General features: G+C 41.3%; 48 protein-coding genes and 3 tRNA genes (1 of these 51 running past the window's edge). 35 read left to right on the top strand and 16 right to left on the bottom strand.

Features of this window, described 5'->3' with window-relative positions; all coding sequences use genetic code 11:
* Together IEW93_RS13245 and dinG are read right to left on the bottom strand one after the other, a co-directional pair.
* Positions 1 to 542, bottom strand: partial view of a TSUP family transporter gene (locus IEW93_RS13245; protein ID WP_188739800.1) — the 5' portion only. Its footprint begins 232 nt before the window's first position; only the first 542 of its 774 coding nucleotides appear in the window; it begins with the start codon at positions 540 to 542; its stop codon lies off the left edge, out of view.
* An 8-nt stretch (positions 543 to 550) separates the two neighbouring features.
* The gene (gene dinG / locus IEW93_RS13240) at positions 551 to 2,626 is read right to left on the bottom strand and encodes an ATP-dependent DNA helicase DinG (protein WP_188739799.1); all 2,076 of its coding nucleotides are present in this window, start codon (positions 2,624 to 2,626) and stop codon (positions 551 to 553) included.
* Positions 2,627 to 2,774: 148 nt separating this feature from the next.
* Here dinG and IEW93_RS13235 point away from each other — a divergent pair, with 148 nt between their 5' ends.
* From IEW93_RS13235 to glnS, 15 genes are all read left to right on the top strand, one after another.
* Positions 2,775 to 5,141, top strand: coding sequence for a DNA polymerase II (locus IEW93_RS13235; protein ID WP_223420097.1), 2,367 nt, complete (start codon positions 2,775 to 2,777; stop codon positions 5,139 to 5,141).
* Between the two features lie 638 nt (positions 5,142 to 5,779).
* Positions 5,780 to 8,386 (top strand): TonB-dependent receptor plug domain-containing protein, encoded by a 2,607-nt coding sequence (locus IEW93_RS13230; protein ID WP_188739797.1) that lies wholly within the window; start codon positions 5,780 to 5,782, stop codon positions 8,384 to 8,386.
* A 105-nt stretch (positions 8,387 to 8,491) separates the two neighbouring features.
* The gene (locus IEW93_RS13225; protein ID WP_188739796.1) at positions 8,492 to 9,454 is read left to right on the top strand and encodes a class I SAM-dependent methyltransferase; all 963 of its coding nucleotides are present in this window, start codon (positions 8,492 to 8,494) and stop codon (positions 9,452 to 9,454) included.
* Positions 9,455 to 9,835: 381 nt separating this feature from the next.
* Positions 9,836 to 10,618, top strand: coding sequence for a DUF3450 domain-containing protein (locus IEW93_RS13220; protein WP_188739795.1), 783 nt, complete (start codon positions 9,836 to 9,838; stop codon positions 10,616 to 10,618).
* Positions 10,618 to 11,973, top strand: coding sequence for a MotA/TolQ/ExbB proton channel family protein (locus IEW93_RS13215; RefSeq protein ID WP_188739794.1), 1,356 nt, complete (start codon positions 10,618 to 10,620; stop codon positions 11,971 to 11,973). Before IEW93_RS13220 ends, IEW93_RS13215 begins: the two co-directional genes overlap by 1 nt.
* Complete coding sequence (locus IEW93_RS13210; protein ID WP_188739793.1) at positions 11,973 to 12,500, top strand: MotA/TolQ/ExbB proton channel family protein; 528 nt, start codon at positions 11,973 to 11,975, stop codon at positions 12,498 to 12,500. The genes IEW93_RS13215 and IEW93_RS13210 overlap by 1 nt, the downstream gene beginning before the upstream one ends.
* Before the next feature lie 13 nt (positions 12,501 to 12,513).
* Complete coding sequence (locus IEW93_RS13205) at positions 12,514 to 12,918, top strand: ExbD/TolR family protein (protein ID WP_188739792.1); 405 nt, start codon at positions 12,514 to 12,516, stop codon at positions 12,916 to 12,918.
* Between the two features lies 1 nt (position 12,919).
* Positions 12,920 to 13,540, top strand: coding sequence for an energy transducer TonB (locus tag IEW93_RS13200; protein WP_188739791.1), 621 nt, complete (start codon positions 12,920 to 12,922; stop codon positions 13,538 to 13,540).
* A complete protein-coding gene (locus tag IEW93_RS13195; RefSeq protein ID WP_188739790.1) occupies positions 13,540 to 14,787 on the top strand; it encodes a tetratricopeptide repeat protein in 1,248 nt (415 codons plus the stop codon). The genes IEW93_RS13200 and IEW93_RS13195 overlap by 1 nt, the downstream gene beginning before the upstream one ends.
* Before the next feature lie 259 nt (positions 14,788 to 15,046).
* Positions 15,047 to 16,876 (top strand): DUF885 domain-containing protein, encoded by a 1,830-nt coding sequence (locus tag IEW93_RS13190; RefSeq protein WP_188739789.1) that lies wholly within the window; start codon positions 15,047 to 15,049, stop codon positions 16,874 to 16,876.
* Positions 16,877 to 16,966: 90 nt separating this feature from the next.
* Positions 16,967 to 17,245 carry a peptidylprolyl isomerase gene (locus IEW93_RS13185; RefSeq protein WP_188739788.1) on the top strand — a complete coding sequence of 93 codons (279 nt, stop codon included), beginning with the start codon at positions 16,967 to 16,969 and terminating at the stop codon, positions 17,243 to 17,245.
* 89 nt (positions 17,246 to 17,334) lie between these two features.
* Positions 17,335 to 17,871: a GNAT family N-acetyltransferase gene (locus IEW93_RS13180; RefSeq protein WP_188739787.1), complete on the top strand. Its 537-nt coding sequence runs from the start codon at positions 17,335 to 17,337 to the stop codon at positions 17,869 to 17,871.
* Positions 17,872 to 18,067: 196 nt separating this feature from the next.
* On the top strand, positions 18,068 to 18,307 hold the full coding sequence (locus IEW93_RS13175; protein WP_188739786.1) for a FeoA family protein: 240 nt from the start codon (positions 18,068 to 18,070) through the stop codon (positions 18,305 to 18,307).
* Positions 18,300 to 20,612, top strand: coding sequence for a Fe(2+) transporter permease subunit FeoB (gene feoB, locus IEW93_RS13170; RefSeq protein ID WP_188739785.1), 2,313 nt, complete (start codon positions 18,300 to 18,302; stop codon positions 20,610 to 20,612). The genes IEW93_RS13175 and feoB overlap by 8 nt, the downstream gene beginning before the upstream one ends.
* Before the next feature lie 178 nt (positions 20,613 to 20,790).
* Positions 20,791 to 22,461, top strand: coding sequence for a glutamine--tRNA ligase (gene glnS / locus IEW93_RS13165; RefSeq protein ID WP_188739784.1), 1,671 nt, complete (start codon positions 20,791 to 20,793; stop codon positions 22,459 to 22,461).
* Between the two features lie 68 nt (positions 22,462 to 22,529).
* On the opposite strand, the gene IEW93_RS13160 is transcribed toward glnS, so the two are convergent.
* Positions 22,530 to 23,126 (bottom strand): Yip1 family protein, encoded by a 597-nt coding sequence (locus IEW93_RS13160; protein WP_188739783.1) that lies wholly within the window; start codon positions 23,124 to 23,126, stop codon positions 22,530 to 22,532.
* Positions 23,127 to 23,495: 369 nt separating this feature from the next.
* Between IEW93_RS13160 and miaE the strand changes: the two genes are divergently transcribed.
* The gene (miaE, locus tag IEW93_RS13155) at positions 23,496 to 24,263 is read left to right on the top strand and encodes a tRNA isopentenyl-2-thiomethyl-A-37 hydroxylase MiaE (RefSeq protein ID WP_188739782.1); all 768 of its coding nucleotides are present in this window, start codon (positions 23,496 to 23,498) and stop codon (positions 24,261 to 24,263) included.
* A 22-nt stretch (positions 24,264 to 24,285) separates the two neighbouring features.
* Here miaE and IEW93_RS13150 read toward each other — a convergent pair whose 3' ends face one another.
* Both IEW93_RS13150 and IEW93_RS13145 read right to left on the bottom strand, forming a co-directional pair.
* Complete coding sequence (locus IEW93_RS13150; RefSeq protein WP_188739781.1) at positions 24,286 to 25,008, bottom strand: UDP-2,3-diacylglucosamine diphosphatase; 723 nt, start codon at positions 25,006 to 25,008, stop codon at positions 24,286 to 24,288.
* Positions 25,009 to 25,010: 2 nt separating this feature from the next.
* Complete coding sequence (locus tag IEW93_RS13145; protein WP_188739780.1) at positions 25,011 to 25,505, bottom strand: peptidylprolyl isomerase; 495 nt, start codon at positions 25,503 to 25,505, stop codon at positions 25,011 to 25,013.
* Positions 25,506 to 25,649: 144 nt separating this feature from the next.
* On the opposite strand from IEW93_RS13145, the gene cysS reads away from it, so the two are divergent.
* Positions 25,650 to 27,029 carry a cysteine--tRNA ligase gene (gene cysS / locus IEW93_RS13140; RefSeq protein ID WP_188739779.1) on the top strand — a complete coding sequence of 460 codons (1,380 nt, stop codon included), beginning with the start codon at positions 25,650 to 25,652 and terminating at the stop codon, positions 27,027 to 27,029.
* 73 nt (positions 27,030 to 27,102) lie between these two features.
* Here cysS and folD read toward each other — a convergent pair whose 3' ends face one another.
* The gene (gene folD / locus IEW93_RS13135; protein ID WP_188739778.1) at positions 27,103 to 27,957 is read right to left on the bottom strand and encodes a bifunctional methylenetetrahydrofolate dehydrogenase/methenyltetrahydrofolate cyclohydrolase FolD; all 855 of its coding nucleotides are present in this window, start codon (positions 27,955 to 27,957) and stop codon (positions 27,103 to 27,105) included.
* Between the two features lie 281 nt (positions 27,958 to 28,238).
* Here folD and IEW93_RS13130 point away from each other — a divergent pair.
* The 10 genes from IEW93_RS13130 to IEW93_RS13085 all read left to right on the top strand — a co-directional run bounded on the left by IEW93_RS13130 (position 28,239) and on the right by IEW93_RS13085 (position 38,537).
* A tRNA-Pro gene (locus IEW93_RS13130) sits at positions 28,239 to 28,315 on the top strand.
* Between the two features lie 94 nt (positions 28,316 to 28,409).
* Positions 28,410 to 28,486, top strand: a tRNA-Arg gene (locus IEW93_RS13125).
* Between the two features lie 8 nt (positions 28,487 to 28,494).
* Positions 28,495 to 28,570 (top strand) — tRNA-His (locus IEW93_RS13120).
* A 384-nt stretch (positions 28,571 to 28,954) separates the two neighbouring features.
* On the top strand, positions 28,955 to 30,259 hold the full coding sequence (gene tig, locus IEW93_RS13115; RefSeq protein WP_188739777.1) for a trigger factor: 1,305 nt from the start codon (positions 28,955 to 28,957) through the stop codon (positions 30,257 to 30,259).
* A 90-nt stretch (positions 30,260 to 30,349) separates the two neighbouring features.
* Positions 30,350 to 30,961: an ATP-dependent Clp endopeptidase proteolytic subunit ClpP gene (clpP, locus tag IEW93_RS13110; RefSeq protein WP_160053354.1), complete on the top strand. Its 612-nt coding sequence runs from the start codon at positions 30,350 to 30,352 to the stop codon at positions 30,959 to 30,961.
* A gap of 131 nt (positions 30,962 to 31,092) precedes the next feature.
* Positions 31,093 to 32,373 carry an ATP-dependent protease ATP-binding subunit ClpX gene (clpX, locus tag IEW93_RS13105; protein ID WP_188739776.1) on the top strand — a complete coding sequence of 427 codons (1,281 nt, stop codon included), beginning with the start codon at positions 31,093 to 31,095 and terminating at the stop codon, positions 32,371 to 32,373.
* Between the two features lie 131 nt (positions 32,374 to 32,504).
* Positions 32,505 to 34,856, top strand: coding sequence for an endopeptidase La (gene lon, locus IEW93_RS13100; protein WP_188739775.1), 2,352 nt, complete (start codon positions 32,505 to 32,507; stop codon positions 34,854 to 34,856).
* A gap of 263 nt (positions 34,857 to 35,119) precedes the next feature.
* Positions 35,120 to 35,392, top strand: coding sequence for a nucleoid-associated protein HU-beta (gene hupB / locus IEW93_RS13095; RefSeq protein WP_160053351.1), 273 nt, complete (start codon positions 35,120 to 35,122; stop codon positions 35,390 to 35,392).
* A gap of 220 nt (positions 35,393 to 35,612) precedes the next feature.
* Positions 35,613 to 37,490 carry a SurA N-terminal domain-containing protein gene (locus tag IEW93_RS13090; RefSeq protein WP_188739774.1) on the top strand — a complete coding sequence of 626 codons (1,878 nt, stop codon included), beginning with the start codon at positions 35,613 to 35,615 and terminating at the stop codon, positions 37,488 to 37,490.
* A gap of 144 nt (positions 37,491 to 37,634) precedes the next feature.
* Positions 37,635 to 38,537: an AraC family transcriptional regulator gene (locus IEW93_RS13085; RefSeq protein WP_188739773.1), complete on the top strand. Its 903-nt coding sequence runs from the start codon at positions 37,635 to 37,637 to the stop codon at positions 38,535 to 38,537.
* A gap of 39 nt (positions 38,538 to 38,576) precedes the next feature.
* Here the strand turns inward: IEW93_RS13085 and IEW93_RS13080 are convergent, their stop codons facing one another.
* Together IEW93_RS13080 and IEW93_RS13075 are read right to left on the bottom strand one after the other, a co-directional pair.
* The gene (locus tag IEW93_RS13080; protein ID WP_229706689.1) at positions 38,577 to 38,870 is read right to left on the bottom strand and encodes a DUF819 family protein; all 294 of its coding nucleotides are present in this window, start codon (positions 38,868 to 38,870) and stop codon (positions 38,577 to 38,579) included.
* Between the two features lie 20 nt (positions 38,871 to 38,890).
* Entirely contained in the window at positions 38,891 to 39,202 is a 312-nt protein-coding gene (locus IEW93_RS13075) for a porin (RefSeq protein WP_223418201.1), read from the bottom strand.
* A 373-nt stretch (positions 39,203 to 39,575) separates the two neighbouring features.
* On the opposite strand from IEW93_RS13075, the gene IEW93_RS13070 reads away from it, so the two are divergent.
* Positions 39,576 to 41,246 (top strand): flavocytochrome c, encoded by a 1,671-nt coding sequence (locus tag IEW93_RS13070; RefSeq protein ID WP_373284925.1) that lies wholly within the window; start codon positions 39,576 to 39,578, stop codon positions 41,244 to 41,246.
* Positions 41,247 to 41,533: 287 nt separating this feature from the next.
* On the opposite strand, the gene fabV is transcribed toward IEW93_RS13070, so the two are convergent.
* The 7 genes from fabV to pspF all read right to left on the bottom strand — a co-directional run bounded on the left by fabV (position 41,534) and on the right by pspF (position 49,307).
* A complete protein-coding gene (fabV, locus tag IEW93_RS13065) occupies positions 41,534 to 42,736 on the bottom strand; it encodes an enoyl-ACP reductase FabV (RefSeq protein ID WP_188739771.1) in 1,203 nt (400 codons plus the stop codon).
* 105 nt (positions 42,737 to 42,841) lie between these two features.
* The gene (locus IEW93_RS13060) at positions 42,842 to 43,627 is read right to left on the bottom strand and encodes a peptide ABC transporter ATP-binding protein (RefSeq protein ID WP_188739770.1); all 786 of its coding nucleotides are present in this window, start codon (positions 43,625 to 43,627) and stop codon (positions 42,842 to 42,844) included.
* Positions 43,608 to 44,615, bottom strand: coding sequence for an oligopeptide/dipeptide ABC transporter ATP-binding protein (locus tag IEW93_RS13055; protein ID WP_188739769.1), 1,008 nt, complete (start codon positions 44,613 to 44,615; stop codon positions 43,608 to 43,610). The genes IEW93_RS13060 and IEW93_RS13055 overlap by 20 nt, the downstream gene beginning before the upstream one ends.
* A 3-nt stretch (positions 44,616 to 44,618) precedes the next feature.
* Positions 44,619 to 45,509 carry an ABC transporter permease subunit gene (locus tag IEW93_RS13050; protein WP_188739768.1) on the bottom strand — a complete coding sequence of 297 codons (891 nt, stop codon included), beginning with the start codon at positions 45,507 to 45,509 and terminating at the stop codon, positions 44,619 to 44,621.
* The gene (locus IEW93_RS13045) at positions 45,496 to 46,527 is read right to left on the bottom strand and encodes an ABC transporter permease (RefSeq protein ID WP_188739767.1); all 1,032 of its coding nucleotides are present in this window, start codon (positions 46,525 to 46,527) and stop codon (positions 45,496 to 45,498) included. Before IEW93_RS13045 ends, IEW93_RS13050 begins: the two co-directional genes overlap by 14 nt.
* Positions 46,528 to 48,153 carry an ABC transporter substrate-binding protein gene (locus IEW93_RS13040; RefSeq protein WP_188739766.1) on the bottom strand — a complete coding sequence of 542 codons (1,626 nt, stop codon included), beginning with the start codon at positions 48,151 to 48,153 and terminating at the stop codon, positions 46,528 to 46,530.
* Between the two features lie 83 nt (positions 48,154 to 48,236).
* On the bottom strand, positions 48,237 to 49,307 hold the full coding sequence (pspF, locus tag IEW93_RS13035) for a phage shock protein operon transcriptional activator (RefSeq protein ID WP_188739765.1): 1,071 nt from the start codon (positions 49,305 to 49,307) through the stop codon (positions 48,237 to 48,239).
* A 192-nt stretch (positions 49,308 to 49,499) separates the two neighbouring features.
* On the opposite strand from pspF, the gene pspA reads away from it, so the two are divergent.
* The 6 genes from pspA to IEW93_RS13005 all read left to right on the top strand — a co-directional run bounded on the left by pspA (position 49,500) and on the right by IEW93_RS13005 (position 53,926).
* Positions 49,500 to 50,183, top strand: a complete 684-nt coding sequence (gene pspA / locus IEW93_RS13030) for a phage shock protein PspA (protein WP_188739764.1) — start codon at positions 49,500 to 49,502, stop codon at positions 50,181 to 50,183.
* Between the two features lie 20 nt (positions 50,184 to 50,203).
* Positions 50,204 to 50,443, top strand: coding sequence for an envelope stress response membrane protein PspB (pspB, locus tag IEW93_RS13025; protein ID WP_188739763.1), 240 nt, complete (start codon positions 50,204 to 50,206; stop codon positions 50,441 to 50,443).
* Positions 50,430 to 50,825, top strand: coding sequence for an envelope stress response membrane protein PspC (pspC, locus tag IEW93_RS13020; RefSeq protein WP_188739762.1), 396 nt, complete (start codon positions 50,430 to 50,432; stop codon positions 50,823 to 50,825). Before pspB ends, pspC begins: the two co-directional genes overlap by 14 nt.
* Before the next feature lie 69 nt (positions 50,826 to 50,894).
* Positions 50,895 to 52,340, top strand: coding sequence for a YcjX family GTP-binding protein (locus tag IEW93_RS13015; protein ID WP_188739761.1), 1,446 nt, complete (start codon positions 50,895 to 50,897; stop codon positions 52,338 to 52,340).
* Between the two features lie 17 nt (positions 52,341 to 52,357).
* Positions 52,358 to 53,446: a TIGR01620 family protein gene (locus IEW93_RS13010; protein WP_188739760.1), complete on the top strand. Its 1,089-nt coding sequence runs from the start codon at positions 52,358 to 52,360 to the stop codon at positions 53,444 to 53,446.
* Positions 53,447 to 53,593: 147 nt separating this feature from the next.
* Positions 53,594 to 53,926, top strand: a complete 333-nt coding sequence (locus IEW93_RS13005) for a ComEA family DNA-binding protein (RefSeq protein ID WP_188739759.1) — start codon at positions 53,594 to 53,596, stop codon at positions 53,924 to 53,926.
* A gap of 91 nt (positions 53,927 to 54,017) precedes the next feature.
* On the opposite strand, the gene IEW93_RS13000 is transcribed toward IEW93_RS13005, so the two are convergent.
* Entirely contained in the window at positions 54,018 to 54,758 is a 741-nt protein-coding gene (locus IEW93_RS13000; protein ID WP_188739758.1) for a YciK family oxidoreductase, read from the bottom strand.
* 259 nt (positions 54,759 to 55,017) lie between these two features.
* On the opposite strand from IEW93_RS13000, the gene IEW93_RS12995 reads away from it, so the two are divergent.
* Positions 55,018 to 57,498: a VolA/Pla-1 family phospholipase gene (locus IEW93_RS12995; RefSeq protein WP_188739757.1), complete on the top strand. Its 2,481-nt coding sequence runs from the start codon at positions 55,018 to 55,020 to the stop codon at positions 57,496 to 57,498.
* Positions 57,499 to 57,671: the final 173 nt, after the last annotated feature.

Here is a 57,671-nt window from a genome sequence, read left to right as displayed (position 1 = left end):
CAGCCGTGTAATAAAGGCAATTTGTGCAGTGACACAGACGATACGGTCCAAAAAGCGCCTATACCTGGGCCGGCAAAACCATCGTAACTGCCTAGTAACAAGCCTTGGCTGATTTGTTTAACTTTAGGTGATCGTTTTACAGGTAAAGTCATATTACTATCGCCCATGGCTTTTGGGCTCAATAAGGTATAAATGGCAATAGCAATAATCAATAAGGGTAAGAGTTTATCTAACCATTTAGGATCAACCATAAATACCAAAATACAGCCGAAAATTGACCCTATTAAGGTTGCGATAAAACATGCAGTCCATAATTTGGGGTTAAACAGTTGCTGTTTATAAAAAGTAAAACTTGAAGTTATAGAGCCAAAGCATGCAGCTAACTTATTGGTTCCTAGAGCAAGGTGAGGCGGGATCCCCACAGTGAGTAATGCTGGAATGGATAATAAGCCTCCGCCTCCAACAATGGCATCAATAAAACCTGCGATGATACCGATGACCGCTAAAATAGCCCAGTGGCTAGGGTCTAATAATAAATCCAACTCAATACCTATTCTATTACACGTCTAAAGGGAGGAAGGGCATCAATTAATGATTTGCCATAGCGTTTTGTGACTAAACGACGGTCTAAAATGGTGACTCGACCATAATCTTGCTCTTTACGAAGGAGGCGACCACAACTTTGGACTAATTTACGCGATGCATCAGGAATTGTCAGCTGTAAAAAGGGATTACCACCTTTTACTTTGATATATTCAGCATGTGCTTGCTCCACCGGTGATGTTGGCACTGCAAAGGGGAGTTTGGTAATAATTAAGTTGGTTAAATAGTCACCCGGTAAATCGAGACCCTCTGAAAAACTCCCCGTACCAAAGATGATGCTGGGTAAACCGTCATCGCAGCGTTTTTTGTGCTTTTCTAAGATCTGTTGCCTTGGTATTTCACCTTGCACGAATAATTGATCTCTCGGTATTTTTCCTTCCACAAACTCGACGACTTTTTCCATTTGCCAATACGATGCAAACAATACAAGCGTGGCCATTTCGCCATCGACCAGTGCAATAATATGCTCTGCAATTTCGGCGGTGTAATTATCATCAGTGGGTTCGGTGACCATTTGCGGAATAAACAATGTGGCGTTATTTTCGTAATCAAAAGGTGACAATAAGGCTAAAAATCGACTGCCGTCATTTATGCCTAAACCGACCTGATGAGCAAAATGATTAAAATTGTTTAACGCCCGTAAAGTCGCACTGCAAAGTACTACACCTGCCGCTTTTTGCCACAGCATTGACTCAAGCATAAAACCGACTTCAATGGGGGATGAGCAAAATAAATAATCTTGCTGCTTACCAGTGATAAGCTCTGCCCACCGTGCCATTGGCGCGCCTTTTTTACTGTCTTCTTTGGCCATCATTTTCCAAAGTTTATGTAAATTATCTAGACGCTGTAAAATAAAGCCTGTTTCAGATAACAAACCTTCAGATTGATGCTTTGGCACTTCACCGTCTTTAATGGCTTCACTTAATACCGACACCACTTTATTAAATTGTTTTACTGCAGAGCCAGATGCCGTTGCTAAATTTTCGGCTTGAATTAATAACGCTTGCGGTAGTTGGCCGTGCTCAAAGCGCAAACGACTCTCAGGATTGGCAAATAACTGTGGCTGGGTGTCGCAATAATGCGCCACTTGTGTCAGTAAATTGGTTAAATCGGTGGTGTGATCAAGCATGGCTTGCACCGGGGCAATAATGTTATTGGTTTTAAGCTGGTTTTGCAGTTTTGAGCAAGTCTTTGATGCTTTTTCTAACCAGTCACAGGCGCCCCGTAATGTGGCTTGCGCACTGGAAAAGTCCCTCGCAACTATGGGTAAGTGATGAGCTTCGTCTATCACATAAAACATGTCTTCAGGTTCAGGCAAAATCACCCCGCCGCCTAACTCTAAATCGGCAAAGAGCAAGCTGTGGTTAGCAATGAGTACATCCCAGGTGTCTACGTCTTCACGTGCTTTATGAAATGGGCAATTGTGATGGGCTGATACTTGACGATGACAGCTGTGTTTGTCGCAACATATTTGTTGCCATAAAAAATCCGGAATAGGTTGTTGCAGGGTGTCAATTTCACCGTTCCAGCGTTTTTGATGAAAATCTTGATGCAGTTTTTGCAGTTCATTTATTTGGCTTTGATCGGGTTTGGTTTGCCACATGGCCATTTGTGAGCTGTCTTGTGTGCCTAGCATGGCTTCAAGTTTTGCTAAACACACATAGCGTTGGCGGCCTTTTACTAAGCCAAATTTAAAATCGATTCCAGACTGTTGTAAAAAGAACGGCAAATCTTTATGCAAGAGTTGTTCTTGTAGGGCAACTGTTGCCGTTGCTATACAAACTTTCTTTTTACTTGCAAGTGCTAAGGGGATGGTTCCTAAAATGTATGATAATGATTTACCAATCCCGGTGCCTGCTTCAACCACAATAATTCGACGGTCTTTGTCATACTCACCGGCCAGCGTTTTAGATATTTCAGCCACCATGTAGTTTTGTTCGCGACGAGATCGAAATTGCGGCATAGCACCGGCAATTTGTTTATAAATAGTGCGAATTTGACTTTTTATCGTATCCGGTAGCATAGAAGTATGATTTCTGTGTTGTCTGAATTATGCTGTACATAATAACAGTGAATTAGCCTGCTACTAAGTATTAATTAAATTGAATGATTTAACGACCCAATTAACACCGCCATACAGTGGCCATCAACCAAAGCCTAATTTTGTAAGCGTGAAGGGCACTGTATTGACTCGTCATGCCATCTACCGCTATGGGCAGCTGGTGCTGCAATATTATTTAAAAACGGCAAATGGTCCAATTTTAGCCGAGATACACCACAGCGAAATTATTTGTTTTTGCCGCCAACAAGATGTTTCAAGGTTGGCGCAAAGGCTCGATTATAAATTGAAATCGGAGGCCATTTCATTAGCAAGTTTTGCTCATGAACCTGTTTGTGCCTTGTATTTAAAAACAAATAATCAATTAAAAGGGCTTACTCGGGTCGCCAATGATTTAGGCATTACGCTGTTTGAAACCGATATAAAACCTGAGCAGCGTTATTTAATTGAGCGCTTTATTGCACTTGATATTGAATGTATTGGCGTTTACCAAAATACAAATGTTGATAATGTCTTGCCGTTAATGGTAATCGAACGGGCAAGAAAACCTGTTTATAAATCGACAGATGTTGATATGAAACTATCTGTAATTTCGCTAGATTTTGAATGCAGCTTTGAGGGTGAGCTTTATTCTGTGGCTTTATATGGTGAACAATATCAACGTGTGTTTATGGTTGGTGAGCCACAAAGTAACAGCCACGACTTTATTGTGTGGGTAAAAGATGAAGTTGATCTTATCCACCATCTTATCGCTTGGTTTGGGCAATATGATCCAGACATCATTATCGGCTGGGCGGTGGTCACCTTTGATTTAGCTTTGCTATATCGACGCTGCGTATTACATCAAATTCCGTTACTTATTGGCCGTGGTAGAACCGAGTTAAGCTGGAAAGTGAGCGATAAATATAGGCCTGAAACTTTATCATTGCCTGGACGAGTTGTATTAGATGGTATTGATTGGTTAAAGGCGGCATTTTATCAATTTGACAGTTTCTCTTTGGAGTCTGTTTCTAGGCAACTTCTTAACGAGGGTAAGGCAATTGACCATGTGGAAAATCGTGGCCAAGAAATTACAACATTGTTCCATACCGATAAAAATGCGTTAGCTTTTTATAACATCACAGACAGTCGTTTAGTGTGGGACATTTTTGAAAAAACTCAGTTGATTGATTTTGCCATTGAACGAGCAAAATTAACTGGACTAGAGTTTGGTCGTGTAGGCGCCTCGATAGCTGCATTTTATCATTTGTATTTACCCCACTTGCACCGTAGTGGTTTTGTAGCCCCTGCTCAGCCTGCAAGTCATGGTTTGGAAAGCCCAGGTGGTTATGTTATGTCTTCCATTCCTGGTTATTACAAAAATGTTTTAGTGCTAGATTTTAAAAGCCTATATCCATCTATCATTCGTACTTTTTTAATTGATCCCAAAGGGTTAGTTGAAGGGTTGAAATCGGTAGAACAAGGGGAGGTTAATATGAATGTGCCAGGTTATTTAGGGGCTCACTTCTCACGTGATAATCCCATTTTACCTGCATTGGTCGCTAAGCTTGCGGCGCAAAGAGAAAACGCGAAGGCAGATAAAAATGCTCCTCTTTCTCAAGCAATAAAAATTATTATGAACTCCTTATATGGTGTTTTAGGCTCTAGAGGCTGCGTGTTTCATGATGCGAAACTGGCCAGTTCAATCACCATGCGCGGTCATCAAATTATGAAGTTGACTAAGCTATGGATAGAGGAGGACGGTTTTCAAGTTATTTATGGTGATACAGATTCAACCTTTGTCTGGCTCGGTGATAATCATGGCATTACCAATATTGCCGAGTTAGGGCAACAGCTTGCAGACAAGGTTACGGCACGATGGCGCGACTGGTGCAAGTATGAATACCAACTAGAGAGTTTTCTTGAATTAGAATTTGAGACGCATTTTGACCAATTTATTATGCCAACGTTAAGAGGCTCAGATGAAGGCAGTAAAAAGCGGTATGTTGGCGCCTCTATAAACGATGATGAAACGCTGAAATTAACATTTAAAGGTATGGAGCAAGTTAGGAGTGATTGGAGCCCCATTGCCCGTAAAATGCAATTTCGATTATATGAAATGTTTTTTAAAGGCGAAGATGTTGTTGATTATCTTCGTGAAGAATTAGATGCCATCAAAAAAGGCGATAGAGATCTCGAACTAGTTTTTAATAAGCGTTTACGTCGCCATGCTGAAGATTATACAGCCAAGTCATCTCCCCATGTCAAAGCCGCAAAACAATTAGCACAAATTCAAGGTACCGATAAGGCAACCAGAAAAGGTGCAAAAATTAGATATTTAATGACAACAACAGGCGCACAAACTGTTGAGGCAAAACCCAATAATATTGATTACGAATATTATATCAGTAAACAAATTCAACCGATTGCTGAGCCCATTTTGCAATTGTGTGGACAATCTTTCGATACCTTGGTCAATGATCAATTAACGCTATTATAAATTCTAAACGCTAAGTCAGTTTTCCTTTTTTGGCATGAGCTAAAGTAGATATAAGTCGAGAAGTAATAAGCCAAAAAACACCTCAATAGGCATTAAAGCGCAATAGGCATTTAAGCGATAGTCAAATGCCGTAACAATAAGGCTTTTTTTTCCATATCTTAAGTTCATTTTTAGCGTTAATCACTAGCATAAACGAGTATTTAAGTCATCTAGAGTAGAGTAAAAAAAATGTGCTTAACAATTAATGAACAAACCGCGAGGTATAATTGTTAAATTTTTTTTGGTCACTACAGGCTTAAAAAAAAAGCCCTAGCACAAAAAATCATTCTGCAAAACAGGGTGTTAAGTTTTTTATTTTTAACATTCAAAATTTCTGCAAATTTCTGCAAATAAAGTCAACCGATTGTTTTTAAGTATGTTTTTGTAGTGGTGTTCATTTTAGTTAACAAGAATGGATATCACATTTGATTAACTTTTGCGCTTACGACACTTCAATTGTTGATTAGTTGTATCAAATGTGATTTTATTGCATACGTAATTGAACGTATGTAGCCCTAATTGTTGCTTACGTTCATTGAACTAACGCCTAAAAAGTCGTTAGCATTATAAGAAAGACATAAAGTCCAGGGAGATAGACAATGCATAAGAACGTATTAGCTAAATCAGTGCGTTTAGCACTGATCAGTGGTGCAGCTGCAACGGCATTCACTGTACCAGCAGTATTCGCTGCTGATGAAGATGGCGCAAAAGTAGAACGTATTGAGGTTACTGGTTCGCGTATTAAGCGTTCTGACCTTGAAGGCGCTTCTCCAATTACGACTATCACTACTGAAGATATGAAGATGGAAGGTAACTTTACTGTTGCTGACGCACTTCGTAACAGTAACTTAAACTCTTTCGGTTCGTTCTCTGAACGTTCAGGTAGCTCTGCACAATCTCAAGCAACAATTAACTTACGTGGCGCAGGCTCAAGCCGTACCTTAGTACTTATCGATGGTAAGCGTTTCCCAGGTTCTCCTACTTTAGGTGGCTCGTCTGCTAACTTAAACGCCATCCCAATGGCTGCTGTAGAACGTATCGATATTCTAACTGACGGTGCTTCTTCTACGTACGGTTCTGACGCGATTGCTGGTGTTGTAAACATCATCATGAAAAAGAACTATCAAGGTCTTGAATTCACTGCAGGTGGTGGTTCACGTGACCAAGATGGCGGCTTAACTAGTAAAGAATTCTCGGTAGTTGCTGGTTATCAAATGGACAAAGGTAACATTACTTTTGCTTTTGACCATCAAGACCGTAAAGGTATTTCGGACGCTGACCGTGCTTACACTGCTGCTAGCATGACTGACTTCAATGGCGATGGTGAAATCCAAGCCTATGACGAAACATCTGGTTGGAGTATCTATGGTGCAACTGTTGCTGCACCAGATTTTTCAAGCGCTCAAGCATCTCCTTTATGTGATGATTTAGAAGCTGAATATGGTTCAGACGTTTTCCAAACGGTTGCGGCAGACAACGATTGGAGCCCAGGCTCAACTTACTGTATGTATGCGTTTGCTAACGTATCTTACAACAAAGCATCTATTGACCGTAATACAGTATATGTTGATGCTAACTATGAAGTTGCAGAAGACGTAGAATGGTTTGGTCGTGTGATGGTTACACAAAACAGTTCATTTGGTCGTTATGCACCTCCTGCGGCAGCTTGGAATAACATGTCTGCTGATAACCCAAATAACCCTTTCGGTGAAGAAACCACAGGTTATTTCCGTTGGGTTGGTATCGGTACACGTGACGGTTACGTAGATGATTACAACCAAGATTATTTAACTGGTTTACGCGGTACGATTAGTGCATTAAATGATGCTGAGTGGGAAGTTTATTACCACCACAACATCGCAGACAACAAGTCTGTTGGTCAGTACTACTTAAGTTATTCTGGTCTTGCTTACAACCAAGCTAATGATATTGATCTAGGTTCAGAAGCCGGTATCAATAACATGAAAGCAACAACGCTTACTACCGGTAAAGCTACATTCGATCAATACAGTGCTGGTCTTGGTTTTGATGCGTTCGATTTACCAGGCGGTGCAGTTGCTCACTATGTTGGTATGGAATATTTCGACCAACAGTTCAGTGAAGTTTATGACGCTCAATCAGAAGCTGGCTTAATTGGTGGTAGTGCAGGTAACTCTTCTGGCGGCGACCGTCAAGTATGGGCAATGTTCTATGAAGCAGTATTACCATTAACTGACGATGTAGAGTTAAACCTTGCAGCTCGTTACGATGATTACAGTGACTTTGGTGATAACCTAGCACCTAAGGCATCTGTGCGTTGGCAGGCTCTTGACAACGTAGTTGTACGTGCATCTTACTCTGAAGCCTTCCGTGCACCTTCATTGAGCCAGTTATATGCAGCAACGACTTTCAGTGCAGAGACGGGTATTGATTATCCTTTCTGTACATCAACAAATGTAGCTGATGCTGATTGTGCTTCAAAGCAGTATGATACATACATTAGTGCTAACAGCGACCTAGGACCTGAAACATCAGAGTACATCAACTTAGGTGTTGCATGGGACATCGTAGACGATATCGGTATTAAAGTTGATTACTTCAACTTAAACATTGACGATGTTATCAGCCAACGTTCAATTACAAACGTAATGCGCGGTGTTGCTGCAGGTACATTAGCAGAAACTGATACATTCTATGTTGAACGTGCTCCTACTACAGATGGCACTCTTGGCCGTGCACTTGAAATTGGTACTGGCTATGGTAACACTGATAAGTTAGAAATCACTGGTATTGACGTTGCATTAAACGCTAAGTTTGAAACATCAATTGGTGATATCGGCTTTAACTGGACTAACAGCTTCGTACTAGATTTCATCGAAGAAGTTGAAGGTGGACAGGCTGCTGTTGATACTGCTGGTTGGAACGGTGCTCCTGACTACAAGTCTATCTTCACGACTAACTACATGTTAGGTGACCATAGTTTCTCTTGGAACATTAATTACACTAGCTCTACTTATGAAACTAACGACACTGGTCATTTAGATTCATGGTTAATTCATAACCTAAGTTACGTATATGATGCTGGTAACTATGGCTCAGTATTGTTAGGTATTAACAACCTAACTGATGAAGATCCTGTGTTAACTTCAACAGGGCAATATACTAATGCTGACCTATACAACAACTACGGTCGTGAATACCGTGCAAGTTATACTCTTAAGTTCTAAATCTGAGCAAGTATTTGCTTGATTTATAGACAAAAAAGGCTCCTTCGGGAGCCTTTTTCTTTAATATAATAAATCAAAACGATGAAGTATCAGCAGGTGAAATAAATGAATAATCATTGGAGCGAATATTGGCAGCAAGGACATACAACTTCTTTTGGCGATGCGTTATCAGGTAATTATGAAGGGATATTAAAGTCGATATGGCAACCAACATTTATCGCGCTGCAGCAAGGCTTTATGGCTATAGATATTGGTACCGGAAATGGATCATTACCACTTTTGATACGTGAATCATTACGTAGTGAAAATTTAACTGGAGAAGTGATTGGTGTTGATTTAGCTGAAGTGAAATTAGCAGAAAAAGATGCGCTAGAACAAAGCAATATTCACATTACGTTATTATCTAATCAGGCAAGTGAGTCATTACCCTTTGCAACGGCTAGCGTTGATTTATATACCTCACAATTTGGTTTTGAGTATTCAGATATCAATTTGTCGTTGAAAGAAGCTTCGAGAGTACTTAAGAACAATGGTCAGTTTTGCTTGGTTTTTCACCATGCAAATTCAATGATATTAAACCGAAACAAAAACATTTTACGTTTAATAGAACTACCACAAGCGCAATCATTAGTGGCTAGATTAAATGATATAGCCATTGCAATGGGCAAGGTGTCATCACCCGATGATATTGCAAGGATTAAGCAAGATCCAAATTGTGAAAAAATTCGCGCAGAAATTAACCGATTGATTAAGTATTTAGTATTATTTGATGAGAAAGCGGCACAAGACTGTCAACTGATGGCATTTGTTGCGCAATTTTTTAAGGAAGGATTGTTTTGGACTGTAGCAAAAAAGCAACAATTTATTGAATTCATTAAGTTACAAATGGATACATTGAAATTAAGGTTAACAGAATTGGTGCAAGCTTCATTTGATGAAGCCAAGTTAGGGCAATTTGTGAGTCATTTTAATCAACATTCAATTTCTTTAAATGAGATTAAAGTGCTAAAAAATGAACAAAATGACATCTTAGCTTGGTATTTAAGTGCTCAAAAAATAGTTGGTTGAACAGTTTTTCAAATAAATTCATGAAAGGTTTCCTATAATAATTTGATTAAGATCATGATTTTAAAAAAGTAAAGTTTTACCCATAGCACTAAATTACTACCGATTTATGTCGAAGATGTTCATTAATTCACCTTTCGTTTACATTGCTTGTTATAACTGCTCTTTCCACTAGTTTTTAAGCTTTGCAAATGTTGACACAGGTCAACATTTTGTGAAATGATGCGAACGGGTCTACGCCTTTACTGGCGTAGAAAAGGGAAGAAAACTAACAATCACAAGAAAAAGACACACTTAGCATAATTAACATTGATAACAAGTTTGTATCATCGTTATTTGTGTGTAAGTAGAACTTTTTAATTCACTTCAAATTGGTTGGGAACTATGTCCAAGGTAAGCAATAGAACAAAAATCGCTACTGCACTTGTTGGCGCACTGGCTTTAGCGGGTAGCAACTTCGTAGTTGCAGGTCCTCTAGCTGACGTTCAAAAAGCGGATAGCAGCCTTCACGCTGCTTCAGCAGCGTCACAACAGAAAGTCGACAAATATTTTGACCAAGCACAAGACATGCTTTTTGAGTATGGCAGCGTTGCTGATGAGCGTGAGTCATTAAAATCTTATAATGACTACGTTGCAGGCTTGGTAGCTGATCAACAAAAAACACTTGATGCTATTCAAACTGACATCAATGGCGTTGATAAATTACGTCAAGGTGTAGTGCCATTGATGTTTAAAATGGTTGAAGCTTTAGATCAATTCGTTAATTTAGATCTTCCATTCAACACCGAAGTTCGTAAAGAACGTGTTGAAAACCTAAAAAACATTCTAAACACAGCTGAGGTAACTCTAGCTGAAAAATACCGTTTGATCCTTGATGCTTACAGCATCGAGCGTGAATACGGTAACTTCGTTGCAGTGCACACTGGTAAATTAAACTTAGACGGTAAAGAAGTGTTAGTTGACTTCTTTAACTTAGGTCGTGTTGCTCTTTACGCACAAAGCTTAGATCAAAAAATAGCATGGATGTATGACGCTGACGCTAAAACTTGGAACAAGTTAGAAGACAGCTACTTACGTGACATCACTAAAGGTATTCGCATTGCTCGTAAGCAAGGCGCCCTTGATCTATTCGGATTACCAATTCCTGCTGCGGAGACTGCACAATAATGAAGAAGTTAATTACATCAGCTCTAGTAGCTGCAACTTTCTCTTTAACAGCCGGTATGGTTTCAGCTGCAGACGCACCTAAAACTATCGATCAACTGTTACAGCAAGTTAAAGTTGACCGTGCTAACGAAGGCAAAACCAACGCTAAGCGTGAAAGAGAATTCCAAGCTGAACGTGGAGATAAAGCTGCTTTACTGAAACGTGAAAAAGATGCTTTAGCAGCAGAAAAACAACGCGGTAAAGATTTAAACCAAGCTTTCTTAGACAACGAGCGTAAAATTGCTCAGTTAGAAGAAGACTTAAAAACTGCTCAAGGTGACTTGGGTGAAATGTTTGGTGTTGTTAAAGGTGAAGCTGGCGATTTCGCTGGTAAGTTAGCATCTTCAAACATCAGCGCTCAATTCCCTGGACGTGATGCATTTATCGCTGATCTAGGTGCTCGTAAATCATTACCAAAAATTGAAGAACTAGAGCAATTCTGGGAAGCTCAATTATTTGAAATGGTAGAGTCTGGTAAAGTTGTTAAGTTTGATGGTGCTGTTACTGCTATCGACGGTAACGTGGTTAATACCGCTATTCACCGTGTTGGTCCATTCAACTTAACTGCTGAAGGTAAGTATGTTGTTTACAAACCAGAGTTGCGTTTGATTCAGCAATTATCACAACAACCTGAAGGTTACCAAGTGAGCGCTGTAGCGTCTTGGGAAAATACCACATCAGGTACTGCTCCTTTCTACATCGACCCAGCTCGTGGCGTGTTATTAAACATCTTCACTAACAAAGCAAGTCTTGAAGATCGTTTAGAAGCAGGTGGTACAATTGGTTATATTATTTTGGCTCTATTAGCACTAGGTGCTTTAATTGCAGTTGAGCGTTTAATCACTCTTACTGTTATTGGCGGTAAAGTGAATAGCCAACGTAAAAATATCGATAACCCAGGTAACAACGCTCTTGGTCGTATCCTAAAAGTGTATCAGTCTAACAAAGATGTAGACGTTGAAACTTTAGAGCTAAAACTTGACGAAGCGATTTTAAAAGAAACACCAGCACTAGAAGCTCGGATTTCTATTATCAAAGTTATCGCAGCAATCGCACCAATGATGGGTCTATTAGGTACTGTTACTGGTATGATCGCAACCTTCCAATCAATTCAATTATTCGGTACTGGTGACCCTAAATTGATGGCTGGCGGTATCTCTATGGCGCTTATCACAACTGTTCAAGGTTTGATTGCAGCATTACCATTAATGTTATTACACGCTGTGGTAGTTGCTCGTAGCAAGTCTATCGTTCAAGTTCTTGAAGAGCAAAGTGCTGGTATTATTGCAGAACATGCTGAGAAGAGGGCTGACTAATGATGCTAATCCTGATGGACATATGGGATTCCGTCAGGGGCTTCATGGCCTCCGGAGGCGATGTCCTCTGGTTGGTTGCAGCAGTGCTATTTCTTATGTGGGTGTTAATGCTTGAGCGTTATTGGTATCTAAATTGGATATCACCTAAACAACATCAAGCAGTAATTGCCTCATGGGAAGCAAGAGAAGAAACAACTTCTTGGCATGCTCACCGTATCCGTGAAGCTTGGGTGTCCCAAGCGAAGCAAGATTTGAATGCACGTATGCTGTTAATTAAGACCTTAGTTGCTATTTGTCCAATGATCGGTCTATTAGGTACCGTAACAGGTATGATTTCAGTATTCGATGTGATGGCAGTTCAGGGGACGAGTAATGCTCGTTTAATGGCCGCTGGTATCTCTATGGCCACAATGCCAACAATGGCAGGAATGGTTGCAGCTCTATCAGGTGTTTTCTTTAGCACCCGTTTAGACTCAAAAATGAGAATCAGTTTAGAAAAGCTAAAAGACAGCATGCCTCACCACTAGAGAGAGATTGAACATGGCACGTAAGAAGCATTCCAATATGGAAGAGGAAGCTCAAATTGATATGACCCCGATGCTAGACATCGTGTTTATCATGCTGATCTTCTTTATTGTAACAACATCGTTTGTTAAGCCATCTGGCTTAGACTACAACAAGCCTAAAGCGTCACAGGCTACGTCTAAACCTTCGGCAAACATCTTTATTGGCATCAGCAAAACTGGCGTCATTATGATGGAAAACCGTCAGGTTGATATCGAACGTGTAACTGCTAACGTAGAACGTATGCTAGCAGAAGCACCAGAAGCAGCAGTACTGATCCAAGCAGATAAAGACACCCAACATGGTTTGGTTGTTAAAGTGCTTGATAATGTTAAAGCTGCGGGTATTGACAAAATTTCAGTATCAGCGGGGAATGAGTAATATGCTAAGAGCACTCGTATCAATAATCATTGGTGCTGCAGTGACTTTTGGGCTGTTTGCTTTCATGGCTTTCCTTGTAGGTGGTGGCGCACAGCGCAACGACGAATCAACGGAAACCCCTGTTATTGAAATTACGATGGATAAACAGGATTCGAAGGCACAGAAAAAACCAAGGGTTACACCTAAGCCACCTCCACCACCGGAGCAGCCACCGAAGCCGGATACTACTCCGCCTGATTCATCATCTAATATTGACACCAATTTGGCGTTTAATATGGGTGGTATTGAAGCCGGTGGACCAAGTACTGGGTTTAAGCTGGGCAATATGATGACCCGTGATGGTGACGCTACTCCTATCGTTCGTATTGAGCCTCAGTATCCAATTGCTGCAGCTCGTGACGGTAAAGAAGGTTGGGTACAACTTAGCTTTACTATTAACGAACTAGGTGGTGTTGATGATGTATCTGTTATCAAAGCTGAACCTAAGCGTTTATTCGATCGTGAAGCAATTCGCGCATTGAAAAAGTGGAAATATAAGCCAAAGATTGTTGATGGTAAGCCATTAAAACAACCTGGTATGACCGTACAACTTGATTTTACTTTAGAGAAGGGAGGTAGATAATGCGTAAAGTTACTAGTATCGCTACTGCGTTATTACTTTCTGTCTGTACAAGTGCAATGTTGTCTGGTGCTGCATTTGCAGCTGAAAAGTGTGAAATTGACAAGCGTCAATCTCGCGCTGTAGGTGAAAGTGCAGCAAAGAAAGTTCAAAAATCTTTTGAAGCATATACCGAGGGTAACTTAGACCAAGCCATTTCGATACTGCTTGAAGCTAATGCCAAAAACGATTTCGACAAAGCTTATGTCGATCGTATGTTAGGTAACTTTTATGCTGAAAAAGGTCAGATGGGTACAGCAATCAAATATTTAAAGACTGCTGTAAACGCTGACATTCTTGGTGGTACTGATCATGCTGCAACAATGCGTTTGTATGCTGATTTATTACTACAAGAGAAAAAATTTAAAGAAGCGATTCCATACTATTACAAATGGATGGACTTTACCTGTAAGGCTGATGCACAAATGTATCGTCGTATTGGTATTGCACATACTGAACTAAAAGAATGGGATAAAGTACTTCAAGTAGCTGATAAAGGTTTATCTTTAGCTGATGCACCTGACAAAGGTTTGTATCAGATGAAGTTAACTGCTTACTTTAACCAGAAAAAGTACAGAGATGCCGTAAAAGTATTAGAAATTATGGTGCCTTTGTTCCAAGACGATAAGCGTCTGTGGGTTCAGTTAGCTCAGTTTTACTTAATGACTGAAGATTATGATAAATCATTAGCAACATATGATTTGGCTTATAAAAATGGCTTTTTAGAGACAGACGGTAACATTACTCGTTTATCTCAATTATTAGCGCAAAAAGGTTCGCCTTACAAAGCTGCTACTATTTTTGAAAAGCACATGAAGTCAGGTTTGATTGCTGAAAACGAGAAGAGTCTTAGCACTCTAGCTGGTTTTTATCATAATGCTAAAGAGCTAAAAGAAGCAGCTTACTATTATGGTAAAGCAGCGGCTATTAGCGGCAAGGGTGATTTATATTTAAAGCAAGGTCGTCTCTTAGCTTTAGATCAAAAATACAACGATGCAATCCCTGTGCTTAAAAAAGCACTTGATGCGGGTATTGATAACCCTGGTGAAGCTCAATTTGAGTTAGCCTTAGCATACTTAAGTCTTAAAAAGTACAAGTCAGCTTATAACCGTGCAGTGCTTGCTGCCAATGATAAGAAGACTGAGCGTAGTGCAAGAAGCTATATTTCTTATATCAAAGAAAAAGCGCGTATTCACAACGTAACGCTTTAACAATTAAGTTTGTAAAAAAAAGCCCCTTTTTAGGGGCTTTTTTATTACTCCATATTTGTTAACTATAAAAGGTTATGCAAATTGTTAATTTGTGTGTATTTGAGTAAGTATAGTTTCAAGAATGGCTTCGCATCGATACAATATAACTTTGGTATTTCGGTATGTTGTATCTTCTGTCTTATATTGCTAATGAGTAACGTCAGGTATGTCCCTGACGACTCATCGTACTGGTCTTGATGTGTGTTAAGGAATAATAACAATGAATAAAACTTTATTGGCATTGTCGGTGTCACTTTTATTAGCGTCTCAGGGATGTTCAGATAGTGCTAAACCTTCTGAACCCGTTAACTCTGCTACATCATCAGCTGTTCAAGCTGTTGAACAAACTGCTTCTGAGCAGTATTTAGCTATGGTTGATGCTTTTTTTAACGACCAATTAAAACTTGAGCCAATTTACGCAACTTTTGTCGGTGTTAATGATTATAACGATCAATTTGGTGGTTCATTAACTGAAGAATATTTAACCCAACGTCATCAATTAAATAGTCGCTATTTTAACCAGGCAAAGACGATTGATATCAGCCAATTGCCTCCATCTCTTAAGCTAAGTTATGACATGTTTGTATATGATAGAAACATGGAGCTTATTGGTGAAACTTATCCTGAACGCTTTTTACCTATCAACCAGTTTTACAGTACCGTATTTACCATGGTACAGCTTGGTACGGGTGAAAGTGCGCAACCTTTTAAAACAGTAACAGATTATCAAAATTGGCTTTCTAGATTGCGTGGATTTATTAAATGGACTGAATTAGCCCAGCAACGTATGGACGAGGGGGTCGCGAGCAAAGTGGTTTTGCCTAGAGTGTTGGTTGAGAAAATTATTCCACAACTAGATGCTCAATTAGTTGGCAGCGCACAAGACAGTTTATTTTATTCACCAATTAATTTAATGCCTGACACTTTTAGCGATAAAGAGAAGGCTGAGTTAACAGAGCAATACCAGTCGGTCATTGATAAAGAACTTTTGCCTGCACTAAGTAAACTGCGCACATATGTTAGTGATGTTTATTTACCTAATGCTCGTGCATCTGATGGGTGGTGGGGCTTACCCAATGGTAAAGATTGGTATCAACATTTAGCGAATAGTCACACAACAACTACATTGCCAGTCGATGAAATTCATCAAATTGGTTTAACTGAAGTTGCCAGAATCTTATCTGAAATGGATAAAGTAAGAGAACAAGTTGGTTTTAAAGGCGATTTGACTGCATTTTTTGCATCGTTATCGTCTGAGCCACAGTACTTCTTTACTGACAAACAAGATTTGATTGATGGTTATATGACCATTAAAGATACCATTAATGCCGTATTGCCACAGTATTTTGATGTCATGCCTAAAGCTGATTATATCGTTAAACCAGTAGAGGCATTTAGAGAGAAGTCGGCTGCTGGAGCGTCTTATGAGTCTCCTGCCGTTGACGGTTCTCGTCCAGGTATTTTTTATATTAATACCTATAACTTAAAAGCGCAGCCTAAGTGGGGAATGACAACGCTTTCTTTGCATGAGGCCGCTCCTGGTCATCATTTTCAGATTGCAATTAAGCAAGAGCTAACAGATGTGCCTCAGTTTCAACGTTTTCAAGGTTATACTGCTTTTGAAGAAGGTTGGGCGTTATATGCTGAATACTTAGGGATTGAGATGGGCGTGTTTAACGATCCGTATCAATACTTTGGTAAGCTCTCTGATGAAATGTTGCGTGCAATGCGTTTGGTGGTTGATACAGGGTTACATGCAAAGGGTTGGAGTCGTGAACAGGCTATTCAGTATATGAAGGACAATTCTCCAATGGCTGAATCTGATATTGTTGCTGAAGTTGAACGTTACATGGCAATTCCTGGCCAGGCCTTGTCGTATAAAGTGGGTCAGTTAACGATTTTACGATTACGTGCAGACGCTGAAAAAGCGCTAGGTGATAAGTTTGATTTAAAAGGCTTTCATGCTCAGTTGTTAACAACAGGGTCGTTACCGATGGCAGTTATGGAAAATAAAATTGCAGATTGGATAAAAACAGAGTCAGCAAAATAGTAATTTATACATATTAAACTTTGATGTGTCATCTTAGTGTCATTATGTTAGTGTTATTTTTTAATTGAGATTATTTTTAGGAGCCATGAAATGGTACAAGCAACAGCAAGACATTTACTCGTTAGCACTCAAGAACAATGTGAGACATTAAAGCAACAAATTGAAGCTGGTGCTGATTTTGCTGATGTGGCAAAAGCAAACTCTTCATGCCCTTCAGGTGCTCAAGGTGGTGAGTTAGGTTCATTTGGCCCAGGCATGATGGTTAAAGAGTTCGATGAAGTTGTGTTTAGTGCGCCTTTAAATGTAGTGCAGGGGCCTGTTAAAACTCAATTTGGCTATCACTTACTTGAGGTGACTAGCCGCGGCTAGCCCCTAATGTGTAAACTGACGAAATGGCAGCCTAGCAAGGCTGCCATTTTTTTGAAACGATTTAATTTTTATCAATTTTATGGTGAATAATGCAAATAAGGTTATATGGCGAAAAAGTCATGCTGCGCAATCTAACCCAAAATGACTGGCCTTCTTTTTTGCAATTGCACTTAGATAGTGCAGTTCAGCAATATATTCGTAAAATTGAGGCTGAAAACGATATTAAAGCAAAATTTACCCAACGTTTAGCGCCTTGGTTTTTTGACTCTGGCGAATGGTTATCTTTGGTTGTTGAACGAATTGATAATCAGGAGATTGCCGGAATAATAGGTTTTAGATGTGATGATGTTAACGGGCCGCGTGCTGAAGTGGGCTACCTTATGTTGCCTCATCAACAAGGTATGGGGTTTGCAACCGACAGTTTACGAACCATTGTCGATTGGGGAGCTTTGCAATTTAATATGCATAAATTCATAGGTATTTGCGCCTGTGAGAATCTCGCTTCACTTAACGTCCTTAAGAATGTGGGTTTTATTATTGAAGGTACATTAAGGCAGCACAGTTACATTAACGGCACCTGGTTTGATGATTATTATTTAGGATTGCTCACATCACAAAGGCGATAAAGATTTGTAAATCCTCCCTGAAGATAAAATAAATTGCCAAGGACACTGTATTCTATATGGCATTTGTCACATAATACGTAATACAAGTGAAAACTATTCTCGTTAGCGGGTTAAACTTTGATCTAGATTCGAGTTTCAAACGCTAAGCTCAGATAAAATTCTTGATGATATTAATGTTGTAGAAGGTAAGTGCTACATGAAACTGAGTGAACTCAAAGCTGGAGATCGCGCAATTATCTCTGAAATCGGTCAATTAACGTTACCGCAAACAGTAAAACGTAAGTTGTTATCGATGGGCATAACACCTAATACGCATTTTTCTTTTATTCGCCGGGCACCCATGGGCAGTGGTGTTGAATTAGATTTACGTGGCAGTAAATTATGCATGCGTTGCGATTTAGCCGATATCATTGAGGTAGTAATAACTAATGACTAAACAATTTCATTGCGTCACAGTTGGTAACCCAAATGCAGGTAAATCAACACTTTTCAATGCTCTCACAGGGGCGAATCAGCAAGTTGGCAATTGGTCTGGTGTAACAGTTGAGAAAAAAACGGGAAAATTTAGTTATTTAGGCGCCGAAATATCGCTAACCGATTTACCCGGTATTTATGATTTACTTCCCGCTGGAAATAGTTGCGACTGTTCTTTAGATGAACAAATTGCACAAACATATTTAGCAGAACAACAAGTGGATGCCATCATCAATCTTGTCGATGCGACCAATGTTGAACGCCATCTGTATTTAACAACGCAACTTCGTGAGCTTGGCATTCCCATCATTGTTGTTGTTAACAAAATAGATGCAGCAAAAAAGCTCGGCATTGATATTAATGTCGCCGACATGTCAGCGCGTTTGGGTTGTCCTGTTATTGCCATTTCTTCTCGTCACCTAGCAGATATCGAAACATTAAAGTCTGAAGTTCTGACCCTACTGAAAAGTAGTGAGGTAGTAACACCGTTATTGCTTGAATATCCGGAAGGAATAGAATCGAGCATTAAGGCATTGCAATATCAAAACGATGAGCAACAATTGGCCGCCCTTAGCCGTGGTCAGGCGCTATCGATTTTAGCTAACAGTCATGGCAATGCTTGTGGTACTAGCGAAGTACAATTACATGACACTGTTAAACAATGCGTTCAACGAGCAGAGCAAAATGGTGACGATATTGAAATCATGATTGCAACAACGCGATACGATTTTGTTCAAAATGTATTTCAGGCTTCTGTTCATCAAGGCCAACATATAAGCGCATCTGACAGATTAGACAAAGTGGCGCTGCACCCTGTTTTGGGTATTCCAGTATTCCTTTTTGTTATGTACTTAATGTTTTTATTCAGTATTAACGTTGGTAACTCGTTTATCGACTTTTTCGATATCACCGCAGGAGCCATTTTCGTTGATCACTTTGGTGCATTATTAGTCTCAATTGGCTCGCCTGATTGGCTAGTGACGATTCTTGCGGGCGGCATTGGACAAGGCATACAAACGGTTGCCACTTTTATTCCTGTTGTTGCAGCGTTGTTTTTAGCGTTATCTGTGCTAGAGGCGTCGGGCTACATGGCCAGAGCAGCATTTGTTGTTGACGGGTTAATGCGCCGTATTGGTCTGCCTGGAAAAGCGTTTGTGCCAATGATTGTTGGTTTTGGTTGTTCTGTACCTGCAATTATGGCGACAAGAACGCTTGGCAGTGAACGTGAGCGAATTGTGACAGGCATGATGGCGCCATTTATGTCCTGTAGTGCTCGTTTACCCGTTTATGCTTTATTTGCAGCAGCATTTTTCCCTGAGTCTGGTCAAAATCTAGTTTTTTTACTTTACATCATCGGTATTTTTGCGGCCATTGGTACAGGTTTATTATTACGTAAAACCGTATTGCCGGGCACTAGCAGTGCTGTCGTGATGGAGTTACCAAGTTATGAAATGCCTAAAACCAAAGCTGTATTTTCACGAACCGCTAAGCGGACAAAAAGTTTTGTTATGGGCGCGGGTAAAACCATTATTATTGTTGTTACTCTGCTTAACTTTGTTAATGCGATTGGTACAGATGGCTCATTTGGTCATGAAGACAGCAAAGAATCGTTATTGAGTGTTGCAAGCCAACAGATCACACCGCTTTTTGCACCTATGGGGATTGAACAAGATAACTGGGCTGCCACAGTCGGTATTATTACTGGTATTTTTGCTAAAGAAGCCGTAGTCGGTACACTTAACAGTTTGTATAGCAATGCCGAAGGCGAAGAAGAAGCCATGTTGTCTATTTGGGATAGTGTCAAGGTCGGTTTAACAACAATCCCAACAAACCTATTAGGTATTGAACCCGATGACCCATTGTCTATTGCGATTGCAAGTATTACTGATTTAGATGAAGCTGCAGCGGAGCTTTCCGTTGATACTTCAACCTTTAGTGCGCTTCAGACTGGATTTAAGAGCCAATTAGCTGCTTTCTCATATCTATTATTCATTTTACTTTACACCCCTTGTGTAGCCGCTATGGGTGCATTAGTGAATGAATTTGGTGCTAAGTGGGCTCGATTTGCTGCCATTTGGACGTTTTCATTGGCATATGGTTCAGCTACGGTGATTTATCAAGGCGCCACTTTCTCACAGCATCCATTACAATCGGCAAGTTGGATTGGCTTTTTTGCTGTTGCTTTAGTTGGTTTCTACATGTGGTTGAGCAAAAAAGGCAGACAAGCACAACAGATCATTCCAGGTATTCGTATTGTCACAGAATAGTCCTTGTTGATCTCAATGATTCTTTTAAAACCCAGCATTGCTGGGTTTTTGTTTTACGCTAATTGATGTTTTTTGTTTATCTGGTTAATTTTTTCGGCACTAGTAGTTGTAACTACTGAAGAACTGTAGGATCATCTGTTTTTTATTCATATTGCCATTGTGTGCCAAGAGGAATTCCATGAGTCATGTGGACACCGAAGTACGTCCTAGTAACTTCATTCGTAATATTATAGACGAAGACCTAAGTAGCGGTAAGCACAGCCAAGTTCATACTCGTTTTCCGCCAGAACCAAACGGTTTTTTGCATATTGGTCACGCTAAATCTATTTGCTTAAATTTTGGTATAGCAAAAGATTACCAAGGTCAATGTAACTTACGTTTTGACGATACTAACCCTGAAAAAGAAGACATCAATTATGTGAAGTCTATTCAGGAAGATGTGCGTTGGTTAGGCTTTGAATGGTCTGGCGATATTCGTTATTCGTCAAATTATTTTGATCAATTACACCAATATGCAGTTGAGCTGATAAACAAAGGCCTTGCTTATGTTTGTTTTCTCACTGGTGATCAGACCCGTGAATACCGTGGCACATTAAAAGAACCTGGCAAAAATAGCCCATACAGAGACACCAGCCCAGAAGAAAACCTCGCATTGTTTGAAAAAATGCGTAAAGGTGAATTCAAAGAAGGTGAGTGTGCTTTACGTGCCAAAATCGATATGGCATCGCCTTTTATGTGCATGCGTGATCCAGTTATATACCGTATTCGTTTTGCACATCATCATCAGACCGGTGATAAGTGGTGTATCTATCCGATGTACGACTTTACTCACTGTATCTCCGATGCAATTGAAAACATTACTCATTCAATTTGTACCTTAGAGTTTCAAGATAACCGTCGCTTGTATGATTGGGTGTTAGATCATTTAGATGATTTCCAAGCACCAAATCGTACCCGCCAGTATGAGTTTTCTCGTTTAAACCTTGAATACACTTTGATGTCAAAGCGTAAATTGAATGATTTAGTCACTCGTAAACTTGTTGACGGTTGGGATGACCCGCGTATGCCAACAATTGCTGGTTTGCGTCGCCGCGGTTATACACCCGCATCTATTCGTGAATTTTGTTTACGTATTGGCGTGACTAAGCAAGAAAACTTAGTTGAAGTCGGTATGCTAGATGCGTGTATTCGTGAGGAACTAAACGAACATGCACCACGAGCGATGGCTGTATTACGGCCTGTAAAAGTGGTTATTGAAAACTACCCTAATGCACAGCCAGAATCAATTTTAGCGCCAGCGCACCCAAATAATGATGCGATGGGTACTCGTGAATTGTCTTTTGGTCGTGAGTTGTTTATTGATATTGAAGACTTTAAAGAAGAAGCAAACAAGCACTTTAAACGTCTTGTTTTGGGTAAAGAAGTTCGTTTACGTAATGCTTATATTATTAAAGCTGAACGTTGCGACAAAGATGCAGAGGGTAATGTAACGACCATCTATTGTACATATGATGCCGATACATTAGGTAAAAACCCAGCAGATGGCCGCAAAGTAAAAGGTGTTATTCATTGGGTTGAGGCAACAACAGCACAACCTGCTGAGTTCCGTCTGTATGATCGTCTATTTACTCAAGAAAACCCAGCAGCATTTGAAACTGTCGATGAGGTGCTAAATCCACAGTCTTTAGTTGTATTGCAAGGCTTAGTTGAACCGGGTTTAGTTAACGCGCCTGCAGAGAAAGCCTACCAGTTTGAAAGAGAAGGTTATTTCTGTGCAGATAATAAAGATTCTAGCCCAGAACATCTTGTATTTAACTTAACTGTGCCACTTCGAGACTCTTTTTCTTAATGCGTTTTCAATAATATACCCAATAAAAAAGGCGCCTTGAGCGCCTTTTTTATTTAGTTTACATTTGTTTATTGCAACATTGGACCAAATCCTACACTCCATAAGATGACGCTAGACGCCATGAGTGCAACTAATAACACCAGTCCTGCAGTAACAACTGAACTGGCGTAAATAAATCCTTTTTCTTCAGGAATATTCATAATAATGGGCACACCAGCATATAGAAGATATACCGAGTACGATAAACCAATTAATCCGACGACCATCATAAACCACAACACAGGATACAATGCCGATAAACCAACCATAAATAATGGTGTAGCCGTGTAGGCTGCTAATTCTAAGGCTTGAGTATACGTTGGATCTGCATCAAAAGTTTTTCCCATCCAAAATGCAAGATAAGCCAGCGCAAGTACACCAATAATTAAGCCAAAGTACATGCCTATAGACATAAACATTGCGCTTTTAGAGGTTAAAAATAATGGCTCTCCAGCTCCAGGGTGCCAGCCAATATGTGCAGTTGCAAAGTAAGCACATACCGAGGGGATCAGTGCGATAAGTAATACATGACTAAGGCTACTTTTCAGTGCCTCGTGATTTTGCTCAATTGTGTGCCACTCTTGTTTAGGATGAGTGTAAAGCCCCATTAAATGATTTAGTACCATTGTAGTTATCCTTGTTTAGCATCTTTGACCTAGCTCGCCAAACAGCAGGCGAACTGACTACAGCTCTGAATCAATCGCCTTAATCAGTTCACTACACTTATTAACAGAATTTTTAAAAGCTAAACAATGGATGTTTACTGTCTGTTGCAAAGTTATCACCTCATCCCAACTAGAGGTTATCTTTAAGGAGATTGATGCATTGATCTATTTACATTAACTAGCGTGTTAATGTTTAGTTAATATCACAATGCCTTGTCTATTTATTAAACATAAATACACTTTCGTCAAGTTGTATTACGATTTGGCCTTCAGAAAAGATCATTGAAACGCTAAAATAAGGCCAAATGTGTAATTTGGATCCAAAAGCGAATGCAGCAACTACTTGCCCCCATTAATCAGTTTTTAGGTTGTGAAACACCCCAAAGGTGGATTGACTTTGCCAAAGCGCCTGAACAATTAACTGCACTGTTGATTGATCATTGTAACTGTGAGCTCAAAGCCGCACAAACAGCAATGATGATGATCCGTAAATATGCCATTGACAAAAATAGTGCTCAGGTATTGCTTGCATGGGCAAAGCCTTATGAAGATTTAGTGTATAACCAAGACCGAGATGTGAAAGCTTTTTTAGGCAGAGATATCAAAAAAAATGATATCACCAGCGAGCTTGTTGCCAGTAATGTCATGCCCAATAGCGAAGATTTGATGGCAAAAATGGTACGTTTAATCAAAGAAGAGTTTCATCACTTTGAGCAAGTGCTGCAAATTATGACCTCAAGGGGAATAAGTTACAGTAACATGAGGGCAGGACGATATGCTAAAAGTCTTATTAGTCATGTGCGTACTCATGAGCCACTAACAATGATTGATAAGTTAATTGTGGGGGCTTTTATAGAAGCCCGATCTTGCGAACGCTTTGCTAAATTAGCTCCTCATTTAGATGATGAATTGGCAAAATTTTATGTTTCATTGCTACGGTCTGAAGCCCGGCACTTTCAAGATTATCTGGTTTTAGCTCAAGAAATTGCTGGTAAAGATATTGATGAACGTGTTGCTTTTTTTAGAGAACAAGAAGCTGCGTTAATATTATCTGACGATACCGAGTTTCGATTTCACAGTGGTATCCCTGCAAGTTGATAAGTCTTACAGGGATGATGGATTAAGGTGTGAAGGGTCTTTGTTGCAATTCACAACCTTGGGGTGATACTGATAAAACACTGCCTTGAGTATACCAATCGCCAACGACAACACGCTCTTTGTTGTTAGCTAAGTGATGGATATCTGGTCTATGAGTATGGCCATGTATCATTCTTTGGCAGTGTGTCACGTCAAGTAGTTTATCGACCGCTGAGGATTCAACATCCATGATCTCATATTGCTTATGTTGATTACCTTGAACACTTTTTTGACGAATTTTTGCGGCAATATTTAAGCGAGTTTGTTTGGGTAATAGGTTGGCGTATATCCAACGAACAGCACTTATGCTCCTAAATTGCCTAAAACGCTGATAAGCCTTGTCGAGTGTGCATAGGCTATCGCCGTGAAGAATAACAGTAGGAGTTCCGTAGAGGTCGATGCAATAGACTTCAGGTAATATTTTCATGCCTGCTTGCTTACAAAAAGCTCGCCCCACCATAAAATCACGATTGCCATGAATGAAATACACCGGCATTTTAGCGGAAACGACTTTTATTGCTTTGGCAATATCTCGGGTAAAAGGTTCTGCAATATCATCTCCCATCCAAACTTCGAATAGATCGCCAATAATATAGAGTGCTTGCGCTTGGTCTAATCCATGCTCAAGAAAATCTAAAAAGGCGAGGGTGATATCGGGGCGATCGGCACTTAAATGCAAATCGCCCACAAAGACAGTGCGCTTCAAAATTACGCTTTTACGCTAACGTTTTGAAGAACTACAGCTTCTAATGGTACGTTTTGATGCATACCACGGTTGCCCGTTGCGACCGTTTTGATTTTTTCAACTATGTCTAATCCTTCAACGACTTCACCAAATACACAATATCCCCAGCCTTGGGTGGTTTCTGATTTAAAATCTAAAAAGGTATTATCATTGACGTTGATAAAAAATTGAGCCGTCGCTGAGTGAGGATCTGAGGTACGAGCCATTGCAATGGTGCCTACACGATTAGATAAACCGTTGTTGGCCTCGTTTTTGATGGTTTCATTACAACGTTTTTGTCCCATGTCTTCAGTAAAACCACCACCTTGGATCATGAATCCGTCGATAACACGGTGAAATATGGTGTTGTCATAAAACCCTTCTTCAACGTATTTCATAAAATTCGCGACTGTTAATGGCGCTTTTTCGGCATTAAGTTGAAGCGTAATGTCGCCATAGTTTGTGTGTAAAGTAACCATTCGTTTTCACCTGATAAAAAATAATTTGCGCGATTCTAACTTATCTTACTTGCGGCATAAAGTGCAGTGTTCAAAACAGGTGACATCATGCTAGACTCGGCAATAGTATTTACCTTTATAAATTAGTGTAAAAGAGAACTTTCGATGTTGAAAATTTACAATAGTATCAGTCGTGAAAAGCAAGAATTTAAACCAATAACCCCAGGCAAAATTGGCATGTACGTCTGTGGCGTGACAATTTACGATTTGTGTCATATTGGTCACGGACGTACTTTTGTTTCGTTTGACATGATTGTGCGCTATTTACGTTATATTGGTTACGAAGTGAATTTTCAGCGTAATATTACTGACGTTGACGACAAAATCATTAAACGTGCCGCTGAAAACAATGAGTCATGCGATGCATTAACTGAGCGATTAACCGTAGAAATGCACCGTGATTTTGACGCGTTAAATATGTTACGCCCCGACTTTGAGCCTCGTGCAACCTTACACATGGCTGAAATTATCGATATGGTGCAATTACTACTCGAACGAGGTCACGCTTATGTTGCCCCTGATGGCGATGTACTGTTTAGCGTAGCGTCTTACAAAGATTATGGTCGCTTATCTGGGCAGAATCTTGAGCAGTTGCAAGCCGGCGCCCGAGTTGAGGTAGACCAAACAAAGCAAAACCCGATGGATTTTGTGTTGTGGAAAATGTCTAAACCAGGTGAGCCTACTTGGGAGTCGCCATGGGGCCCAGGGCGTCCTGGATGGCACATTGAATGTTCTGCAATGAACAGCAAGCATTTGGGTGTGCATTTTGATATTCATGGTGGTGGAAGTGATTTACAGTTCCCACATCATGAAAACGAAATCGCGCAGTCTTGCTGTGCTCATGATACGCCTTATGTTAACTACTGGATGCATTCTGGCATGGTGATGGTTGATCGTGAGAAAATGTCTAAGTCTTTAGGTAATTTTTTTACTATTCGTGATGTGCTTGAGCATTACGATCCAGAAACCGTGCGTTATTTTTTATTGTCTGGCCATTATCGTAGCCAATTAAATTATTCAGAAGATAACTTAAAGCAAGCCCGTGCTGCGCTAGAGCGTTTATATAATGCGCTTAAAGATTTAGATTTAACCGTAGCCCCAGCCGATGCTGAGCAATATGTAGCTAAGTTTAAGCAGGCAATGGATGATGATTTTAATACACCAGAAGCATACTCAGTGCTATTTGATATGGTTCGTGAAATCAATCGTTTAAAAATGACTGATATGGCTGCCGCATCAGCATTGGGCGTGAGTCTTAAGCAATTAACGGATGTACTAGGTCTTGTTAGTCAAACGCCTGAAGCCTTTTTTAAAGGTGAAGGGAGTGATGATGAAGTGGCCGAAATAGAAGCCTTAATCGTTGAACGTAACCGTGCCCGTACAGAAAAAGATTGGCCTGCAGCAGATGTGGCGCGAAATCGTCTTAATGAACTCGGGGTCGTTTTAGAAGATGGCCCTAGCGGTACAACTTGGCGTAAAAAGTGATTCTAAAAATCATTAAGCATTAAGCAAAAAGCCTGCTCTGAGCAGGCTTTTTAATGTTGAGTTATCAATGCTGCTAGCTGTGATATTGCTCGCATGCATAAAGCGTGTTTTCTAACAGACTCGCAATGGTCATAGGGCCAACACCACCAGGTACTGGAGTAATAAACGCCGCTTTTGAAGCCGCAGCGTCAAATTCAACATCGCCAACCAAGGTGCCATCGTCTAAACGATTAATCCCCACATCAATCACAATTGCTCCAGGCTTAATCCATTCACCAGGTATAAAACCCGGTTTACCAACGGCAACAACCAGTAGATCTGCTTGACGTACTTTTTGTTCTAGGTTTTTGGTAAAGCGATGGCATGTTGTAGTGGTGCAACCTGCTAAAAGTAATTCTAAAGTCATAGGTCTGCCGACAATATTCGATGCGCCAACCACAGTGGCATCTAATCCGTAAGTATCAACACCGGTCGATTTTATTAACGTCATAATGCCCATCGGGGTGCATGAGCGAAGAACCGGAATACGCTGTGCTAATCGGCCAACATTGTATGGGTGAAAACCGTCAACGTCTTTATCTGGACGAATACGCTCAATGACTTTAGAGTCGTCAATATGAGCAGGTAATGGTAGTTGTACTAAAATGCCATCGATTTGAGGGTTATTATTGCACTCATCTATTAATGCCAATAATTCAGCTTCTGTTGTGCTGGCATCAAGGTCAAATGACTGAGATTCAAAACCGACTTCTTCACAAGCGCGGCGTTTACTACCTACATAGACCTGTGACGCAGCATCACTACCAACCAAAATTACTGCAAGGCCGGGGACTCTTTGGCCTGCGTCTTTGCGGGCTGTAACCTTTTGTTTAAGAGTATTGCGGATAGATTGTGCAATGGCTTTACCGTCAATAAGTTGAGCAGTCATGGCTGTAGAGTTTCCTTTGAAAGACGCGGGTTGTGGCTAAAGTGAAAATCGGGGCTATTCTAACAGGCGATTAAAAGGGTGTCATTTGCTAGACAAGGAAATACAGTGAATAAACTATTCGCGCTTTGATGCTAATCACTCTTTTTGCTGTTAAATTCAACATATAGACAATTAGCTCAAAAAAATCGTTGACGATAACAAAGTGACTCGCTAAGATGCGCTCCGTTCTCGAGACAAGATGGTTAGTCCATTGTGATACTATCTTAGAGAATTGATAAACTCGGTGATTAGCGCAGCCCGGTAGCGCATCTGCTTTGGGAGCAGAGGGTCAGAGGTTCGAATCCTCTATCACCGACCAAATTCAATTATTTGTTTATGTGTTAACTAAACAAATAATCAAACAAGTGTTAAGCTTGTTTAGCCAGACAGGAAACAGCAAATTGCTGTGCCATGCGCCCGTAGCTCAGTTGGATAGAGCACCCGCCTTCTAAGCGGGTGGTCGCAGGTTCGAACCCTGCCGGGCGTACCATTTCAGTGGTGATTGTAGCTCAGTTGGTAGAGTCCCGGATTGTGATTCCGGTTGTCGTGGGTTCGAGCCCCATCAGTCACCCCATTTTTCTTTGATTATACAAATTGTTCAACGGCACGAAAATTGAGCAGTGTTAATCATAAAAATAATCTCCAGTACTAAATCATCTGCTAGTACGTCAGTAAATTCAATTCGCACATTAAACGCGCAAACACATCAAAATGGCTAAAAGTCCGCCCTTTTATAGCGTAATTCGACCTATTCAGGCTCGACTATGCTAAAAACGGTGGCTATAATGTCGCGTCTTGATAAATATCAAAAATAAGCTACCTGAACCAACAGCGTCTTCAGCATCTTTATTATCGCTGTGCTGGAGGCCTTAGCTAAACACACGGTCAAGAAACGAATATCTAATAGTTGAGTTATCGACTATTACAAAGAACGTTAGACATATTTCGAGGTAAAACAATGCAAGTTTCTGTTGAAACAACTCAAGGCCTAGAGCGTCGCCTAACAATTTCTGTACCTGCTGAGCAAATTGAGAAATTAGTTAAAGACAATGTATTACGTGAAGCTAAGCGTGCACGTCTTCCTGGTTTCCGCCCTGGTAAAGTACCAGTTACAGAAATCAACAAACGTTACGGTAAAGCGATTCGTCAAGACATCACTGGTGAAGTGATGCAACGTAACTTTATTGAAGCTATCGTAGCTGAAAAATTAAACCCAGCTGGCGCACCAGTATTTACTCCTGGTACAACAGAAGGCGACACTTTTAAGTTTGTAGCAACTTTTGAAATCTACCCAGAAGTGACATTAACTGGCTTAGATACTATTACCGTTGAACAGCCAAAAGCTCAAGTTAACGATGCAGACGTTGACACCATGATTGAAACCTTACGTAAACAACACGCGACTTATGCTGTTGTTGAGCGTGAAGCTGCAGATGGCGACAAAGTTAAAATGAACTTTGTTGGTTCAATCGACGGCGAAGAATTTGAAGGCGGTAAAGCGGATGATTTTGAACTACAAATTGGTTCAAACCGCATGATCCCTGGTTTTGAAACGGGTATCGCTGGCCATAAAGCCGGTGAAACATTCGATATCGAAGTATCATTCCCAGAAGATTACCACGCTGAAAACTTAAAAGGTAAAGCGGCTAAATTCGCCATTACTTTAACAGAAGTTCAAGGTGCAAGCTTACCAGAAGTGAACGACGAATTTGCTTCACTATTTGGTATTGCAGATGGTGGCTTGGACGCACTTAAAGCTGAAATCCGTAAAAACATGACTCGTGAGCTAGAGCAAGCGCTTAAAGCAAACGTAAAAGAGCAAGTGATTACTGGTTTATTAGCGGCTAACGATATCGTTATCCCTAAAGCGTTAGTAGATGGCGAAGTGAACGTACTACGCCAACAAGCTATGCAACGTTTTGGCGGTCAAACTGAAAACATGCCTGAGCTTCCTGCTGAATTATTCACAGAGCAAGCAGAGCGTCGTGTTAAAATTGGTTTGCTATTAGGCGAAGTGATCAAAACAAACGAGCTAAAAGCTGAAGACGATCGTGTTAATGCATTGATCGAATCTATGGCTTCTGCGTATGAAGATCCATCTGAAGTTGTAGCATACTACAACTCAAACAAAGAACTCATGCAGAACATGCGCAACGTAGCGCTTGAAGAACAAGCTGTTGAAGCCCTATTAAAATCAGCTAAAGTAACCACTAAAGACGTTGCTTTTGAAGAATTTATGAACAAGGCTACAGGCAGAGCGTAAGCTAAGCTTGACTTAACAAGGCGTTCGCCATTTATAATGGCTCGTATGAGGTTCCTCATGCGGGCCATTTTTATTTTAGGGAAATGAATAATGCATAAAGCACCAGAATCTGTACTCAATGCGCTTGTACCTATGGTTGTTGAACAAACAGCAAAGGGTGAACGTTCTTACGACATTTACTCACGTTTATTAAAAGAGCGTGTTATTTTTTTAGTTGGCCAAGTTGAAGAGCATATGGCTAACCTTATTGTGGCTCAGCTATTATTCTTAGAATCAGAAAGCCCAGACAAAGATATTTATCTGTACATCAATTCACCAGGTGGTTCAGTGACTGCTGGTATGGCGATTTATGACACCATGCAGTTTATCAAACCTAACGTAAGTACCGTATGTATGGGGCAAGCTGCGAGTATGGGTGCATTTTTACTCGCTGGCGGCACAAAAGGAAAACGTCATTGTTTGCCTAATTCGCGCGTGATGATCCACCAACCATTAGGTGGTTTCCAGGGGCAAGCATCTGACATCGCAATTCATGCGCAAGAAATTCTTGGCATTAAAAACAAATTAAACCAAATGTTAGCAGACCACACTGGTCAACCACTAGAAGTCATTGAGCGCGATACAGATCGTGACAACTTTATGAGCGCTCCTCAAGCGGTTGAATACGGTTTAGTGGATTCAGTATTAACAACTCGCAGTTAATACAGGCTGATTTTTTGCTGTGACTGGGGTATTCTTCATTCAAGTGAACGAAGAAACCTAATTACAGCCAGTAAGCATATCGACAAGCAGAGCTCAGATGTAAAATCTAGGCTGCAACCAGAGGTAGAATAATGGGCGATAACAAAAAAAACGGTGACAGCGGCAAACTGCTGTACTGCTCTTTTTGCGGAAAAAGTCAACATGAAGTGAGAAAGCTGATTGCTGGCCCATCGGTATACGTGTGTGATGAATGCGTTGATTTATGCAATGACATCATCCGAGAAGAAATCAAAGAGATTTCGCCTAAGCGTGATGAAGATAAATTACCGACACCACATGAGCTACGCCAGCATTTAGACGACTACGTCATTGGCCAAGATCAAGCCAAAAAAGTGTTGGCGGTTGCGGTATACAACCACTACAAGCGATTACGTAATGGTGCTGTAAAAGGTGGCGTAGAGTTAGGTAAAAGTAATATTTTGCTTATCGGTCCTACCGGTAGTGGTAAAACCTTACTGGCAGAAACCTTGGCTCGCTCATTAAATGTGCCGTTTACCATGGCAGATGCAACCACACTAACTGAAGCAGGTTATGTGGGCGAAGACGTTGAAAACATTATTCAAAAGCTACTGCAAAAATGTGATTACGACGTTGAAAAAGCAGAGCGCGGTATTGTTTATATCGATGAAATCGACAAAATTAGCCGTAAATCAGACAACCCATCGATCACGCGAGACGTGTCAGGTGAAGGTGTACAACAAGCCTTGCTTAAGCTAATTGAGGGTACCGTTGCTTCTGTGCCACCACAAGGCGGCCGTAAACACCCACAACAAGAGTTTTTGCAGGTCGATACCTCTAAAATTCTGTTTATTTGTGGTGGTGCATTCGCCGGGCTTGAAAAAGTGATTGAGCAACGCGCTCATACCGGTACAGGTATTGGATTTGGCGCTGAAGTGAAAGGCGAAGCAGACAAAGCAACCATTTCACAAATTTTAGGTCAAGTTGAACCTGGCGATTTAGTTAAGTTTGGGTTAATTCCTGAATTCATCGGTCGTTTGCCTGTTGTTGCGACACTAACCGAGTTAGATGAAGCTGCACTGGTACAGATTTTGTCTGAGCCTAAAAACGCGTTAACCAAGCAGTATGGTGCTTTATTTGAAATGGAAAACGTGGAACTTGAGTTCCGCGACGATGCATTACAAGCCATTGCCCATAAAGCCATGTCACGTAAAACCGGTGCCCGTGGATTGCGTTCAATTGTAGAAAGCATTTTGCTTGATACCATGTACGATATTCCATCGACAGATGGTGTGATTAAAGCGGTCATTGATGAGTCAGTGGTTAAAGGCGAGTCAGCCCCTATCTTAATTTACGAAAATACCGACACTCAGGCCGCCTCAGGCGAACAATAATTATCCTGATAGTTTGTAAATTGAAAAATAAGGAGTCCATTGGGCTCCTTTTTTCGTATTGGCCATTGAAACTGACAACATCACCCCAATATACTCAGTATTAAGTCTATTTCATTAAACGGAATCGAGCCATGACCCAAGAGCGTGAAGCGCATATCGAACTCCCCGTATTACCACTGCGAGATGTGGTGGTTTATCCGCATATGGTAATTCCGCTATTCGTAGGACGGGAAAAATCCATTCGTTGCCTAGAATCGGCAATGGAACAAGACAAACAAATTTTACTGGTCGCTCAGCGTGACGCTGATTTAGACGAGCCAGGCAAAGACGATATTTTTGATATCGGTACTGTAGCGTCTATTTTGCAGCTATTAAAACTTCCTGACGGCACGGTTAAAGTGTTAGTTGAAGGTGGTCAGCGCGCTAAAATTAAGCGTTACACCCAAGAAGACGCATTCTTTACTGCTACTGCCGAATATCTTGAATCGCAAGAATTAAGCGATAAAGAAGAAGAAGTACTGGTGCGCAGTGCGATTGGCCAATTTGAAGGCTACATCAAACTCAATAAAAAAATCCCACCTGAAGTGCTGACTTCATTGTCGGGTATCGATGAAGCCGCACGTTTAGCCGACACAATGGCTGCGCATATGCCGTTAAAGCTTGAAGATAAGCAATCGGTATTAGAAATGATTAACGTGGGCGAGCGTCTTGAATATTTAATGGCGATGATGGAATCGGAAATCGACTTATTGCAAGTTGAAAAACGTATTCGTACCCGCGTTAAAAAGCAGATGGAAAAAAGCCAGCGTGAATACTATTTGAATGAGCAAATGAAAGCCATTCAAAAAGAGTTAGGCGACATTGACGAAAGTCACGATGAATTTGAAGTATTGGCGCGTAAAATTGAAGAAGCAGGCATGCCAATCGATGCCAAAGATAAAGCCAATGCAGAGCTAAACAAGCTAAAAATGATGTCACCAATGTCAGCAGAAGCGACCGTTGTTCGCAGTTATGTTGACTGGATGACCTCAGTGCCTTGGAAACAACGCTCTAAAATTAAGCGTGATCTAGCCAAAGCGCAAGAAGTGCTCGACACTGACCACCACGGTCTTGAAAAAGTTAAAGAGCGTATTCTTGAGTATTTAGCTGTACAAAGCCGAGTTAAGCAGCTTAAAGGGCCGATTTTGTGTTTGGTAGGACCACCAGGTGTTGGTAAAACATCGCTTGGTCAGTCAATTGCAAAAGCAACTGGCCGTAAGTACGTGCGCGTTGCGTTAGGCGGCGTGCGTGATGAAGCGGAAATTCGTGGTCATCGTCGTACTTACATTGGTTCTATGCCAGGTAAAGTCATTCAAAAGATGGCAAAAGTGGGCGTTAAAAACCCATTATTCTTACTTGATGAAATCGATAAGATGAGTTCTGACATGCGTGGCGACCCTTCGTCAGCCTTGTTAGAAGTACTCGATCCTGAACAAAACGCGACCTTTAACGACCATTATTTAGAAGTTGATTACGATCTATCAGATGTGATGTTTGTGGCAACGTCAAACTCAATGGATATTCCAGGTCCGTTACTTGACCGTATGGAAGTGATCCGTTTGTCGGGCTATACCGAAGACGAAAAGCTTAATATCGCTAAACAACATTTACTGCCAAAGCAAGTTGAGCGTAATGGTCTAAAAGCTAATGAGATCAAGGTCGATGACAGTGCTATTTTAGGCATTATTCGTTATTACACCCGAGAAGCGGGTGTGCGTTCATTAGAACGTGAACTGTCTAAAATATGCCGTAAAGTGGTTAAGCAAATCTTGTTAGACAAAGCCGTTAAAGTGGTTGAGGTCAATCAAGATAACCTTAAGTCATTCTTAGGTGTGCAACGTTTTGACTTTGGTAAAGCAGAGTCGAGCAACCAAATTGGCCAGGTAACGGGTCTTGCCTGGACTCAGGTAGGCGGCGATTTATTAACAATAGAAGCCACCTCAGTAGCAGGTAAGGGTAAATTAACCTATACCGGCTCGCTTGGCGATGTGATGAAAGAGTCTATTCAAGCGGCGATGACCGTTGTACGTGCTCGTGCTGAAAACTTGGGCATCAATAACGACTTTTATGAAAAACGCGATATTCATGTGCACGTGCCTGAAGGGGCAACACCAAAAGATGGCCCTTCAGCCGGTGCCGCAATGTGTACCGCGTTAGTCTCTAGCTTAACCGGCAACCCAGTGCGTAGTGATGTGGCTATGACTGGTGAAATCACATTACGTGGTGAAGTGTTACCTATTGGCGGATTGAAAGAAAAACTACTAGCAGCACATCGTGGTGGTATTAAACACGTGTTAATACCTAAAGAAAATGAGCGAGATCTGGAAGAGATTCCAGCAAACGTGATTGCAGATTTAACCATACATCCAGTACGTTGGGTTGATGAAGTTTTAAAATTGGCGCTAGAACGACCAGTTGAAGGCTTTGAAGTGGTTAAAAAATAGCTTGTTAGCAAAAAAATTGCTGTAGAGTATAAAAAAAGTGAAAAAAGGGGCTTAACAAAACGCTGACCTGTGGTAGCCTAGGTCTGTGGAGAGTCAGACGCACCAAGCCCTTGGGGCATCTGACTTTGAGCTGTATCCAATTTCATTTTTTTGGTTTTCATACTAAGTTTGATGTGTTATCAAGCTTATTACAATAAAGCCTCCGCAGACCGCTCTAAACACGGATTTGGTTGCGGCGCGACAATAACATTCAAGGGGATGACATGAACAAATCTGAACTAATCGAGAAAATCGCATCTGGTGCTGATATTTCTAAAGCTGCTGCTGGCCGTGCACTAGACTCATTTATCGCTGCGGTAACTGAAGGTCTTAAAGAAGGCGATAAGATTTCTCTAGTTGGTTTTGGTACATTTGAAGTACGTCAACGTGCTGAGCGTACTGGCCGTAACCCACAAACGGGTAAAGAAATTAAAATTGCTGCTGCGAACATTCCTGCGTTCAAAGCTGGCAAAGCGCTTAAAGACGCTGTTAACTAAATCGTTAGCAACGTAGCCTTTGTAAGGCATTCGTAATACAAGCACTGCTTAGGCGGTGCTTTTTACGAAAAGCAATATGGTTATGCACGCCATAACACATATTGGGAGTATTGGGTCATACCCGTGGTAGCGTCTGATAACTCCATATAATTTACATTAAGGCGCATCCACAAGGTGATGCGCCTTTTTATTTTATTAATCGCAACAAGCGAGAATTCAGATGTTAGAAAAAATCCGTGAAGGATCACAAGGGGTTGTTGCTAAAACAATTCTTGTGCTTGTGATACTTTCTTTTGCTTTTGCCGGTGTGAGTAGCTATTTAGGCTCTAATACTGGTATCCCTGCAGCCATCGTTAATGGTGAAGAAGTTAGCGCCAGCGATCTTGAAAATGCGTTCCAAAATGAACGTTCACGTATTGAACAACAGTTAGGTGAAATGTTTAACGCATTAGCCGCTGACGACAATTACATGAACGGCATAAAACAAGGTGTTTTAGACCGTTTAGTGGCTGACAAATTAATTGATCAAGCTGCAAATAAACTAGGTTTGCGTGTATCAGATGAGCAAATCAAAAGAGCCATTATTGAAGAACCTGCTTTTCAAACAGATGGTAAATTTGATAACGACCGTTACTTAGCGGTACTTCGTCAATTAGGTTATCAAACAACCAGTTTTAGAAACATGATGCGCGTTGATATGACTCGTCGACAACTGCTTAATGCCATCGTTGGTAGTGAGTTTGTATTAGACGGTGAAGCAAAACAACTTGCGCAAGTACAAGGTCAAACCCGTGATATTCGTTATTTAGTGGTTGATTCTACGCCTTACTTAGCAAGCGTTTCTGTGTCTGATGAAGAAGCACAAACTTATTATGATGCTAACCTGGCTCAATTTATGAGCCCAGAGCAGGTGAGTTTAGAATACGTTGAACTTAACGTTGCTGACATGGCTAAAAGCAGCCAAACCACTGACGAAGAAGTTAAGGCGTACTACGATGAACATCAGTCTCAATACCAAACACCTGAAAAACGCCTAGCCGCTCACATTTTTGTTGCAGCAACAGACGATGACGATGCAGATAAAGCCAAAGCCGATGCCATAGTTGCCAAACTCAATACAGGCGAAGATTTTGCTGAAGTGGCTAAAACTGATTCAGATGATCAATTGAGTGCACAGCAAGGTGGTCAATTAGACTGGTTTGAACAGGGCGTAATGGATGCTGCTTTTGATGAAGCATTATTTGCTTTGCAACAAGATCAAGTATCGCCAGTGGTTAAAAGTGAATTTGGTTACCACATTATTAAGCTACTTGACTTACAAGCTAGCCAAGCGACAGCGTTTGCTGATGTTAAAGCTAAAATTGTAGCGCAATTGCAAGAAAAGAAAGCCTTAGATGTATTCTATGGGTTGCAAAGTAAACTTGCAGACACCAGCTATGAAATTCCAGATACCTTAGTTGACACGGCCCAAGCTGTTGGTGGCAAAGTTCAAACCACTGCGCTTTTCTCGCGTGATAATGTACCTGCTAAGTTTAATAATCCTGAACTTATCAAAGCTGCATTTTCTGACCAAGTATTGGCTAGCGGCATGAACAGTGATGTGATTGAATTAGCGCCAAATCATGTGGTTGTTATCCGCATGAAACAACATAACATGGCTGGCACAATGGCATTTGCGGATGTTAAAGCCGGTATCGTTGAACGCTTAAAACAAGACAAGGCTAACGAAAGTGCGCGTGAAAAAGCAGCGCAATACATGGCTGAGTTAAAAGCAGGTAACGACACATTAACCGACGCAACATTAACGGCATTACATAAGTTGGGTCGTTTTAACCAAGAGATCGATCAAGCTATTACAGACAAAGCCTTTAAAATTGCAGCGCCTGCTGCTAATAGCGTCACTATTGATACTGCGGCATTAGCCACAGGCTATGCGGTTATTGTGCTTGATAAAGTTAATGAAGCAGAAGGGATTAATGACAACTTGATTAACACCCTTAAGCAACGTTTAGCACCTCAATATAGTGAGGCGGATTACCGCGCGGTTATCGCGACACTTAAAGCTGATGCTGAAATTGAATATCCTGTTGTCGAGTAGATGATTAGTTGAGCTGTTTGAGAGTTCAGTATGGATAAATCGAGCTAGCTCATTAATTTCAATATTAATTTATTTTATTCGTGATAAACAAAAGACCTAGGCATACTGTCTAGGTCTTTTTATTTTTGTAAACAAGGAGAAGTTGTGGGCCATAAACTTGATCAGGCATTTGAAAAAGTACTCGCCTATATCGATTCTAATATTGCAGCGCCACTGGATATTGATAACCTTGCAAGGATTGCAGAGCTGCCAACGTGTCATTTTCAGCACTTGTTTTACACGCTATACCGTTTGTCGATAGAAGAATACGTCGAACTACTTAAAAGCTTGCAGGCAGCCCATCAATTAGGGTTTGGTGAGCAAGTGCCGTTAGCGGCAATTGCAGCTAAATTGGGTTATCACAATGAAGCTGATTTTGTTGACTCGTTTACCCTTAGTATTGGCCAAAGCCCACAGTCATTCAGGCAAGCGCCCGATTGGAATAATTTCTTTTCCAAACAACAACCGCTTAAATCGTTTGAGTCACCTCAGGATGCAATGCTCACTGCAAATGTTGAAATAGTGCAAATGGATGCTTTAGTGCTTGCTATCGTTACGCACAATGGCCCAGAAAACGCATTACCTCAGACTATTGAGCGCTTTATTCAATGGCGCCAAAAATATGCAATAGGGCCTAATCTCGGTCGTACGTTTAACTTAGTACACAGCTTGCCACAAGCGAAGCCATACCATATGGATATTGGGGTCTCACTTGATGAAAATACGTATTCGAGGTTAGCATCAACTGGGTTAACACAGGAGGGCATATATACCCAAGTGATTAGCTCCGGTCGTTATGCAAAGTTATCGGTAAAAACAGATACACAAAATAGCAATATCAATGCGTTGTTACATGCTGGGGTTGATTACCTTTATCGTATTTGGCTAAATGAGCAGCCATACTCATTACGCAATAGCCCACTCATGTTTGAACGGCTCAATATTGGCGGGTTTGCTGAGTCAGGTATCAAGGCGCACTCAGTCGATATCTACTTACCTTTGCTATAGCCTTGATATTTAGTCTGGACATTATGGTAAATGGTTTTTTTAAGGGTGAACATGGCGCATTAGTTCTGCACAAATCCACACCATATAATTAGCCCAGGCATAACCAAATACTGAAAACATCACCGCAACGGGAGCTAAGTGTCGATTAAACGACATGGCAACAATAGGAGCTGATGCCGCACCGCCAATACAGCATTGGCTACTAATAGCCATGTAAGCTAATGGCGCTTTCATAACAAGTCCGGCGATTAATATCAGTAAGGCGTGAAAACTCAGCCAGACAAAGCCAATGGCAAAATAGATTGGAAAGTCATTAATCATTGTTAAGTTCATTTTTAACCCCATCGTGGCGATCAATAAGTACTTCTGGCGCTAAATACCTCATCATCGGCTTCGTTTGTCGCACTGTTTACCTGAACTTCCATTTGATAAACCAGTTGTAAATCGTCATTAATTTTTTCGCTACCTTTAACACCAACACGACTCAAATTGTTTTCAAGCACTGTGCCTTCTTTTCTGTTTTGGGTGGTAAAACCGTGTTCAGAATTCGTCATCGAGATATCTAAACGGCCATAAGCCGTAGGTGATTCGGCGAACACATTTGTCGACATTACTGATAGCGCAGATAGTAAGGCTATAGAAATTAAGCTTTTATTGGTTTTCATAGTCATCTCTTCTCATTCGTTAATGTTTGTTGTATGAGTTGGCTTTCGAGTCAGCGAGAAAGCATGGATGAATGCTAAAGGCTTATGTAATGGTGAACATGAACGTGAGTCACAGGCCATTATATTTGCGGGCATTTTAAGTAAGTTTGAATAGGGTTTCATAAAAACTTAACCACTTAGCAAGTTTGACCAGTGTCTAAGTTTGGATATCTCTTTATGAGTAATCTTGCCGTCAACAAAGCAAGTAAAATCCAATAAAAAAAGGAAATGAACAATGAAACTAAAATACTTAGTCTCGGCGATGGCAGTGATGATGCTATCTTCTGGTACTGCGGTGGCTAAGTCTGATGACTAGGCGTCTTTTCACGCTGAAATGGACAGTTGTCAGTCTTGCCACACTAAACCGATTAATGTGAGCGACAGTGAAACTCACGAGAATGCTCAATGTAAATCATGCCATGGTGATTACGCCGAATTAGCCAACGACAAGTTACAGTTTGATCCGCACAATTCTCATTTAGGAGACATTAATTGTACCAGTTGCCATAAAGGTCATGAGGAACCTAAGTTCTACTGTAATGAGTGTCATTCGTTTGATCAAAAAGACATGCCATTCTCAGGTGCGAAAAAGAAAGCGCCTTGGGATAATGGCTGGGATCAAGAAAAAATTCAAAAAGCCATTGCTGCCGGTCCTCGTGAAACAACCCAAGTTTTAGTTGTTGGTGCAGGTAGTGCTGGTTTTAATGCGTCATTAGCAGCAAAACAAGCGGGTGCCAATGTTATTTTGGTAGAAAAAGCACCATTTAGTGGTGGTAACTCTATGATTTCAGCTGGTGGTATGAATGCTGTAGGCACTAAGCAGCAAAAAGATCATGGCGTAGAAGATAGTGTTGAATGGTTTATCGAAGATGCGATGAAAGGTGGCCGCCAACAAAATGATAAAAAGCTTGTGACCATTCTAGCTGAGCAGTCGGCAGAGGGGGTGCAATGGTTAGAGTCGTTAGGGGCAAACCTAGAAGATCTTAAACGCTCTGGCGGGGCACGAGTAGATCGTACTCATCGTCCACTCGGTGGCAAGAGCTCAGGCCCTGAAATTATTGATACCTTACGTCAAGCTACCAAGGCTCAGGGTATTGATACACGCTTAAATTCACGTGTAGTTAAGTTAGTTGTTAATGATGATCATACAGTAGTTGGTGCAGTTGTTCATGGTAAGCATACCGGCTATTACATGATCGCAGCTAAATCTGTTGTGTTAGCAACAGGTGGTTACGGCATGAATAAAGAAATGATTGCTTATTACCGTCCAACAATGAAAGACATGACCAGCTCAAACAACGTTACCGCAACGGGTGATGGTGTGTTATTGGCAAAAGAAATTGGTGCCAGTATGACAGATATTGACTGGGTTCAAGCTCACCCAACAGTGGGTAAAGATAGCCGTATTTTGATTTCAGAAACAGTGCGTGGTGTGGGTGCTGTCATGGTAAATAAAGACGGTAATCGCTTTATTAGTGAGTTAACCACGCGTGATAAAGCATCTGATGCCATTTTAAAACAACCTGGTCAATTTGCATGGCTAATTTTTGATAACCAGTTATACAAAAAAGCCAAAATGGTACGCGGTTATGATCACCTCAACATGCTTTACAAGGGTGATACGATTGAAAAATTAGCTGAAAAAACCGGTATGAAAGTGGCTGATTTAGCTAAAACCGTAAGTGATTATAATGGTTATGTTGCCGCTGGAAAGGACAATGCATTTGGTCGTGATGACATGCCATTGAACATGACTCAAAGCCCATATTATGCCGTTAAAGTGGCTCCTGGTATTCACCACACAATGGGCGGTGTAGCGATTAACCCTGAGGCGTCAGTACTCGACCTTCAAAGTAAACCTATTTCGGGCTTATTTGCCGCAGGGGAAGTCACTGGTGGCGTTCATGGCCATAACCGTTTAGGTGGTAATGCTATTGCCGATACCGTGGTCTTTGGACGCATCGCGGGCGACAATGCAGCTAAACATGCTTTAAAGACAAAATAGTGTAACTTCATCTTTTTATCCCTTGTGTTACTTTGGGTTAAGTCATTAGGCTTAACCCTTTTTTTTGCCTGTTCAATTCAATATTGGAATATAGATTTTGTGTGTCGACTGACCATTATTTTTTGTCTATCTCGCCGGCCGCCTGAACATACATAGCGTAATTCTACTAATTAATGGTATTTCAAATACAAAAAAAGCCGCAATGCAGTGCATTGCGGCTTATGGTTAACGGGTTTGATTTAACCTGAAGCTAATTGATATTTACATCATAATTAATGGAAATGGTATTACAGCTCAATAACATCAAATGTCACGTTAGGATCAACGTCTGCGTCATAATCAATACCTTCGATACCGAAACCGAACAGTTTTAAAAACTCTTCTTTGTATTCATTGTAATCGGTTAATTCGCTCAGGTTTTCTGTGGTCACTTGTGGCCACAAATCACGGCAATGTTGCTGAATATCTTCTCGCAATTCCCAATCGTCTAAACGCAGACGATTTTCGCTGTCAACAACAGGAGCCTGACCGTCGTTGCGATATAAACGTTCGCTAAACATACGGTAAATTTGCTCCATACAGCCTTCGTGAAGGCCTTCTTGGCGCATTTTTTTGAATACCATGGCGATATAAAGCGGCATAACAGGAATAGCTGAGCTGGCTTGTGTCACAACGCTTTTTAATACTGCAACGTTAGCTGAACCACCGGTTTTTGCTAGTTGAGAATTTAACGCATGTGCAGCACGGTCTAAATCCATCTTGGCTTGCCCTAATGCTCCGTGCCAGTATATTGGCCAGGTTAACTCGGTACCAATGTAGCTATAAGCCACGGTTTTACAGCCATCTGCTAAAACGCCAGCATCACTTAACGCGCTCATCCATAATTCCCAATCCTGGCCACCCATTACGGTGACTGTATCGGCAATTTCTTGCTCAGTAGCAGGCTCTACAGACGTTTCGATGATGGCATTTTTATTGGTATCCACTGCGGTTGCGGTGTAAGTCTGGCCAATGGGTTTAAGTGATGAGCGGATCACTTCACCTGTGTCAGGAAGCTTTCGTACCGGTGAGGCTAATGAATACACCACCATGTCGATTTGCCCTAAATCTTGTTTAATCAGCTCAATGACTTGTTGCTTGGCTTCGTGACTAAATGCGTCACAGTTAATGCTTTTAGAGTATAAGCCTTCAGCTTTAGCAAATTTGTCGAATGCCGCTGTGTTGTACCAGCCAGCGGTACCGGGTTTGGTTTCTGAACTTGGTTTTTCAAAAAACACGCCGATAGTTGCAGCGTCGCAACCAAATGCAGAGGCAATACGCGATGACAAGCCATAACCACTAGAAGAACCTACAACTAGGACTTTTTTTGGGCCATTGGCTATTTTGCCTTTGGCTTTAGTGAGTTCAATTTGCTCTTTGACATTGGCTTCACAGCCTACAGGGTGAGTTGTTGTACAAATAAAGCCACGGATCTTAGGTTTAATAATCATATTTTGGTTTCTTCCTTTAACATTGGCTCTAGGATAATAAGTTCGACGCCTAAATGGCACTGATTTTTACCAAAAACACTGTAAAACCACAGTGGTTGGAGCAGTTTAGCGCCGTTGCATAAATTGACTTTGTTCTTGAATGAGTCGTTGGGTGTATTCATGTTGAGGCGAATTAAACAGGGCCTCTGTAGTGGTTTTTTCTACCATAATCCCATTTTGTAACACCATGACTTTATCACTGACATGGCGGACAATATTGAGATTGTGTGATACAAAAATATACGACAATCCCATTTCTTTTTGTAATTTTAACAATAAGTTGATGATTTGCGAACGCACTGATAAATCCAGTGCGGTTAATGCTTCATCAGCAATAATGATTTTAGGGTTGAGCATTAATGCACGTGCAACAGCGACACGTTGTTTTTGCCCCTCTGAAATCATATGAGGATAAAAATCGGCATGTTCTGGCAATAATCCTACTTTACGCAAGGTTTCAATCACTAAGTCTTTTCGTTCTTGCGCATTGAGCGTGGTATTAAAACGTAACGGCTCATTTAATAAGTTGCCAATTGATAATCGAGGATTAAGGGATGTGGTTGGATCCTGGAAAATCATCCTGATTAATCGACAGCGCTGTTTTTGGTTGCGGGTTTCTAAGGCTTCACCTTCAAAAAATATCTCACCGCCACTGCGTTGTTCAGCACCAACCAATAATCGAGCTAATGTGCTTTTTCCTGAACCGACAGATCCGACTATGGCCATGGTTTCACCGCGTTCGAGCTCAAACGACACTGGAGATAAGGCTTGATAATATTGAGGTTTAAATCGCTTATAGCCAGTAATGTATTGTTTACTCAAATCGTTTACTTTAAGCAATGGCGTCGTCATCTTCTTGCTCACTTTGGTAAGGGAAATGGCAGGCAAAATAGCGACCTTTATTTTGCTCAAGGTTAGGCTGTTTTACGCATTTACGCTGTGCTTCAGGGCAGCGCGGGCCGAGTCGACAGCCAGCGGGTAAGTGCTGCATCGATGGTGACGAACCTTGTAAGGTGGGTAGGTCAGTTTTATGGCGCATCTTTTGAGTATGATCGGGCAAATTCTTTAACAATGCCCTTGTGTAAGGATGATAAGGTAATTCAGCCATTGCCGAAGCAGGCCCAGACTCCATCACCTGACCGCTGTATAAAATAGTTAAGTTGTCACACCAATTCACCATAATTTCTAGCTCATGGCTCACCAATAATATCGACACATTTTGCAGTTGATTTAATTGTGACAATAGCCTAAAAATTTGAGCCTGAGTATTCAGTTCCATCGAGTTGGTGGGTTCGTCTGCAATAAGCAATCTTGGGTGGTTAGCAACAGCCATTGCAATCATGACTTTTTGACATTCCCCTTCAGATAATTCCCATGGATAGCATTTCATCAATTGCTTTGGTTTTTTGATGCCCACTTTGTGTAGCCATTTCTGCGCGTTTAAGTAGGTATCTCTGCCCCGGCGCCAAAAAGGGACACTCTTGTTGGGCATCATGGCTTCTATCAACTGACTACCAATTGTTTTTACTGGGTCTAAGCTGCCAGATGGGTCTTGAAAAATCATCGCCATATCGCAACCCATTAAATTACGACGCTCTTTTGCGCTCATTTCTAACAGGTTTTTACCGTCCCACATCATACGATCGGCAACGATATGCCAATTGGGGCCAAGAACGCCTAAAATGGCTTTGGCCAGTAAACTTCTCCCTGAGCCTGACTCGCCAACCAGTCCGTGAATTTCACCAGGGTTAATGGTAAGGCTCACTTTTTCAAGCACTTTTACCCGGCCCTGAGCGGTATCAAGTTCAATGGTGAGATTACGTACGTCGAGTAATGGCATAAGTTAGTTTCTTATTGGGGCAAGTGCAGAGCGTAAACCGTCACCGACTAAATTTACCGACAATACAGTAAATAAGATGGCAACCCCAGGGATAGTGACTGTCCAAGGTGCAAGTAATAAATTATCAAGCCCTTGAGCAACCATTGCCCCCCATTCAGGGCTTGGTGCTTGAGCGCCTAAATTTAAAAAACCCAGTGCAGCAATGTCGAGTATGGCGGCCGAAATCGCCATAGTGGTTTGAATTATCACCACATCCCATACGTTAGGCATAATCACGTACCAAAAAATTTGTACTGAATTTGCTCCGTCTAACCGAGCCGCAGTAACGTATTCTTTTTGAAGTTCTTCATGAACGGCTTGATGGATGACCCTCACAAATTGTGGGACCATCGCAATGCCGACACCCCAAAACACATTTTGTAAACCCGGCCCCATTACTGCAACCACGAGTATGGCCATCAATAATGACGGGATAGAAAGCAATGCATCGAGCAAGTGGCTTAATACACTTGATTTTATCCCACGCATCATGCCTGACAGTGAACCGATAACAAATCCAAAAAATAACGATGCTCCAACAATTAACAATGACATGCCAAACGTTAATTGAACCCCGTGTAAAATTCGGCTAAAAATATCACGGCCTAAATCATCGGTACCTAAAAAGTGTTCTACTTTGCCTGCAGGATCCCACGACGGTGGTAATAACAGTACTTGTTGATCTTGTGCTTCTGCTGGGTAGGGGGCAATGAAGGGAGCAAAAATGGTCAACACCAATAAAAAAATTACTGCCCATAAGCCCATTAATGCAAAGGGATTTGACGAAAAACTTTGCCATACTCGCCACATTGGCGAATCGATATGATCTTCATGGTAGATTTTAATGCGAGGCATATAATTCCTTTCGGCTCATCGGATTGATCGCGGTATGCATTAGGTCAATCAAAATGCTCAAGAAAATAATCAGAAGTGACACCGATAAAATGCCAGCTTGAATCACAGTATAATCTCGCTGATAAATGCCCGACACTAGCCAACTACCAACGCCAGGCCAGGAAAAGATAACTTCAACGACAATGCCATAACTGGCAAACGAACCAAGCATTAACCCGATGCTTTTTAATACAGGAATAAGCGCGTTAGGCATGGCGTGGCGGATTAATATTTTAAAAGTATGTAACCCGCGAGCCTCTGCGGCTCGAATGTAGGTTTGGTTCATGACACTAATAACCGCTTGACGAGTAATACGCACCACAAGCGTAAACGGTAATACCGCTAAGGTTACTGCAGGTAAAATCAAATGCAGTAATGCATCATGAAAAGCAGGTATGCGATAAGTGGAATCAGACAATAAGGTATCGAGTAACATAAAACCGGTAACATGCTCAATTTCGTAGAGTAAGTTGATTTGTCCTGATATGGGGAGCCAGCCTAAATTAACCCCAAACCACATGGCCAGTGTTAATCCAAGCCAAAACACAGGAATAGAATAACCCGTTAAGGTAAATGCTAAAATGCTATGCTGAATAGCTTTGTTACGGCTTAATGCAGCGATAACACCAATAGGGACACCCAAAAATACCGCAAGAAAGCCAGAAAATAATGATAATTCGAAAGAGGCTGGTAATACGGATGCTAACTCACCGGCTACTTCTTGCTGTGAATTGCTCGAAATGCCTAAGTTTCCAGATAATCTTTGGCGAAGATAGGCGGTAAATTGCAAAAGCGCGTTATCATTTAACTGGTAATCTTGCTCTATTTGCTGCTGTTGTTCAGCTGTTGGATATTGAATACCTGACAAAGAATGAGCTTTGTCTGCTGGGAATAATCCTGTGGCAATAAAAAGTACAGCCATCATCACCATGGATGTGGCAACAAATAGCGTGATGCGTCTAAAAAGGTAACGCCACATTTATTCGTTTTCCTCAGAGGTTTGCATTGTATTTGCAAATGAAATCCCGCCATATGGGCGAATTTTCATTGCAGTTATGTTTTTCTTCTTTAGCACAATTTTTTTAGCGTGGGCGAGGGTAACCATAGGTACCTGATCGCTAATGATGGCCTCAGCTGACTGATAAAAGGCCTTGCGCTCAGGCTGTGTTGACACACTTTGTGCTTGCGTAAGTAAATGTTCAAAGTCTTTTTGGCACCATCGAGAGCGATTATTGTTCGATGCCAAGGCCGCACAGCTTAATAAGGGAGTGAAAAAGTTATCTGGATCACTGTTATCGGCATTCCAGCCAATTAATACAGAGTCGTAATTAGAGGCTGAAAGCTTTTGTGTGAACACACTCCAATCATAACTAATGATATTGAGTTTAACGCCTATACGGGCTAAATCAGCCTGGATAAGTTCAGCTGTTTTTAACGCGCTGGGGTTATAAATTCGTGCAACAGGCATGGCCCAGACATCAATAGACAATTGATTAATCCCTGCTTGTTTTAGCAGTTCAATTGCCTTTTGTGGGTTGTATTCATTCGGTGATAAATTTTTTGAATACGCCCAAGATGCGGGTGGCAAAACGCCAGTGGCCTCAACGGCGGTATCGTTATACACCGCCTCGAGAATATTTTGTTTGTCGATGGCATGAGCAAGTGCACGCCTAACACGAACATCATCTAGAGGCGGGTTTTGGGTGTTAAACGCCCAAAATGACACGTTTAGGCCTGGTTTTGCATCAACTAATACATCAGGATGTTGAGTCAACACCGCCAATTCGGCCGCTTTAGGCAGAGCCGATACACTGCAATCTCCGGTAATGAGTTTAGCGATCCGCGAGGTGCTTCTTGGGGTGATATCAAAGACCAACTGGTCTATTTCTACCGTCGGCCCCCAATAAACTGGGTGTTTTTTATAGCGAATATATTCATTTTTAACATATTGACTTAACTGAAAAGGCCCCGTGCCGACGGCATAATAGTCAATGTTTTCAGGCTTTCCTTGTGCTAATAATCGATAACCGTACTCAGCAGATAATATCACTGCAAAGTCTGTCGCCAAATTTGATAAAAACGATGCATCTTTGCGGGTTAAATGAAATATAACTTGATGATCATTGACCTTTTCAATGGATTCAATCAGTTCTGCAAACCCAATGCTTTGAAAAAAAGGATACCCAGTGCGACTCACTAAGTGGTATGGATGTATGGGATCTATGATTCGATTAAACGAAAACAGTACATCATCAGCATTGAGATCCCTTGTGGGAGTAAAGTGATGAGTTTTATGGAAACTCACATGCTCTCGTAAGGTAAATTGGTAACTTAATCCATCTTCTGAAACTTGCCATTGGGTGGCTAACCCTGGGGTGATATCGCCCTTAGTTTGGCTGTAATTGACCAAACGGTTGTATATTTGGTTCGACGTTGCATCAATAGTGGTTCCTGAAGTGACCAATTGAGGGTTAAAGCTCTCAGGATTACCTTCGCTGCAATATACCAGGCCAGAGGGCAATTTGGCTTGTCCACATGCTGCCAGTAACATACTGGAAATACATATGGATATCAGCTGATACCAGCGTTTTACTATAACAGGCATGGTGTGATCATTTGTTATCGACTTTGAACAAACATTTTAACAGTGTTCATACAAGCGGAGCAATCGCTGATGCATGAGTTCATTTATGACTTATCGAGTAAGTTATATTTTTTTAAAATTCCCCTGAGCTGGTGGTAGCTTAACCCGAGTAAATCAGCGGTTTTCTTCTGGTTGTATTGACCTTCTGCAAGTGCACGCTGTAACAAGTCAATTTCCGCATTTTCAGTGTATTCTTTAAAGTCTATGGGAAACTCAATGCTGCTGTGAGTCAGCGAGACTTGCTGCGGAGTGTCGTCTGTTGTTTCAGTTGCGACAGGCGCGTCTTTGGGCTGTAGTTGGCGTTCGAGTGTTTTTACACGTGTCTTTGGGCGGTAAGGGGAGGCAAAAGGGTCTAAGATAATGTGATCGATTTCTTGGCCTTCAGAGCCTTCGCGGTACACGCTGCGCTCCACCACGTTTTTAAGTTCACGAATATTACCCGGCCAGTCATGCATCATAAGTTGCTCTTTCGCGATTGCACCAAAACCACCAAAATATTCAAGGCCAAGTTGTCTGGCCATACTCACTGCAAAATGTTCAGCCAATGGCATAATATCTTCAGTGCGGCTGCGCAGAGGCGGTAAGGTGATCACATCAAATGCTAATCTGTCTAATAAGTCTGCTCTAAATTCACCATTATCCGCCAGTGCGGGTAAATCTTCGTTAGCCGCACAAATAAGTCGCACATCAGACTGTACGGTTTTACTGCCACCAACGCGTTCAAACTCGCCATACTCAATTACCCTAAGTAATTTTTCCTGGATTAAACCTGAAGTATTAGCCAATTCATCTAAAAACAGAGTACCGCCATCAGCTCGCTCAAAACGTCCTTCATGTTTACCTTTGGCACCGGTAAATGCACCAGACTCATGGCCAAAAAGCTCACTTTCGAGTAAGTTTTCACTTAACGATGAACAATTCAGTTTAATAAAACTTTGGTCCCAGCGCGCCGATAAATAATGCAGACGCTCAGCAATGAGTTCTTTCCCGGTACCGCGCTCTCCAATAATGAGAACCGGTTTAGATAACGGCGCAACTTTAGACACATGTTCTAATACTTCAAGTAGCGCATTAGATTGACCGATGAGATTATCTTGTTGGAATTGTTTACTCACAATGGCTTTCTCGCAAAATTGTTAGTGAATTAGACTAATAATTGGTGAAAATCATAATAGATGGCTTAGTTAATAATTGAAAGTAAAAGTTAAATATTTGTATAACGTTATGATATTGTTAGTATTGTAAAAGTTGGCACGCAATGTGTAATACCTATTGCGACATCCACGTTACTTTTTGAGGAATACATTATGGGAATTTTCTCTCGCTTTGCCGATATCGTTAATTCAAATATCAGCGCAATACTTGATAAAGCCGAAGATCCAGAAAAAATGGTTCGCCTTATCATTCAAGAAATGGAAGACACGTTAGTTGAAGTACGTTCAACCTCTGCCAAAGTGTTGGCTGAGAAAAAAGAACTGTTACGTCGTATTAGCCGTGTTCAAGAACAAGTTCAAGATTGGCAAGACAAAGCTGAGCTAGCATTATCGAAAGATCGTGAAGACTTAGCAAAAGCGGCCTTAATTGAAAAGCAAAAAACCGTTGCTTTACTGCAAACACTTGAAATGGAATTACAAGTGGTTGAAGAGCACATCGCACGTTTAAAAGACGAAGTTGCACAGCTTCAAGAAAAATTGAATGATGCCCGAGCTCGTCAAAAAACCATTATTATGCGTAAGCAAACAGCCACTTCGCGCTTAGAAGTGAAAAAGCAGCTCGACTCAAGTAAAATTGATGATGCAATGATGAAGTTTGAGCAATACGAGCGCCGTGTTGAAGGCCTAGAGGCTCAGGTTGAATCATATGATTTAGGTAAAAAAGGTTCACTTGCCGATGAATTTGCGGCCCTTGAAGCAGAAGATGCTGTTAATGACGAATTAGCCGCACTAAAGGCCAAAGTAAACGCAAAGTCACAACCTAAATCAAAAGCATAATAATTTTTCAGAGGTGAGTTATGGATATGGATCTTCTTATTGCACCAATTATCATATTCTTGGTTGTTGTTGCACCCATTTGGTTGATTCTTCACTACCGCAGTAAGCGACAAGTGAGCCAAGGACTCACAGAGGAAGAATTCGGCCAGCTAAATGATTTAATTGCGAAAGCTGAAAAAATGAGCCATCGCATCGAAACCTTAGAAGCAATTTTAGACACCGATTCACCAGAGTGGAGGGCGAAACATGGGCACAACTAATGGTCGTACGCTATATCGCAACCCTAAAAGTGGTAAAATAGCGGGAGTGTGTTCTGGCATCGCTGATTACTTTAACTTTGAAACCTGGTTAGTGCGCGTGTTAGCTGTATCGATATTTTTACTTGGTGGAACCGGGGTCGTATTTGTAATTTATATCGCGCTATGGATGATATTAGATGTCAAACCACAAGCGCTAGACTATAAAGAAGATCACAAAGACATCGAAGTCAAAAAGAAAGTATGGCAAGCCGGCGAACCCGCCAAACGCGCTTTGTTTGATGTGAGTAGACAGTTTAATGGACTTGAAGCGCGATTACAGCGACTAGAGAAACACGTCACCTCAGACAGTTTTGACTTAAAACGGGAAATCAATAGTCTTTAATGATTCTAAATGGGCGGTTTACCGCCCTTGTTTTATGCTCTTCCTTGATTTTAGGAGCTGTCAGCCACCATGAATTTTTTAGATCGTTCCTTATTTAAAGTCTCCCAAACCGCTCAATCTATTGTGAATCGCACGACAGACAGACATATTAAACTGGCTGTTACAGGACTTTCAGGTGCTGGTAAAACAGCCTTTATCAGTGGGTTAGTTAATCAGTTACTGCACAGTGGAAAAGGCAATAAAACTTCTCCTTTGCCCTTGTGGCAAGTTGCACGTGAAAATCGTCTTATTGGGGTTAACAGAGCGATGCAACCCGATCTTGATATCGCCAGTTTTGATTATCAAGGTGCAATGAATGCGTTAAATTCAACGCCCCCACAATGGCCAGCCTCAACAAGAACTATTACAGAACTGCGTTTAGCCATAAAGTATCGTCCCGAGCAAGGAATATTGGCCAAATTAACCGACACCGCCACCTTGTATGTCGATATAGTGGACTATCCCGGAGAGTGGTTACTTGACTTGCCCATGCTTAAACACGATTTCACTCATTGGTGTTTATCGCAGCAACAAAATGTCGCTTGTTTAGGCCATTCCCCCTGTTATGAACCATTTACTTCGGCGCTAAGCCAACTTGATTTAGCACAGACGGCAGATGAGCAGCAATTAAAGTATATCGCTGATTTGTATCAAGCTTTGTTAGTTGATTTGGTCCGTGTACAAGGATTTTATCATGCCCAACCAGGGCGAATGTTGCTACCCGGTGAGTATGAAAATACACCGTTATTAACATTTTTTCCGTTGTTGTCATTAAGCCCACTAACGCATTCTGATTTAGCAACAAGTCCAAGTGATTCAAATTATCACGTCCTTAAACGTCGCTATGACAAGTACGTTGCTCAAGTGGTTAAGCCCTTTTACCGGGATTACTTTTCACGTTTTGATCGTCAATTGGTGTTAGTTGATTGTTTAAATGCGCTCAATCATGGTCAGGCACAATTTAATGACATGGGGCGCGCACTTAATAGCATTATGGAAAGTTTTCAATTTGGTCAATCAAGCTTGATTAAGCGTTTGTTTTCTCCCCGGATTGATAAAGTATTATTTGCAGCAAGCCAGGTTGACCGAGTGACTCGTGATCAGCAAAGTCATGTACTTAGCCTGTTAACAGCAATGCTGCAAGACAGCCAGCATTATGCCAATTTTGAAGGCAGCGAAGTTGAAACCATGGCAATAAGTGCAATTAAAGCCACTCAGCACGGCATGGTTAAAACGGATAACGGTCAACAACAAGAAGTGGTTAAAGGAACAGGACTTGATGGTAAACAAATCACGGTTTACCCAGGTGATGTGCCAAGCGTTTTACCCGATGCGGCTTTTTGGCAACAACAAGGCTTTAATTTTAATGCTTTTTTACCGCCAAACATTAGCCATTTAACCGATAGTCACCCCACGTTTGAGCATATTCGTCTTGATCATCTTTTAGAGTATTTACTAGGCGATAAATTGACCTAAAGCGAGTGTGTACATTTATGATGAAGCAAACTGATAACAGTTCAGCATTAAAAAAATCGCAGATCTACAATGAGGCAGATCTTATCGATGATGCACAAACTAATGGCGCCATAAAACCTCTCAAGCCTTCGCAATCATTTGATGAGGTTGAGTTTGTTTGTGAGCAAGTGTTAACTGAATTGCCAGAAAATATGGCAGACACTATCACCCCAGCAAAACCCAAAAAATGGTCAAAATTGGCGGTGCTATCGTTAACTAGCCTTGGGTTACTTGCTGTTGTACAAACGGTGTTAGGGCTGGTGGATTCCTTTAATCAAAGCCCATGGTTGTTTGGCTTTTACGCAACAGTGTTGTCTATTGTGACCTTGTGGGCAAGCGTGGGTGTTGTTAAAGAGTGGCGTAAACTTGTTAACCTTAAAAAAGTGGCCGATCATCAGTCTCGTGCGCAACGTTTGTCTCAAAGTATGCAAATGGGGGAGGCTACTAAATTTATCGCCCCTATTTTAGCTAAGTACCCCAATAACGATGCGAAACAACATTATATGCGTGCTAGTAATGCAGAGCATAACGATGCTGAAATTGTCATGTTATTTGATGACATAGTGTTATCTGAGCGGGATTTACAAGCGAAAAAACGCGTCAACCGTTTTGCCGCTGAATCTGCTTTATTACTCGCAGCGAGCCCCTTGGCTGCAATAGATATGGCCATTATTTTGTGGCGAAATCAAAAGATGATTAATGAAGTGGCGGCCATTTATGCTGTCGAACTTGGCTACTGGAGCCGAATTAAGCTGATCCGCAGTATTATTGTTAATGTGATTTATGCTGGCAGCACCGAGGTAATAACTGATTTAGGGACACAGTTGTTATCAGTTGAAATGACTGGGAAACTCTCTACTCGTATCGCTCAAGGGCTTGGCGGTGGTTTACTCACGGCAAGGCTTGGGTATCAAGCAATGAGCCTTTGCCGACCAATAGCATTTAGCGTTAAAAAAAAACCTAAACTAACTCAGGTTCATCAGCATTTATTAGGTGAGCTAACCCAATTTACTTCATCGATGATGGCAAAGAGAAAATCTAAAACAGAAGAAACCGTTAATAATTAGCTATAGCGAATTGTGTTTTTTATGTACAACTGATGATTTTTAACTACATTTAGTCCTCGATTTGGAAACAACATAGCGTTCTGAATCTGTACGTTGGCATATGGAGTAAGGAAAATGCCAGCCAATTAAGGAACTAAGGAGAATCTAATGAAGTTATCATCGACATTAACTGCGTTACTCATGTGCTTGGGTTGTTTTTTTAGCACGACATCTTTGGCCGCTGATCAAGTGAAAACTAAAGTCGTTGCCGAAACATCCAAAAAATCAACCCAAGCAGTTGAAAAACATAACGCGATTAATGTAAACAACGCTAGCGCAAAAGAGCTTCAATCGCTAAAAGGTATTGGTGAAGCAAAAGCGCAGGCAATTGTTGAGTATCGTGAAAAAAACGGTAAATTTAAAAGTTTACAGCAGTTAACTATGGTGAAAGGCGTGGGAGAAAAGCTGGTCAGTCAAAATGCCAAGCAAATTAGCTTTTAGCATGGTTTTATTAAACCTCAACAATAGATGACCCAAAGGCTCATTGATAAAAACGGAAGCAATTAGCTTCCGTTTTTATTGGGATTAATCATTAAGATTGTGCATTAAATGCCTGGCCATTGGTGCCAACGGATTCATCACCCATTAAATAGAGATAGGTTGGCATAATGTCTTTTGCTGTTTTCAGCGTTTGTGGATCTTCTCCTGGGTAGGCTTTTGCTCGCATTTCTGTGCGTGTAGCACCAGGATTAATGGTGTTAACTCTAACGTGTGAGCCATCACATTCATCGGCAAGCACTTGCATCATGCCTTCTGTAGCAAATTTAGAGAAAGCATAGGGGCCCCAGTATGCACGACCTTTACGGCCAACACTGCTTGAGGTAAAGATAATTGAAGCGTTTGGCGCTTTACGCATCACAGGCAATAACGCTTTGGTCATGATTGCCTGCGCGGTAACGTTAACCTTCATGATGGTTTCTAAAGACGTTAAATCAATGTGTTCAAATGGGCCTAATGCACCGAGTTGAGAAGCATTGTGTAATAAACCATCTAAGTGACCAAATTGTTCGGCAATCGTTTCTGCCATGTCTTTGTAGTTTTGTTCTGTTGCACCTTTAAGGTCAAGGGGTACTATTGCTGGTGTTGGGTACCCGGCATTAACAATGTCGTCATACACTTTTTCGAGTTTTTTGACGGTTTTTCCGAGTAAAATGACGGTCGCGCCATGTTCTGCAAATTCCATCGCGGCCGCACGACCAATACCGTCTCCTGCACCCGTTACCAAGATAATCTTATTTTTAAGTAAATCTTTTGCAGCTTGATATTCCAACATGATTGATTCATTCCTCTAAGCGCAATCGCCCGTCAAATCTAGAACTGGATAAAATATAAACGACCGTTTGAAACAAATGATTGATAATTGTATACCAATAGGTCATTTGTATGTAACAAACTTGTAGCTAACTCTATAATTTTGCGTTAACTTGAGAATAGTTAAGGACTAACATAAGTCCTTTTGGTCGCATGATTGGACTATTGTGACCAATTCTTGGGGAAAACAAAATTATTAAAACAAGATTTGGGGAAAAAAGATGAAAAGACTCATTTTGGGTGTTGCAATAACATCTGCTCTTGGTTTAACGGCATGTGGCGGTGATAGCTTCAACGAAGCAAAAGAAAAAGCTGAGCCACTCGTGCCTTTATCACATGTTCAGTTTGATCCAGCTAATGGAAAACTGCCTTTACCTAACGATTTACTCTTTAGTGGCACTACCGATGGCACATTGGCTATTCCGGGCGAAACCGGTGTCGTTTATACCGATCCTTCAATTGCACTTGGGGCTTTAGATGGTTGGTCAACGAGTTCACCTATTTCAATCACTATGGAGCTCGCAAATGACCTTCAGGGCAATGCATTAACTATTGATGCAGCCTCAGTTTTTCAACCTGGCGCTGTTCGTGTTTTTGAAGCCACGGTAGGTGGATCGTTATCCACAGATCCAGAATGTACTTCTGCAACATCAGTTTCTGCTTGTAAAGTGGGTGAAGAGTTAACCTTTGGTGTTGATTTTATCACTAAAGCTTCTGGTAACAGTGTTGTTATCGTACCACTCAAGCCATTAAAACCGATCCAATCTTATCTGTATGTGGCAACAAACCTAATTCAAGACTCGTTAGGGCGCAGTATCGCACCATCCACCACGTATAATTTGTTAAAGTTAGACATTGAAACTAAGCCATTAGAAACGGCGACGCAGCTATTATTACAAACCTTAGTTAATAGCTATGAGAAAGGTGTGGCTGCTGAGCATGGTGTTGACTCTGAAGACATCATTTATTCTGGTTTATTTACCACTCAGTCAGTTGCTAATGTTTATGAAACAGCCAAGCTACTGATGGCCTCAAGCGATCCATACAAGCCTTCTTTTGTTTCAACCCCTACTCCAGCGGGTTATACCGCAGCGCAAGCGTTAGGGTTAACGGCTGCAAGTGGTGTTGCTTATGTATTAGCCGATATGGCTGATGTATATAAAGCTGAAATTAGGGTACCGTTTTTTGGCACTTGTTCATCAGCTAGCTGTGTTATTCCTGTTGTAGATGGCGCGCCAACCGCGCCAAATGGCCGCTGGTTTGCACAAGGAGACAGCCCTGTATCTGTGTTATTAGCATTACAAGCGGGCACATTAAGCCAGGCCAATTTCTTTGAGCAAGCGACTGCTCAAGGGGTAGATGCACAAGCGGCGTTAGCTAACCCAGCCTTGCTTGCTGGCAAACAATGGAAATTAGATGACGGTACTTCAGCTGATACGACAAAACACCTGACTCGTTTAAATCCAATTCCAGCAATTAAGGGATATGAAACCATCCCTGTACAAATTACACTGCCTAATGCAGCTAAACTTGCGGCCTTTACCGCGGCTCAAGGGGGAGAATTTGTACCGCCGACCAGTGGCTGGCCGACAACCATTACAATGCATGGTTTAGGCGGTGGTAAAGAAATGAACCTAGCCTATGCAGGTACTTATGCAGCAGCAGGTGTGGCGACTATTTCGATTGATATGCCGCTTCATGGTGAGCGTTCGTTCGACATCAATGATGATGGCGTATATGAAATGTCTGCAACGGCTCCTGCTTACGGAAACCTCATTGGTCAACCTAATGCATTCACCAATGGTGATCCGTTAGTGTTTGTTAACATTGCCAGTACCTTAACCGTACGCGATAACTTCCGTCAGGCCACGCTAGATCATTTAGCACTGCGTTTACTACTGACCGGTTTGGCAGGGCAATTGCCTGCAGATGGTCAAGTGTTTGATGTATCGAAGATCAGTGTGCAAGGTCTCAGTTTAGGCGGTATTGTGGGTACAACCTTCTCTACTTACGCAAGCACAGGTCTAACTGACCCAACTTCAGGCGCTTCACTAGGTAATCCTTTTGTGATTAATGCAACGTCACTGGTTGCTCCAGCTGGTGGCTTAGCTGGTGCGTTTGCCGGTTCTGCGGCATTTGGACCACAATTATTTGACAATGTAACCGCATCTAGCACGTTTGCTGCATTATTAGCAGCGGCAAACACCGCTGGTTATGAAGAAGGCTCTGCTGAGTATGACGCTTTAGTACAAGCTGTTTACGATGGCTTTATTCCATCGTTTGCGCTAGCCGTACAAACTGCCGTTGACTCAGCGGATCCGATAAACCATGCAAGCATGTTAGCGGCTACTGAGTTACCTGTTCATTTAATTGAAGTGGTAGGCGATGGTAGCAACTTATCAGATCAAACGTTACCTAACACGGTTGCAAACTTCCCGTTATCAGGTACTGAGCCATTAATTACCGCAATCGGTTTAGATTGTGTTGATTCAACAATGCCTGGCTCAGGTGCTGTACGCTTCTCTAAAGGTCATCACAGTTCAATTGTGAGCCCAAGTGAAGTCGAAGGCGTAACTGATGGTATGGCAGCTGCAGCAACGGCAGAGATGCAATCACAGGTTGCTGGTTTTGCTAAAACCGCCGGTGCAGGACAAGCAACGATTGCGGTTTCAAATAACGATGTGTTCCAAAGCTGTAACTAATGCTTACTAATTAATGCGATTTTTTGAATAAAACCCAGCATTTGCTTAACACCGATCAGTTAAGAAACTGATCGGTTGACAGCAAAAATGATCCTACGAAAATGACTCCTTCTTTTGAACGGAGTTATTTTTTATGCTGTCTAACTGGCTTATTGATACTGAACTACTTGCTG

The sequence above is a fragment of the Shewanella inventionis genome (genome assembly GCF_014641855.1).
Taxonomy (GTDB): Bacteria; Pseudomonadota; Gammaproteobacteria; order Enterobacterales; family Shewanellaceae; genus Shewanella; species Shewanella inventionis.
The sequence above is the reverse complement of the archived record's forward strand: the minus strand, read 5'-3'. Positions and strand labels throughout refer to the sequence as shown.

What these genes read in the sequence shown, in the direction of transcription:
- IEW93_RS13015 (WP_188739761.1), top strand. Translation starts at nt 50,895, where the DNA reads ATGAATTTTTTAGATCGTTCCTTATTTAAAGTCTCCCAAACCGCTCAA.
- IEW93_RS13220 (WP_188739795.1), top strand. Translation starts at nt 9,836, where the DNA reads ATGTCCAAGGTAAGCAATAGAACAAAAATCGCTACTGCACTTGTTGGC.
- IEW93_RS13225 (WP_188739796.1), top strand. Translation starts at nt 8,492, where the DNA reads ATGAATAATCATTGGAGCGAATATTGGCAGCAAGGACATACAACTTCT.
- IEW93_RS13040 (WP_188739766.1), bottom strand. Translation starts at nt 48,153, where the DNA reads ATGCCTGTTATAGTAAAACGCTGGTATCAGCTGATATCCATATGTATT.
- glnS (WP_188739784.1), top strand. Translation starts at nt 20,791, where the DNA reads ATGAGTCATGTGGACACCGAAGTACGTCCTAGTAACTTCATTCGTAAT.
- pspA (WP_188739764.1), top strand. Translation starts at nt 49,500, where the DNA reads ATGGGAATTTTCTCTCGCTTTGCCGATATCGTTAATTCAAATATCAGC.
- IEW93_RS13180 (WP_188739787.1), top strand. Translation starts at nt 17,335, where the DNA reads ATGCAAATAAGGTTATATGGCGAAAAAGTCATGCTGCGCAATCTAACC.
- IEW93_RS13075 (WP_223418201.1), bottom strand. Translation starts at nt 39,202, where the DNA reads ATGAAAACCAATAAAAGCTTAATTTCTATAGCCTTACTATCTGCGCTA.
- miaE (WP_188739782.1), top strand. Translation starts at nt 23,496, where the DNA reads ATGCAGCAACTACTTGCCCCCATTAATCAGTTTTTAGGTTGTGAAACA.
- IEW93_RS13000 (WP_188739758.1), bottom strand. Translation starts at nt 54,758, where the DNA reads ATGTTGGAATATCAAGCTGCAAAAGATTTACTTAAAAATAAGATTATC.
- IEW93_RS13005 (WP_188739759.1), top strand. Translation starts at nt 53,594, where the DNA reads ATGAAGTTATCATCGACATTAACTGCGTTACTCATGTGCTTGGGTTGT.
- hupB (WP_160053351.1), top strand. Translation starts at nt 35,120, where the DNA reads ATGAACAAATCTGAACTAATCGAGAAAATCGCATCTGGTGCTGATATT.
- IEW93_RS13230 (WP_188739797.1), top strand. Translation starts at nt 5,780, where the DNA reads ATGCATAAGAACGTATTAGCTAAATCAGTGCGTTTAGCACTGATCAGT.
- IEW93_RS13080 (WP_229706689.1), bottom strand. Translation starts at nt 38,870, where the DNA reads ATGAACTTAACAATGATTAATGACTTTCCAATCTATTTTGCCATTGGC.
- IEW93_RS13090 (WP_188739774.1), top strand. Translation starts at nt 35,613, where the DNA reads ATGTTAGAAAAAATCCGTGAAGGATCACAAGGGGTTGTTGCTAAAACA.
- IEW93_RS13205 (WP_188739792.1), top strand. Translation starts at nt 12,514, where the DNA reads ATGGCACGTAAGAAGCATTCCAATATGGAAGAGGAAGCTCAAATTGAT.
- IEW93_RS13190 (WP_188739789.1), top strand. Translation starts at nt 15,047, where the DNA reads ATGAATAAAACTTTATTGGCATTGTCGGTGTCACTTTTATTAGCGTCT.
- clpX (WP_188739776.1), top strand. Translation starts at nt 31,093, where the DNA reads ATGGGCGATAACAAAAAAAACGGTGACAGCGGCAAACTGCTGTACTGC.
- IEW93_RS13045 (WP_188739767.1), bottom strand. Translation starts at nt 46,527, where the DNA reads ATGTGGCGTTACCTTTTTAGACGCATCACGCTATTTGTTGCCACATCC.
- pspC (WP_188739762.1), top strand. Translation starts at nt 50,430, where the DNA reads ATGGGCACAACTAATGGTCGTACGCTATATCGCAACCCTAAAAGTGGT.
- IEW93_RS13185 (WP_188739788.1), top strand. Translation starts at nt 16,967, where the DNA reads ATGGTACAAGCAACAGCAAGACATTTACTCGTTAGCACTCAAGAACAA.
- IEW93_RS13160 (WP_188739783.1), bottom strand. Translation starts at nt 23,126, where the DNA reads ATGGTACTAAATCATTTAATGGGGCTTTACACTCATCCTAAACAAGAG.
- fabV (WP_188739771.1), bottom strand. Translation starts at nt 42,736, where the DNA reads ATGATTATTAAACCTAAGATCCGTGGCTTTATTTGTACAACAACTCAC.
- IEW93_RS13055 (WP_188739769.1), bottom strand. Translation starts at nt 44,615, where the DNA reads ATGCCATTACTCGACGTACGTAATCTCACCATTGAACTTGATACCGCT.
- lon (WP_188739775.1), top strand. Translation starts at nt 32,505, where the DNA reads ATGACCCAAGAGCGTGAAGCGCATATCGAACTCCCCGTATTACCACTG.
- IEW93_RS13145 (WP_188739780.1), bottom strand. Translation starts at nt 25,505, where the DNA reads ATGGTTACTTTACACACAAACTATGGCGACATTACGCTTCAACTTAAT.
- IEW93_RS12995 (WP_188739757.1), top strand. Translation starts at nt 55,018, where the DNA reads ATGAAAAGACTCATTTTGGGTGTTGCAATAACATCTGCTCTTGGTTTA.
- clpP (WP_160053354.1), top strand. Translation starts at nt 30,350, where the DNA reads ATGCATAAAGCACCAGAATCTGTACTCAATGCGCTTGTACCTATGGTT.
- IEW93_RS13200 (WP_188739791.1), top strand. Translation starts at nt 12,920, where the DNA reads ATGCTAAGAGCACTCGTATCAATAATCATTGGTGCTGCAGTGACTTTT.
- IEW93_RS13070 (WP_373284925.1), top strand. Translation starts at nt 39,576, where the DNA reads ATGGACAGTTGTCAGTCTTGCCACACTAAACCGATTAATGTGAGCGAC.
- IEW93_RS13195 (WP_188739790.1), top strand. Translation starts at nt 13,540, where the DNA reads ATGCGTAAAGTTACTAGTATCGCTACTGCGTTATTACTTTCTGTCTGT.
- dinG (WP_188739799.1), bottom strand. Translation starts at nt 2,626, where the DNA reads ATGCTACCGGATACGATAAAAAGTCAAATTCGCACTATTTATAAACAA.
- IEW93_RS13060 (WP_188739770.1), bottom strand. Translation starts at nt 43,627, where the DNA reads ATGACGACGCCATTGCTTAAAGTAAACGATTTGAGTAAACAATACATT.
- IEW93_RS13175 (WP_188739786.1), top strand. Translation starts at nt 18,068, where the DNA reads ATGAAACTGAGTGAACTCAAAGCTGGAGATCGCGCAATTATCTCTGAA.
- IEW93_RS13050 (WP_188739768.1), bottom strand. Translation starts at nt 45,509, where the DNA reads ATGCCTCGCATTAAAATCTACCATGAAGATCATATCGATTCGCCAATG.
- feoB (WP_188739785.1), top strand. Translation starts at nt 18,300, where the DNA reads ATGACTAAACAATTTCATTGCGTCACAGTTGGTAACCCAAATGCAGGT.
- folD (WP_188739778.1), bottom strand. Translation starts at nt 27,957, where the DNA reads ATGACTGCTCAACTTATTGACGGTAAAGCCATTGCACAATCTATCCGC.
- IEW93_RS13010 (WP_188739760.1), top strand. Translation starts at nt 52,358, where the DNA reads ATGATGAAGCAAACTGATAACAGTTCAGCATTAAAAAAATCGCAGATC.
- cysS (WP_188739779.1), top strand. Translation starts at nt 25,650, where the DNA reads ATGTTGAAAATTTACAATAGTATCAGTCGTGAAAAGCAAGAATTTAAA.
- tig (WP_188739777.1), top strand. Translation starts at nt 28,955, where the DNA reads ATGCAAGTTTCTGTTGAAACAACTCAAGGCCTAGAGCGTCGCCTAACA.
- pspB (WP_188739763.1), top strand. Translation starts at nt 50,204, where the DNA reads ATGGATATGGATCTTCTTATTGCACCAATTATCATATTCTTGGTTGTT.
- IEW93_RS13210 (WP_188739793.1), top strand. Translation starts at nt 11,973, where the DNA reads ATGATGCTAATCCTGATGGACATATGGGATTCCGTCAGGGGCTTCATG.
- IEW93_RS13215 (WP_188739794.1), top strand. Translation starts at nt 10,618, where the DNA reads ATGAAGAAGTTAATTACATCAGCTCTAGTAGCTGCAACTTTCTCTTTA.